We start from the raw sequence: 53,120 nt of genomic DNA, 5'->3' as shown, positions 1-53,120 counted from the left end.
CAACAATAGGCTACGGCTGTTGTAGTGGTGGTAGGGAATCCTCTTCGTTCACGAAGAGGAGGATGTCAATTTCTTTGTAGTAAAGCTTTAGGCGCTTAGATGCAAATTTTTTAGGGACAAAACAGCTAAAATCTTCTACTATCTATCGGGCGCCAAGAGATTCCGGATTTAAAAATTTTGGAATACTTGTAGTAATAGAGTAAGAGATGCCGTCCCAGGAATCTTTCAGACCAGAAATTGGCAAAAACAAGATATAGGAATTGGTGGGCAATGCTTTTCTATTTTTCTAATTTCTGCTTGTTGGTAGTAATAGTTTCCGGTTTTCACGGCTCATTCAAAGATCAATTCTCCATCATTAATGAACAATCTACGATTCAGATTACAGCGCCGGACGAAAAAACTCTGTAACCGAACATAAAAGTTTGAAATAAGGGTAAATACTTATATTTATTAATTGATAATGATTCTCAATTAATGTATAGTTCTACTTACTGAATCAAACTTGATTCAACTCCTTGATCGAGGCCAGCCTCGTGGGTAGTTAGTTAATGGGGATTGCCTTAATGAATTAGGCACTTAACCGCAGATGGCTCGAGCCACCTGCGGTGTTTTTTTGCAATCATGCGATTGATTGCGTGAGCCTTCGATTACGCTTTGCCTCCAGACTTCACAAAAAGTCTTCGGAGAACCAAAGATGCCGCAAAAATAACAACCAGAAAAGCTACCACCAGGAAAAGCGCGGAGTGCAGCGAGCTAATTTGTGCCAAATATCCGATGCACGGAGGGACGGAAAGCAAACCCCCGTAAGCAAGAAATGCAACGGTAGAACTGGCCCGCTGAGGAGAGATTCCCGGGATGGAACCGGCTAAACTGAATAACGTCGGAACTACCGGTGCCAAACCGATTCCCAGCAACGCATAGCCGAACAAGCAAAGATAGGCCGATTGTGCGAAAAGAACCGTAAGCATTCCACAAAGGCCAACCACCAACCCTATTCTAATTGGTACGAAAGAGCCAACCTTTTTTCTGATCGGATCTGCAAACAATCTCCCTATAAAACTCATTGCTGAAAAAACTCCGTAAACCAGTGCGCCAAGTGCTATAGGAGCATCTTTTTCTTCAACAATATAAAGAGGTCCCCATTCTGCTACAGAGCCTTCAGAAGAATATGCCAAGAGCGTTAACAGGCCGCAAACAATTACAAAGAACGGAATTTTGCGTTCAGACTCAGGCTTTGCTTCCTTGTCTTCAACTTTTTTGTGATCAGCGAGAAGACCCGGTTTTGAAAAGATCCCAATCGCAACAAATAGCCCCGCGACACAAGGAAAAAAAACTTCCGCTTTGAGTGCCGCAGAAGCCGCAATAGCCGCAATAATGGATAGAACAAGACTTCCGGCGCTGTACAAGGCATGAAACAGATTAAGCGCCTGCTGATTATGTCTTTGTTCAAACAAAATTCCCTGCATATTGACGGCCGCATCGATCAAGCCTACGCCAAGACCAATCGCGCCGAAACACATATATAGCTGTACCGGGCTGGATGCAAAGGCAATGGCACAAACGCAGAGAGAAATCCAAACTGTGCAAAGGAAGATCACCAAAGCTGATTCAAGTTTTTCCAGAATCTTTTTGCTTAAGAGCAAGGAAATCAAAGAAAAGACTCCGAAGAAAAATAGAGCCGTTCCGATTTGTGCATTGGTTGTTTGAGTATGCACCTTGATTGAAGGCATATACGCCATAATGGCTGAATATGTACCGCCGGCAACAAAGAAAAAAGCCATGCAGCTCAGCCGATTTCTTAATTGTTCAGTCATTGAAACACCATCGAAAACGAGGAATACGTCCTCAGGCAGGCGCATTAAAACATGTAAAAAATGAATAGTCAACTTTAGAATTTTTTAAAATTCAATATGTTGCATATAAGCAGCAAACATCGCGGCTAGTCTCTCAGCTTCTCTTTCAACGCCATATTCTTCTTGCAACTTTTTCATTTTTATGCGCAATAAAGTTATTTTTTGGACCTAAACGAAATGGATCTACTCATCTAGCGTTAACCGTTGAACAATCTAAGAGGAGATAAAAATCAACGTTAAACATTGAACATTTACACAAAGCCAGAGGATCTACTATTGCCTTAAACACCGCAATCACAAGGAGTCAACATGAATAAAACAATCTTGGTCTGTGCCGTTTCCTCTTGCCTCATGGCTTTTGCAAATGCTGCCGAATATAAGCTCAGCACTGATGTGCTTGTCATCGGAGCCGGTTCCGCAGGTTTAACAGCTGCCGTGCAAAGTGCCGAAAAAGGAAAGAAAGTCATCCTGCTGGAAAAGAATCCTATGGTTGGCGGCAGTTCTCAATTCGCTGAAGGTCTTTTTGCCGTCGAATCCGAACTAAATCGTCTCAGAAGCGACACCTTGACAAAGGAAGAAGCATTCAAAACCTTGATGGAAAAGCACTTCTACGTTATTGACGGACCAAAAACCAAAGATTATGTAGAAGGCTCCGGTGAAAACATCGCTTGGCTTACCGATCACGGCATCAAATTCGAAGTCGTCAGAATGACGCCGTGGGAAGAGGCCACATGGCATGTCATCAGCGACTACAAAGGAACAAATCACGGTGCCGGACTTATCAAAGGGTTAAAAGACAGTGCGGACAAACTGGGCGTCGATACTAAGACGAGCACTCCCGCTACAGAACTCATTCAGAACGACAAAGGAGACGTCATTGGCGCCAAAGCCGCCAACAAGAAAGGCGATACATACATCATTCAAGCCAAGGCCGTTATCCTAGCCTCCGGCGGTTTTGGTGACGATCCTAAGAAAATCGCTGAATGGGCCCATAGAGATCCGGAAGGCTGGAAGTCTTCGGTCAACATGAACAAAACCGGCGACGGTATTCAAATGGCCTTGAATGCAGGCGCACAGATGGGACCAGTCTCTTTCGTTGGCCATTTAGGAACAGAAGGCAAAGGCATCAAGTTCTTAAGCGACCTCTACACAACTTCTTGGCAACCGTCAGCTCTTTGGGTCAACTCAGACGGCAACCGTTTCGCCAACGAAGACGTCGCCTTCTCTTTCAGCCAAGCGGCCAATGCCATTTATGCACAGCACGGCCATTATGCCTGGAGCATCTTTGATGACTCTCAAGTCAAATACATGATGGACAAAGGCATTGATTCCGGCATTGGCGTATTGGCACCGGTTGGCAAAAAACTTCCTAACCTTCAGAAAGATATCGATGAAGCTTTGGCCGCCGACAGCGACAACTTCAAAGCCGCTGACTCCGTTGAACAATTGGCTAAAGAAATTGGCGTTCCGGAAGCAAATCTAGCCGCCGCGGTTTCTGCCTACAATAAAGGTTGTGAAGTACAGCATGATGGTCAATTCTTTAAGTTGAAGAATTACATGCGTCCGCTTAACACCAAGAAACTCTATGCCATCAAGCTCAAAGCCTACTATTTCAGCTCTTACGGCGGCCTTGTCACCAACAGAAATCATCAAGTTCTGGATAAGAATAACAAACCAATCAAAGGTCTTTATGCCACAGGATTAGAAGTTTCCAACATGGTTGGACCAACATACACAACTTGGTCTTCTGGACACGCCTTTGGATTTGCAGCCTTCTCTGGCAGACACGCTGCACTTCATGCCACAGAAAACATGAAGTAGCCTGATTAACGAATTTGATAGTCGAACCAAAAACCGCAAGGCACTGAACTTTGCGGTTTTTTGCTTAAAAATGAGAGGCTGACGTTACCTATAAGCCTTCATCTTATCGTTCCTCTCGGCTCATGCTTGCGCCCAGCGGACAAATTGTCTTTCTTTGATGGAGAATACCAGGACAATCTTTTTTAGTTCTAGATAGTTTTCTTGCTCGCCGTAGTGTCGAGCTGTGACCTGATCTATAGCTTCCTTCAGTTCTTCATCTGCGGCATGCTCGTCTCTGACTACCTTGAACTCAAAAATCCACAACCTATCACTCGCTTGAACTTCCAAATCGCTTCTGCCATGGGCATTGTGACTCTCAATTTTTGGCTTTAAGCCGGCACCGGCAAAGTACACCTGGACATAGGCCCGCAAAGAAGCCTCATCCTTAACCGGATAACGATGATAGTCGACTGCCAAAAATAATCGATTAAGGATATGGAAGACGGATTCCGGCGACTCTTCTTTCAGCACACGCACAATCGGTCCCGCTCCAACCTGACCTGCAACTCTGCCGCGAAGAAGTTGTTCCAGGTACAGCTGAGCCATCGAGCGTTTTACTTCTTGGTTGGGATAGTCCAGGTAAACCGTGTCTGTATACTTTATTGTCTTAATTGTTAGATATCCTGCCTGTGTCAGAAGACCAAGATCTGACAAGCCTTCTACGTCCGAGGATCCTTCCAAAGAGGCCAACGAAATGGTTTTTTCGCGGCAGTATTCTTCCGGATTCCGAAGAGCATGGGATTTCAAATAACCCAACAATACGGACGGCTTGCCACCGCTTTCGAACCAGTAGTCCAAAAAGCCGCTTTCAGGCTCAGAAAAGAATTTCAACAAGGACCAAGGCGCAAAAACTTTGCTTTTGGCGGTTCTTTCAAAGCAAAATCCATCATATTGGGTAGTCAGCTTCTCCAAAAGTTTTTCTTGTGAGAGGCAAAGTGCATCCGAAGCCTGATCCAAATAGCCTGAAAAATATGTTTGGAGCTCCTCACGGGTATAGCCAAGCAAGCTTCCGAATCGAGGACTTAACGAAATATCATCCAAGTTATTAAGCTCGGAAAAAATATTAGTTTTATTGAATTTTGTAATGCCGGTAATAAAGACGAACCTCAAAATCTGATCATTGGACTTCAATACGGAATAAAACTCGGATAGTACGTTCCTGACAGAGGTAAAAAGCTCCGGATCGAATAAAGAGGATGTTAAAGGAGCATCGTATTCGTCGATTAGCAGGACCAGAGAATTCACCGGCTGAGTCTTCATCCACGCAGACAACTGGCTAAATATTGTGGTGTTATCAGGTTTGTAAGCGAAACCAAATGGTGAAAAGTTATCAACCAGACGATCTCGCAAATCATCCGTAAATTTCTGTAGTCCGAATAGAGGCTTAACCTCAGAAAAATCCAGCCTAACTACATTGTAAGTTTTGTCATCTGTCCAGAGCCGCTCGATATCCAAGCCGTGAAAATCTCTTAAACCATGCTTGAACAAAGACTCAAAAGTTGAAACTAGCAAAGACTTCCCGAATCTTCGAGGCCGGATAAGGAAATATTTCCTTCGTTTAGAGGCTAACGCAAAAACGAGGTTGGTTTTATCGACATAGATCTCGTCCGACATTCGTAAAGCAGCGAAATCAGAGGTTCCAAGCGGTAAGTCTTTCAAGGCCTTTTCTGTCATTTGCCATTCCAAAATTCTTCTTCTTTCCATTCTACTTACACGCCGTACGCCTCGGTTCTTTTTCTTAATTTTGTTTGAGTCGAAGCCTAAAAAATCGGCCTCTCCTAAACCCTATGAACACTTGGGAACTCAAGCAAATTGCTATATAGTTATCAACAGACGGTGTTTATTTAGTCGGGGGTAGATTTGCGCCAAATCGTATTCGGACAACAGTGGATTCACTCGGAGGAGCCTCCGGAAATAAAGGAAATCTTCTTCAAATACGGTGAGAAGAGAAAAATCAAAAAAGGCCAAGAACTCCTCCATGGCGGCCCGTTCGGAGAAATTGGGTACCTTTTGAAAGGTTTGTGCTTCTATCGCTTTTGGGACTGGAACGATAAGGAACATGTATTTGCCTTAATTCTTCCCAAAAGATGTATGGGAGACATCGACGGCGCCTCTTGCACCGTAGCCAATGTCAGCGCTTACGTCGTTAAAGATGGTGAGGCACTGTTCCTGCCCTACGAAATTTGGCACCGAGAAATCACGGCTAATACCCAAATCTTGGACATATTCACTGCCCACATAGTCAAGAAACAAGAAAGCCAGATTGAAGCGCTTCTTGCTTGTTTCACTATGGAAGTTGATATGAGATTGGTATCACTCTTCCAAGCCTTAATCAAAGCCTATTACCCAATCAAAGCCGACGGTTGGAATCCTCTTCCGGTTCAGCTCAACACCGTGATGCTCAGCAAAATTATTTCCTCGAGCCGAACATCTGTCTCTTTACAGCTAAGTGAATGGGCAAACCGAGGACTGGTGAAGAAGGATGGAAAATTCCTGCTTATTCACGGCGCCCTTTTCTCCGATGTCTTTGACTGGTGGGAAAACAGAAAAACAGAGGCAGATAATTTAAGAGGCCGGATTGTCTCCAGCCTCAATAAAGAGATTCCCAACAAGGAATGATAAATTTACCTAACGGCTCCTCCCGCACACTTCAAGCAATCCTTCACGGCTAAAACCGCTTGATTGTCATCGGGCAGTTCAAGTAAAGGACGGCCCGCAAGATCGAATTCTTCCACTTGCTTATCGTAGGGAACCGACCCTATCACGTTGATATGTTCTTTCTCCGCAAACTCTTTAAAGCTTGTCACATCGGACTGGGCTCGATTAAAAACGACGCCTAAGTTTTTGCAAGCCGGAACTAAGCCTTCGTCAACCATCTTTTTGATATGACGTACCGTCTGCAATCCTCTGAAGGAGGTATCAGTCACTAATATCAGCGTATCAATCTTCTCGATTACCTGACGGTTGATTTGCTCTAGCCCGGCTTCGCCGTCAATCAGCACAACATCGAAAGAATGCATGATGTTTTCAATAGCGCCTTTGAGCAAGTCGTTAACAGAGCAGAAGCACCCGATAGTGTTCATACGGCCCATAGCCAAGAAAGAAAACTTCTCATTTTCATCCAAAGCCTGCGCAGTCAAATACTCAACACTGTCAGCCAGTTCTTCTAAATCTTTCTTAGTGCCTTTTTCCGCTTTTTCCAGAACCATTTCACGGATGGAGCCGATAGTGACTTCACTTTCTCGGCCAATGGCGTAGTTGAGACCGAGAGCCGGATCAGCGTCGACCACCAGCAGTTTCCCCGGAACTTCGTTCATCAACACTTTTGTCAGCATTGCAGTGAATGCCGTCTTACCGACGCCGCCCTTCCCGCAAACTGCAATTACTCTTTGCTCACTCATTTTCTTTCTCTTTTCTCTTCAGGGTAAGAATGCGTTCTACCTTACGGACATTGGCGCAAAGTTTTTTATCCGAACACTTCCCGCAATGTCCAAGTACATGACATTCTTTGAAATTGAATCCGCGCTTGTCCCAAACTGCAGCCTTCAAGGCTTCCTGTTGCTTATTCCATTCTTCGGAAGCAATGCGTACCGTGTCAAAGACAGATCCGTTTTCCGTTACAAACAGAATTTGGATTAATGACAGTTCAGTAAATTCCTCTTGCAGCCGGAATAAAAGTACCGATCCTAATTGAAAGAGGTCCATGCCGCCTTCGATAGCTTTCTTGGAAAACCGAAGCCAGATTTTGTTTGCAGAGCCTTTGACCATCACATCCTTGACCTGAAGCTCTCTTTTCAGGTTTTGAATGATTAGGTACAAAAGCTCATCGTTATCCTCGCATCCGACTACGTTAAGCTGCAGTGCCAAAGGCTGACTTCCGCTCAGCTCATTGACGTCCTTTCCTACCAAATAGACCCCGCTGTCAAATTCTGACGGAGACTCAGAAAAGGTCAGGAAAGACTGTTCAGGATTCTCGCCCAAATCAACAGCAGTATTTCCTTTCAGCACAAAGTTAGATCGTGTTGAGAAAGAAGCTTCTTGTTCTTTTGTAATCGGGCAGCCGCCTTTTCTTGCTTGAGCCAGCAGCGAATCCCAAACATTCAGTCTTTCCATGCTATGCCTTCTTTAATGCTTTTTCTTTTGCAAACAATGCTGCGCCTAAAGCTCCGGCAAGCTGAGGATCGCCGTCCATATGGCCAAGCTTCATCTTCAGTCTCTTTTCCAAAGCTTTTTGGAGCGCCTTATTCTGTGCGCAGCCGCCGGTCAGAACCACATCTTCTTCGATCCCGACCTTATAGGCCATGCCGTGAATTCGGCGGGCAATCGATTCATGGATGCCGGCCGCGATATCTGGCAGCGGAACGTCATTGTTAACCAAGGAGATAACTTCCGATTCCGCAAAAACGCTGCACTGCTTAGAAATAGCACAAGGTTTGTCAGACTTTAAAGCCTCAGCAGCCAAATCTTCCAAACTTAAATCCAACACACGGCCCATCACTTCAAAGAATCTGCCAGTACCAGCCGAGCATTTGTCATTCATTTGGAATTCCAATACTCGGCCTGTTTCATCAACAGAAATGACTTTGCAGTCCTGACCGCCGATATCGATAATGGTGCGAGTTGTCGGCCGCAAATAGGTTGCTCCCCGGGCATGACAGGAAATCTCGGAGATTTCTTCATTGATGTTTTCAACGGATCCTCGGCCGTAGCCGGTAGCTACCACGTAAGCATCCTTCGGGAAACCCGTTGCCGGATCGACTTCATTAATTCCGGCTTTCTGCATGGCTTCTGCTAAAGCGTGTTCCATTGTCTTCTTCGGACCTCTGGAAGAACGCACGATGGAGCTCCCGAGAATCTTTTCAGATTCATCCATAATGACAACCTTGCCGGTTGTCGAGCCTAAGTCACAACCTATAAACAGCATTTCGCACCTTTCTTATTTCTTGATATCTTCTTTGTTATTTCTTGGCATTCTTCTCGAAGCCGTTGGCACTCAAGAAGTTCGAAATATCGTTCTTAACTTTCTCGATCGGAGTAAAACGTTCATCGAACAAGCTTGTAGTCAAAGTCAGAAGAGGAACCTTCATGTCTTTGCAAACTTTCTTCATGAACTGGTTAATACCGGCCTGATCTTTATGACCCATATGTCCGGAGAACAATACGGCATCAATGTTGTAGTCCTGGATAGCCTGAGTCAAATCGTCAACAACAACGTCAACCCAGCCTCTTCCCTGACGAATCATCGGAACTTCTGCGACATTTCTGCGGGCCAAACCGAAGAGCATAGATTCTTCCGTAGAAGTATCGACCGGAGTGTATGGGCTCAAACCTTGGAAGGAGTTAACCACAACGGCATTCCATTCTTCGGCAAGCCAATTACCGAGTTTTTCGCCCCAGAGCGGATTCAAGTCAGGCCAGAACAATCTGATTTTTTCGTTCATGACCGGGCCTACGCCTTTTTCGACGTTTGCTTTAGCAACATCGCGAACGGCTGCCATCAAACCGGTAGCTCTCGGATCGCCTGCCGGCAAATGCTGAGTTAAAGCCCAGAAAACGTCGCCGATTACAAAGGACGGCATCGGAGCCGGAGATGCCTTCATGTATTCGTTGACTTCTTTCCAAATTTCATACTGTTTATTGGTTTCTTCAACCACTGCTTTGACTTTTTCGAAGTCATACTTAGCGCCGGTATTCTTCTCGATGAAGCCAATCATTTCTTTGAGCTGTTTGGCTACATATTCGAAGTCTTTATCTGTATGACCATAGCTTGGGTCGATGGTATAAACAGGAACGCCCTTCAAGAATTCGGAACGGGCAAATGCCTGGTGAAGCATCAGTTGGCCATCGCATGGTTCAGCCATAGCAACGAAGCAATCGGGACGCGGATGAAGTCTGTTTTCCATGGAATAGACGGCATATCTAACCAAAGAGCACATCTTGTCGTCCAAATTGAACTTGTCGCATTCTTTAGCGTCGGCATAATCAGTCAAGCCAAGATGAAACATCAAATCGAAAACCGGGTTGTAATAAACCACACCCATACCCGCGAGGATTTCCTGGCAGTTGCCGTACCAAGTGCACATCAAAGGCTTCTTGTTTTCGAAAGCGTCAATCATTTTTTCGTTGTGATCTTTCATTAACTGGACCACAGCGATCTGAACCGGATTTCTTTGTTCTTCCGGAAGAGACTCGAAGAACTTCAACACACCTTCTAATCTGTCTCTGTATTCTTTGGTTCTTTCGACACCGGTTAATTGGGATAAATCAGCCATTATTCTTCTCCTGGATTAGAGGTTCTTTTGAGATTTCAGACTTTCAACAAAGGCCTGAACACGAGTTCTAATCTGTCCTTGGGAATCCGGGACATAATCGACTTCTAATTCAAGACCGGGGATACCTTTTTCTGCCAAATATCCGCGCATGAGGTACTGCTCAAAAGCCCACATATCGCACATGTAAATGCGTGAGGAAATAACCCCGTCAACTTTATAATCTTCAACTAGCTTACCAAGCCGGTCAAGTCTTTCATCTTGAGTGTGCATTTGACGGGTAGCGGCCGGCATTTCATCGAAGTAATAATCGATGATGGCGTCCAACGGAGCCTTTTCTTCATCAATCAAGACTGCGGAAGAACGGCTGCCGAAACCGAGGTTATCTACGACAATTTGTCCGCCTTGGTTTTCCAAGATTTCAAAAAATTCCTGACTGTCAGCATGACCGCCTGTATAGAGGAGACGAATAGCAGGTTTGTACTGCGGTCCTTGTGCTTTAAGTTCGGCAATAAGTTCTTTAAGCAATTCGTTGTAGTCTTCCAAAGGCATAGAGATGCCGGCCATCATCACGGCAATTAATTCAGAGCCCTTGAGATAAACCTCATCGCCTTTTTGCATTTCATAAAGTTCCGCCTGAAGGCGGCGTGTTTCATTATGAAGCTTGATGGCTTTTCTGAGGTCCTCGTCAGTAATCTTGACGCCGAACTTTTCTTCGGTAGCTTTGATGTATTTTTCGATTTCTTCTCTATAGAAGGCCTTAGCGAGATCTCCGCGCTTCTTAGGAATATAGATGAAGTGATAAACAGGATTTCCGGGGACGGTCAGCCAGTTATCATAAATACGGCGAGCATGGTCGCAGCTGTTATAAAAGACTGCGCCGTCAAGAAAATCGAGTTGGTCATTCAAGATTTGGTTGTAAGTATGACGAACATAATTACAAGCTAAATTGCGGAAAAATGCATCAGCGTATTCCGTTCCGTCGGAACCTGTTCCGCGAATGAAATATGGAACTGCACCTGCAGCCGTAATAATTTCAAGCGGAGTTTCCTGATATAAAAAACCGACGACTTTCTTGCCGTTTTCTTTTGCTTTCTGAAGAATAGGATTATTTAAGGCCGTGGCAGCTTCCATCAATGGCTTTAGAGCTTTAGGTCTGTCTACATTTTGCATTGACGCTCTCCTTGAGATGAGGCTAATTAGATTTGTAAGCTTTTAACAAGCTACTATCCAATATAAAGCACACGTCTGAAAAACTCTGTTAACTGACTAACACTACTTTTTTCCTTCAGGAAAAACCCCGTTTAGCGTAAAAAACTCCGACTGCGTTAAGGCCGGCTTCTTAATTTCCATAATTTTTCAATAGGTGCTAACTATGCTGCAAAAAAGCTCTGATGTCTCTAGGAAAACAGACAGAGGGAATGCGCCGTCCTTCTTTTTCGTCGATAATAAAAAGCCTCCCAAAAAGAAAGACGGAGAACAAAAGTGAATAAGCACTTTCAATATATAAGCGACTCTCCCATCATCTCTATCACTCACTACAAGTTTTCAAGCTTACAGCATTAAAGCTGACACCTATATCTAATTTGCTTTTCTTTTCCACCTAGACAACAGGTGGGTCATTAAGTAGAATTTCTTCAAAACTTTGGTTTAAATCTCACGAGAAAAATTTTTCTTACTCTTTGAATAATATGAACAGTAAAACTAGAAAAGAACAAGCACTAGAGTACATTCGGCATGCGCGTCTCATGGATGACAGCTTTTTCGAACTGTGCTTCCGAGGTAATCCAAAGTACATCGAAACCGTTATCAACGGCATTTTCAAGCAACTCAATATTCCAGAAGTAAAGATTCAAGAAATTTTCACTCAGGAACGGTACCTTACCGTTGAAAACAGAAATGCATGCCTTGACGCAGTCGCTACAGATGAAAATGGAAACTTAATTAATATCGAAGTACAAAGAGCCAAAAGACGGTGTCTTTATCGAAGAGCGCGCTATCACAGTTCTTTGCTGGATACAAATAATCTCACAAGCGGAGAAGATTTTGCCAAACTTCCGGATACCTATGTTATCTTTATCCTGGAATATGACCTGAAAAAACAAGGCCTTCCCGCCTATCAGGTAAAAAGAGCTTTTTTAGAGGACAATTCGGATTTTGATGACGGAACCAGATTCATTTTTGTTAATGGAACTTACCGTGGCAACGATCCCATTGGAGAGCTGATGAGCGATTTCAATGCGAAAGGAGCAGAACAGATGAAAAATGCGATATTGAAAGAACGAGTTGAATTTTTCAAAGAAACTGAGGAAGGAGTAAGAGAAATGAAAGGCATCGAACAGGTCATAGCAGAAAGAGAAGCGTTAAAAAAAGCCATTGAAATTGCAAAAAATTTCCTTAAAATCGGCAACGTCCCGCTGGAATCCATCGCTCAGGCTACAGGATTACCTTTGGAGGAAGTCAAAACTCTCCAAAAATCACTTGTTACCTCCGAATAAGATATGTCTCTTTCAAAATCTTCTATTTCCCAACACTTTTTCTGCAAAGATTCCTTAATTTTCTATCTATGAGAGAGTCCTTGGGATGAAGGTAAGCAAGAAGTCGGAAGAAGTAGCGGATCTGATGCCGTTACTTATCTTCGTATCGAACAACTTGTCCCTCAAGAAAGACCCATCCTGAAAATCTCAAAACTTCTGAGTAGCGTTAACTATTTAACAGTTTTTGTCTCCAAGCTGAGGAACAATGAATTATCTGTTTTCCATCTAACACAGTCGAAAAATAAGAAAGTGGAAAATAAGAACTATGACTACTCAAACCAAGGAGTTAAAAATGAAATTAAAGACTCTTGCATTACTTTGTTCCTCCGCAATTTGCTCTGTTGCATTTGCCGGCAATGTTGAAATCTATGGCGCAGTTGACGAATATGTAGCCGTCAACGCTACAGGCGGGGAATGGAAAACAGCTATTAAGAGCGGCGGTCTCACCGCTTCCCACTGGGGCATTAAAGGAACCGAAGATCTTGGCAACGGCGTAGAAGTTTTCTTCAATTTAGATAACGCTTTCTTAGCTGATAACGGCAGCGCAACATTCGGAAATGACGGAAAAGCATTCAGCCGTGAAGCTAACGTCGGTGTCCGTGGCAAATACGGTCAATTGTCCTTCGGTCGTCAATACACTCCGCACTTCTTAGTATTTGCTATGTTTGACCCGACAGAATTGAGCCTCGGTTCTTCCGACTCTCCTTACTTCTTCCCGGGTTCAGCCGCTGTTACTGGTCAAGACGGCAATTTAGTCCGTGCAGACAACTCCTTGATGTATGTTCTTCCGACACCATTCGGACTTACTAATTTCTTCTATGTCGCTTTAGGCGAACATACGGACGCTGCCGGATCGCAGGACTCCAACAGCAAAGGAAATATTTACAACTACGCAGCTAAGTTTGATCATGGCAACTTCTCCATCATGGGCAGCTACTTATTCCGTAAGTTCAGTCCAAACGGACAACCTGCAAGTTGGAACAACCAGTATTTAAATTTTGCTGCCAGCTATGACTTCGGTGTTACAAAACCTGTTGTCCAATTTACTAAGAAATTCACAAATAACGAAGACGCCTCAGCTAACTTCTGGATGGCTCAGTTAGGAACATCTACTCCTTTGTGGGGTGGCAAATGGATGGTATCTGCATCTTATTTGAAGAATCAGACCGTCGATAAAGCCGATGCTTGGTCTTTGGGCACCAAGTACGCCTATCCTCTGTCTAAACGCACCCGTATTTACGGCGGCGTAGAAGCTGTCTTCAATGATGACAAGGCTGGATATGCCATTGAAGCCGGTCCGGATAGCTCTCTGCACTTCAACTTCTCAGGAGACAATGTCGGTAAAGGCAATGGATACGGTATTCCGGATAACTTGCTCGGCAAGAACTCTGTTGAATTCTTCGTTGGTATCAACCATCAGTTCTAATTTTCTTATAACTTAGACTCAAAACGCCCGTCTAGTGGGCGTTTTGCTTTAATTGCTTCTGATGCGCTTATGCCATCTGAATGGTCTTGTACTCGATACCAAGCTGAGGAAGGAGCTTACCAATAATATCTGCCACACTGATTTTCAAACTGCAGTCATTGGTACAAGGATGACAGTCGACATACTCGGCTTTCAGCACATCTTTGTCAAAGATTAATTGAACGTCTTTTTCTTCGTTATAAAGAAGTCCCAGCAAGGAGACTGCACCAGCGAAAGTATTCAATTTGTTCCGTAAGTCTTCGGCACTGGCAAACGACAAATGACCGCAGCCAATTTGCTTTGCAGCGGCTTTGGAATCAAAACGTTTATTGCTCTCTAAGACAATCAAAAAGAATTTTTTCTTATTCTTTACAAGGAGAGATTTGCAGCATAAAGAGGACAGTCCGGCAGCTATCTTTCTTCCTTCTTCCACCGTCAAAATTGGCGGATGGTCATGAATCTGACAAGGCACTTTTAACTCTTCTAATCGCGCCAACACTTCTTTCTTAGGATCGAAGGTCATTTTTCTAGCTTACCGGTATCATCAGTTTGAAATAGGCTTCCTTTTTATTAGAGGAGAGCACGTCCAAAACATTAAAGCACAAGATGTTGCCGTCAACGGCAAAACCAGAATCACCAATTTCTTTGATTACTGTGCTGACCGCATTGCACTTCGCTTCAAAGTCTCCTCTGCCGTACCAGACAGCAAATTGACCTTTCTTAATTTTTATTTTGGTGCTTACGTCAACCGTATCTTTTAAGAAAAGCAGACCCAAGATCACAAGGCGTCCTTCTTTAGCAGCATTTGAATCCAAAAGGATTCCGAATACAGGGACCGGTACAGGAGAAGTCAAAGTTTTTTCTAGGACTGTACTGTAGTCGGTATCCGAGGAGATTTCCTGAGGTTCTGTTTTGACAAGCAAGAAGCTTTGTTTTGAGTTTTTCTGAACCATTAAAGAATCAAGAGGAGCTTCCACCGCTTCTACTGCCAACTCACCCAGTTCTTTCAGAAAAACTCTTTCTATTTCCAACTTAGAAATTTGATCTTCTATCTTCTCGGAGGCTTGTATCAAAGAACATCCATTCTTTTTATTGGTTCCGGTCTGACAGAGTGCCTCAATTTCCTTTAATGAGGCTCCCGAATCTTTTAAAAAAGAAAGGAAATGGAAGTCCATTAACTTGGAGTAGGAATAATTTCGATAACCGTTCTTTAAAACCTGATCGGGCTTGAGTAAACCAAGCTTGTCGTAATGGAACAGCGTTTCTTTTGTTGTGCTGCAAAGCTTTGCAAACTCTTGAGTCTTAAACATGATTCTGCCAAAGAATAGTGTTGGATTAGAGTTTAACCAACTTCGGTCTGAATTAGGACGCTAAACTTTAGTAAAAGAGCATGGGTCAACAATATTGGAGCCGGGATATACGAAATTTTTAATGCGGGATGGCTCTTATCTGCCTAGGACTCTCAGTTCCGTTCTTCCTTTGTATTTAGACGCCATCAAGCCACAAATACCGACACCTCGTCGAAGTTAGAAAAAGACCATTCTCCGAACGCAAAAAGATTACCGGCAACCAAAGCTTTTTGGAATGCCGGCAAACAACTTACGTTACGTTCTTTTAGGCTCTAGCTCTGAGTAAACTCTTTCAGAATTTAAAACTGCCACTTCAAGCCAACTTGAGCTTCAATCTCTTTGGTATAGTGAGCGCCTTTTTCACGCTCTATGTGTCCGTAAACCTTAAGATTCTTTCTAACTAGCCAATCGGTAGCTAAGCCGTAATACACTCGGTTGCCGGTCAACTTATCGGAAAATCTTTCATCGTTTATATAGACTTTTTGTTTTCCAAGAAACTCATTCTTTACACCGGCGCGAAGATAGACTTGTCCTTTATCCTGACCTTCAGAAGACTTAATATCTCTACCGAGGGCCACGCCTAACCTTCCGGTCAATGAATTGAAATTGCCTTGTTTAACTTTCATTCCGTTCGACAAGGTAAAGTTATCTCCATGGATGCGGTAGTATGCCAGCTGAAGCTGAGGTTCTACGAACCAGGTCTTTTGTACGTTGATAAAAGATTTCTTTCCGACTTCGGCTGAAACACCGACACCCCAGTTCCGATACGTTCCCCGGACTCCGGTGCCGTCAAGCATTGAGGTATTCAACCTTTGGTGATAACGATCAGCACTGAGAATCAAGTCGGCATAACATCCTTTCTCATTGTGCCAAACAGCGTATGCATTCAAACCTTCAGAGTGGGCATCTCCTTTTGCTTTAAAGAAAGCGTCCTTTGTTTTTTGATTGGCACTCGCATATTTGAAATTACCGCCAATTAACCACTCACCCACCGCTGTATCGTATCCGAAGTTAAATCGATAAACGGTAGATTTGAAAGATGTTGACGAAAAACCGGCAATGCGATCTTTTTGAGCACCGACGGATGCCCAAAGACCTTCTCTGACTTCTCCGCGTACGTCCCGACGAATTTCTCCGAGACGTTCTCTTAAGTCGGACAGCTGTCCTTGATAGAAAGCCGTCTGCGAGCCCATACCTGCCATTGCGAAAATCGCTTCAGCCGATGGCGAATACACAGGAAGTGCCGGACCAGGATTATCTGGTGAAGGTTTATCTGGTTTTGGAGGATCCGGAGGAGTGGGATCCGGGGGATCGGGCGTAGGTTCTGGCGGCTCTGGCTCCTCCTCTACAGGCAGACACTCGCCTTCTTTACACGGAGTCAAGTACCAATCTCGCTTATCTTTTTCCGTTTCATTCTGGACATTTGCCAAGCGATAAATCCTGGCTCCTTCATCGATAGCGCGATACTTCTGACCATTAATTTCTTTGGGCTCAAGAAGAAAACTTTCTTCCGGTGTGTCAACGGGAGCTTTGACTAATATTTCACTGTCAGTTCCATTGCCTGTACCGGCCGATTCGATTGAAAGGATACTTTGACCTGTAACTTTATCTTCGACAATAATCTGATCATTAACCTTATTGGCAATGTCTACATCTAAACGGAAGATACCCTTTGTGCTGTCTAATGTACCAAGGGTTACTGTGCCATATGTAGCATTCAAGGATGTGTCTTTTTCTCTAGTTAAATCAACAGTAGAGTTTTCTAATTTAAGGCTTGAGACAGTGGACGAATGATCTTGATTTTCTGCTAGTCCGGTTAGTACATTCCAAGTAGACTCTTTCATGGAAAAAGTTGGTACGCCTCCATCTGCAGAGACCGTCGCGTCCATTATGTGCCCGCTGAAGATAGAGCCGGGTCCAAAGTAAACTTGGTTTTCCCCGCTATCGGAGGCGAACTCAAAACCACCTTGGATTATGGATTTTGTCTTAGATGTTTCAGAGCCGTACAGTAATCTCCCTTGTGTGTCTGTAATAAAGAGAACAGTACCTTCTACTTTTTTTGAAAAGATGTTTAAAGTTGCACCCTCCTCGATATAGGCTGCATGACCCCCTAAAAGAGCGAGTGGATAATAAAGATTTCCATCGTCTCCTTGAATCTTACCTAGACCACGGTGTGGATCCCCTTTCGTTTCAAATAATAGGTAGGAACCTCCGACGTTTGTTTTAGCGTTTTCTCCCAATAATAGAAATGAAATAGGTGCTTTATCGACAAATCCTCTTAAAAGAACCTCCCCATCATTATTTACATTCAAATCAATGGTTGATTTAAGGCGGTCTGTGGCCAATTGGTACACTATTCTCGCCTCGGAAGACAAATCTATCTGTGAAGACTCTATTGAGATGTAAGCCTTATTCGAAGCATTGGAGTTATCCTCAGTTGGAGTAGATTGAATAGCAATGGATCCTAATGGCATATCTCCTAGAAGAGGAAAAATATTCCACGTACTAACAATCTTGGTTGTCTGGTTTTTAATTGTCACCGCAGATGCGTAGGGTTGATAAATTCCACGAGAGACATGTGAGATATCCAGATCTACATCAACAATTGTAACTGTCCATGGAAGTGCAGGATCTATTGCGGCTCCATCAGGGGAAATATCAAAAGAAATCCCCGCATATAGACCGTCAGCCGTGGGGTCTCCTTCAACAATTATTTTGTTAGTTTTGTCCTTTCTATTGCCCCTTCCTGTGATAGTAGTAGTGGTCAGGCATTCATCTATTCCAATTCTTGGAAAGAAGTTAATCCCGGCTCCGAGCCCAGCTGGTAGTGGACTAAAAGTTAAGGCCCAGCCGCCCTCGATGATAACCTCGTCCCCTGAGAGAATGGTTGGTCGCCCCGGGTTTTCCGTTTGGTCAACGAACTTCCAAGCTGCTGTTGAATCAATAACTTTATTAGTCCAATCGATTCCTTGGCTACCCTTCTGTTCCTCTAATTTTTTATTGTTTCGTCATTCAACAGAAAAGTAAGATGTTCAGCCGAGACCGTCTCAGGAAAGAGGGCAACAGCAGCTAAAGCGAATCCTGCAATCAATCCAAGATTTCTGTACAGATCTTGTTGAACCAAGTCGAGGCAATATCCAGGGGAACGTCTGATTCTTAAGAATCGTCGAGCAGAGAATTCTGCTTCCTTCATCGAATCAGTTAACCGCTTATTAAATTTCGTTGGCCATGATGTTAACCGATAGGAAGATAGCGTATACACAGGTGTACGCATAATTTTTACCCTCAGCTTTTTAATTATTTTTAATAATTTTTTCTTTCCCTGTCAGTGGGAAATTTCATTCCACAGGATGTAGCCACAACCTCGTACTATTTACTACATCAGTTAGGCCCCTGTTGAAGACAGAGTATCACTACTTGCTAGAACGGATAACAAGACAAAGAATTCTCAAGTCAAAGTTCGGGGAAATTCATAAATTCAAATCCCCATAAATTGGCAAATGTTTTCCATTACAGGCTTACCCGTGTCCGCTTGGCAGTCATAAAAGCATCAGTCCTCAACAAACTAAGGATGTGAGAAGAATTCCCGAGATGTCCTAATTAGCTAGCAACATTTTTCACAAGAAGCTTGGCTCTTCTCCTTTCTTCTATTAGAGCGGAACCGAACAATCTTTCAAGAATTCGACTTCGGAAATCTTAAAATTCTCCGAGAAATTAATTTCGCACTTTCAAGCACGAAACGCATTTTTTTTTCTGAAGGTTAACACGACTTTTGCCTTTAAATTCGTCTTAGACGATAACAATCGACAAAATCTGCTAGGTTGAATCCAGATTTTTGACAGAAGGAAGGACCAGGCGTCATGGATCGGCAAGGGCAATGCAGCAAAATGCCGCATTGCCCTTTCCTAAAGCGTATTAAGCTGTCCTCCTCAGTCAAGTACCTTTCGCGGCATAAATCCGCTTCCTGTGGCCTGCCGGTCACATCGGAAGCTATTTATTCCACGAGTACTTGACAGAGTCGGCCAGCGCCGCTATTCGAACGCCAGAGCTTGCACTTGACTGTTAAATACACTGTCTGGTCTAAGGAAGCGATGCAGAGCCATTGGTCTGCTGTTTATCTTGGCCGTGAAAGAGTCGACTTGCTCAGCGCTAAAAGGACTGATAGGCGTGCCCTTGGGCATGTATTGACGAATAAGCCCGTTTGTTCTCTCATTGGTTCCTCTTTCCCAAGTGTGATAAGGCTTGGCAAAATAACATTTAGCACTCCAATTTATCGGCGATATGAACGTGCCTTGCAAGCTCTTTGCCGTTGTCAAAAGTAATAGATTTCACCGTTGATTTATAGGGTCCTAGCAGGCCAAGAATAACAGGGGTCAGTTCATCGGATGATTTGCTTTTGGCCTTTCCCATAAAGAGCTTTGCTCAGAGGATCAGCATAACTACTGCGCGGGATAAGCCCAAAAACTATCAATGCACAACTAACAGAGTTTCCTAAACTTTCGAAAGAATATCGAAAAGTTGGTTGGCTACCTAAAACAACACCTCTATCAACAGACGGCCGGACCGCACCCGAAGAACGTCCTGAAACTCTCGACCCACGCTTTAACTTGAGCAACCGCATGCCAACCTCTATGCACTAGGACCAAACAGAGGAAATAAAGACAATAAGAGTGGAATAGAGCTGTAAAGACATGATTTTTACCGTTCTGCAATACCTATACAGACCTAATCATATTTGATTAAATCTGCTGCTTGCTTCCTGCTTCTCCGAAGACGGTTTCACTCGAGTCATTCGACTCGAGCCAGAGCCTTCCTCTCCACAGGCTGTCACGGTGGAACTCACCGCCATATTCTTCAAATTAATCGCCGCATTAAGGTCTCGCTCATGGTCTGTTCCGCAACCGGGGCATTTCCATTTGCGAACCGACAAAGGCAAGGATGCAAGCTTATAGCCGCAACCAGAACAGGTCTTGCTGCTCGGGTAGAATCTATCCGCAACTATCACCTGGCCGCCCCGCATTTCCGCCTTGTACTGCAGCTGTCTGCGAAACTCGTAAAAACTCATGTCGGCAATAGCTCTAGCCAAATGACGGTTTTTCATCATACCGCTCACGTTTAGATTCTCTATACCGATACTGTGAAAGCGGCGGGTCAAATCCGTCGTCAGTTTGTGCAGAGCATCGGTTCGAATCGCAGCAATACGAGCGTGCAGCTTTGCAAGTTTGATTTTGGCTTTCCCTCGATTAGCTGAGCCTTTTTGCTTTCGGCTTAGAGTTCGAGAAAGCCGTTTGAGACGCGACAATAATGCTTTGTGAGGCCCAGGACCGGAAATAATTTCTCCTGTTGATAAAGTCGCCAGTGCGGACACTCCTAAATCCACGCCTGCCGCACCTTGGTTTTCGGCTCTAGGCAGGTGTGAATTGTCTTCGGTATCTACAGTAATACTGACAAACCAGCGGTTAGCAACTCGAGAAATAGTGGCCGACATAATTTTGCCCGCAAAGCGCAGCGACTCCCGCATACGCACCCATCCCAGACGAGGAATGCGGATACGGCAGCCGTCAATGCTGATCAGATCATTGGTTAGCGTGAAGCGGTCATCTCTTCCTTTTTTACGGAACTTGGGATATCTGGAGCGGCCCGCAAAGAAATTCTTAAAGGCTTGTCCTAACTGGATAATCGCCATTTGCGGAGCATTCTTGGTCACTTCCAGCATCCACGGAAATTGTTTGCGTTTGATGCTGTTAAGTTGTCGCCGCAGTGCTTCTTGTGATGGCTTGGACAGAGTATTATCCTGCTTCCATGCTTCGTACTGCTTCTTCCACTCGCTCAATGCCCAGTTGTAGGCAAAGCGAGCGGTACCCGCAGCCTGTGACATGTAAGTTGCCTGTACGTTGTTTAGATCAAGAGCGATGCGATGGGCGATCAACATTGCGATTCTTCCACCGCTTTCTTTATACCATCAAGAAGTTTCTGACTCTTGCGGCTGCGAGAGCCGTATAAACGAGCAGAGAATACGTTGACGATCTCCGTCACATCCTCAGCTAGCTCTGCTTCAAACGTCGTGTCCTCCTCTTGATTAAGGATCACAACTTCGACGTGCTTAGCCTCGCAGACAGCAAATACCAACTCTGCACCAAGACGCAACAGTCGATCCTTGTGAGTAATGACTAAACGGCCGACCTGCTCGTCAAGGATAGCCTCCAGCAGCTTCTTTAATCCCTTTTTGTGATAGTTCATGCCGGAGCCGAGATCGGAGATAATCTCAAATGTCCAGCCTTGGCGAGAACAATACAATTCCAGAACTTGTTTCTGGCGTTCCAAATCCTCTTTCTGATCGTGGCTGGAAACACGAGCATAAGCCACGGTTCGACGGTTATCCGCGCTGGCGGCATGAATTAGTTCCGGCTTGAGTTTGGCAAGATCATAACGACGATGTCCGCCAGCCGTGTGCTCAGCCTTTAACTTACCCGATGCCTCCCAGCGACGCAGAGTTGTGATTGACACTCCCAGTGCTGAAGCGGCTTCACCTATACCTACTAATCTTTTCATTTTGTAGATATTAGCATAGATACGTAAAGATTTAAAGCAATCTGTTTGAGCCCTCTCCTAGCTTTGCACTCAAAGAATCTGTGGACCTGTAAATGGATTTTTGCAGATCCTAGTCTGCAGACACTTCCTTTTTTTACTTAGATTGTCGCCTTGAGCGTTGTTGCCGGAGAACTTTACTTTGCCGCCTGTCGTTCTTTTCACTTTTGAGTTCTTACAAACTTTGTTACCGTTAATTAAGGAGGCCTTCACTAATAGTAATTAGTACTTTCTTCTCTTTACAGAAAATCCTTTGACTCACTAACTTCTCTGAAGGTAAAGGTTGTTAAAGAGCTATTTTTGATGTAAAATCCGCAACTTTCGTATGGGCGAAAAAGGTTTTCTTTACTCGCTTAAAAATTATTTTTAATTCGTGGGGTTTAACCATGGCTGTTCAGCAAAATAAAAAGTCAACAAACAAGCGCGGAAATCATCGTGCACATGATTTCCTTACAAATCCTCCACTGGCTGTCGAACCGACAACTGGTGAAGTTCATCGTCGTCATCATATCTCTGCCACAGGTTTCTACCGTGGTAAGAAAGTAGTTGCAACTAAGGCTGGCGACGAAGAATAAGTTTCTTAATTAGCACTCGCTCGGCCCCACGTCGGAGAGTTTGAGACTCATTGAGTTAAGCTAATTAACCGAAAAAATGGCAGTAGTGGAACATCTTCTACTACTGCCATTAGTTTATTTCGGCTTTCCTGAGTACTATGGTCTTTGACGAAAAATGTCTAGAAGTGGAAATGAGTTAAACAAGTGACTCCAATTGCTTTACCAAATGAAAGCAATGTTCGCCGTGGGCTCTCGTTGCAGAACTAAGACTATTTCATCAATACTTTTGAAGTGGGACTAATGCAACGAAACGAGTTTGTCATATAAAGATTTAAGAAAATTAAGGTATCCCGGCCAATTCATTCGCGCGTTTCTTGGTCCACTCCTTCAAGCAAGATACATGATTGAGCAATCCGGCTTGTCCGCTGTCTTCTTCTAACTTGCATGCCTTATCTCGAGCTTTAATCCACGCTCTTTGCCTGGTTCTCAATTCTTTTTTGGCCGAGGAGTCAAGATTTTTCATCACTCGTTTGTATTCTGTATTCAAACGCTTATCCTCTGTTTGAAGTTCTTCCTGTGCGCACTCCGTCATGCCGGGCATATTGCCGATTTCAAATGCTTGACGGCAGTAGTCGGCATCACTGTTTTGTGCTTGAACGGGGTTGCTGAGGCTAAAAGTAAGAGAAAAAAAGCTGAGGCTAGAAGAAGTGTATTTGCTTTGTTCATTATTCCTCCCGAGAAAATAAAATATTTTGGAAAGAATAAAACAACGAAAAGAAAGATCTTGGAAGTAAAAGAAAAATCTCGTCTCAGATCAATAATTCAGTCTTTTAATCGGTTTTGTTACTTTATTTAGCAATTTAAATTTCGCGACTTTTAAGCCGTTTTGCGAAGTTATAGCCAAGTTAACAACAGCTGCACTAATTTAACGCTAACTTCTCTCAATTGTTTGAGTGCAATGACAAATTGGGTTTTTTGAGCTTCTTTTCAAGCCAAAGATTGTTGTAACCTTACGGCCAACGATTTAATAGGATTTCCAAATTGGAACAAACAGTTTTTTCAAGAATTCTTTCTACCGGCAGCGCTCTGCCTAAGCAATGCGTGTCTAATAAAGAACTCGCTGAAAGATTAAGTGTCGAAGGTGTCGAAACAAGCGACGAGTGGATTAAAACTCGTACCGGAATTGAACAGCGCTATCTCGTCTCTGAGGGAGAAACGACGGTAACTCTTGCGGTCGAAGCCGCAAAGTCGGCGTTGTCTAAAACAAATCTTTCTCCTGAAGATATCGATTTAATCATAGTCGCTACAACAACCCCTGATAATATCTTTCCGAGTTGTGCTTGTCAGGTTCAAGCTGCTCTCGGATGTTCTAATGCAGCTGCTTTTGATTTGCAGGCCGTCTGCTCCGGGTTCGCTTATTCTCTCTGCACTGCAGACTCCATGATTAAAAGCGGAAACTTCAAAAAAGTCTTGGTAATCGGTTCCGAATCTTTATCGCGTATCTTGGATTGGCAGGACCGTACTACTTGCGTGCTCTTCGGTGACGGAGCAGGAGCCGTTATTTTGGAAGCCTCCTCTGAACCGGGAATCCTTTCTTACACAATGAAGGCCGACGGTGCCCTCGGAGAAAAAGTTCTCCGTGCAGATGGAAGAATTGAAAACGGAAAACTTGTTGGAAATCCGTACATTTTCATGAACGGTAAAGCCGTCTTTAAGGCTGCCGTCGAAAAAATGACCGAAAGCGGTAGGGAAGTTCTGGAAAAAGCCGGTTTGAAGCCCGCTGATGTCTCTTTGTTCGTCCCTCACCAGGCTAACTTGAGAATCATGAGCATGGTCACCGATAAGCTCGGAATCAACCCTGAGAATATGATGGTGAGCGTCAACTCTCATGGAAACACTTCAGCAGCCAGTATCCCGTTAGCATTAGATAAAGCTGCTTCCTCAGGCAGAATCAAAAGAGGCGACATACTGTTGCTTCAAGGCGTTGGCGGCGGATTTACTTGGGCCAGCGTTCTGTTGAAATACTAAGGAGAATAACTTGAGTACAAAATTTGCATTTGTATTCCCGGGACAGGGAAGTCAGGCAGTAGGAATGTTGGATTCCTTAAAGGACGAACCTGTCGTCCAAGAAACTATGCAGGAAGCTAACGAAGCCCTCGGATTTGATTTAAATAAATTAATCGCAGAGGGACCTGCTGAAGATTTAAATCTAACTGTCAATACTCAGCCCGCTCTTTTAGCCGCAAGTATTGCAATGTACCGTTATTACTTGTCGTTGGGCGGCAAAAAGCCTGAAGTAATGGCCGGACACAGCCTCGGCGAATACACTGCTCTTGTTGCGGCCGGTGCTTTGGATTTCAAAGAAGCTCTGAAATTGGTCCGCTACCGTGCAGAACAAATGCAAAAAGCCGTTCCGGTTGGACAAGGTTCTATGGCTGCCGTTCTCGGATTGGCCGATGATGTAGTTAAAGATATCTGTGCTAAAGCTTCCGACCTCGGCGTTGTCGAAGCAGTCAACTTCAATACCCCGGGTCAGGTTGTAATCGCAGGCGAAGTTGAAGCTCTTAAAAAAGCCATGCAGCTTGCAACTGAAGCCGGTGCAAGACGCGCTCTTCAATTAAAAGTTTCCGGTCCTTTCCATTCCAGCTTAATGAAGCCGGCTGCCGATGCGCTCAAAGTCCGCTTGGAAGAAGTAGAAGTGAAAGCTCCGAGCATTCCGGTTTTGCACAATATTGACGTTAAAACAAGAACTGACGCAAAAGACATTAAAGAAGCTTTGGCAGCGCAGGCCGCCAGTGCCGTTCTCTGGGCAGAAACCGTCAGAGAAATGGCTAAATTGGGCGTTACTATGATTTATGAGTGTGGCCCTGGAGCTGCTTTGAGCGGCATGGTCAAGAGAATTACTCCTGACGTCAAGGCAATGGCTCTAAACAGCCAAAAGGCCTTGGCTGAAGCAGCAGAACAAACAAAGGAACAAAACTAAAATGACAAAATCTATTTTTACACCCAATGCATTAGAAGGGGAAACTATCGTAGTTACCGGTGCTTCCAGAGGTATTGGAGCTGCGATTTTTGAAGCTTGCCTGAAGGCGGGAGCTACCGTTATTGGGACTGCGACATCCCAATCCGGAGCTGAAAAAATTACAGCTAAGGCCAAAGAACTTGGATTAAAGGGCTGCGGCAAGGTTTTAAATATTGCCGACAGAGCCCAAACCGATGCATTTGCTGCCGAAGTCGAAAAAGAATTCGGTGCAGTCAGTGTTCTTATCAATAATGCCGGTATTACCAGAGACACTCTTGCTCTCAGAATGAAAGACGAACAGTGGGATGCCGTCATCGAAACGAATCTCACCGGCACTTTCCGTTTGACCCGCTGCTTCTTGAAAGGCATGATGAAGGCTCGTAAAGGCAAGATTATTAACCTCTCTTCTATCGTCGGTATGATGGGCAACGCCGGACAGGCTAACTATGCCGCTGCAAAAGCCGGCTTGATAGCGATGAGTAAGTCTATCGCTCGTGAGCTCGGCGCCCGCGGCATTACCGTTAATTGCATTGCTCCGGGATTTATCGCCACAGATATGACCGACGCTCTTTCTGACGATCAGAAGAAAGCTTTGTCTGCACAGATTCCTTTGGGTCGACTCGGAGCGGTCGAAGACATCGCTAATACAGCCGTTTTCCTTGCTTCTGATGCCGCTTCCTATATCACCGGACAAGTGATTGAAGTTAACGGCGGAATGCGCATGTAAAAAATTAAAGAATCCTGAGCCTGAAGTCGGCCGTACCCGATTTCGTAAATGGACGGTTGTAATTGCGGAAAGGCCGATCAGTTTATAAACAAGAATGGCCTTTTTGAGTAGTACAAAGCTAAATAGGCTCTGGTAAAATAGCAAAATTAGGCCTTATGAAGGCAAACCATATTTTTTTATAAACCAATAGAGGTAAAAAATGGACAATATCGAACAACAAGTCAAAAAAGTCGTTGCAGAACAGTTGAGCATTAACGAAGCAGACATCAAAGATGACAGCGCTTTCATCGCAGACCTCGGTGCTGACTCTCTCGACACAGTTGAACTCGTTATGGCTTTGGAAGACAACTTCGGTATCGAAATCCCTGACGAACAACAAGAAAAAATCCAGACAGTTCAAGACGCTATTGACTTCATCAAGGCCAACAAGAAGGCCTAATTATTAGAAGCACCTCAAGGAGAGTTGAATGCGTAGAGTTGTCGTAACCGGCATCGGCATGGTCAGCCCGCTGGGAAATGATGCAAAAACCAGCTGGGAAAATGCTCTTGCCGGAAAATCCGGCGTTTCAAAGATCACTCAATTTGATGCCTCCGCTTTCGGCTCTCAGATTGCCGGTGAAGTTAAAGGCTTTGAAGTAGAAAAATACCTTCCCGCAAAGGAAGCAAGACGTTTCGACAGATTCATTCATTTCGGTGTTGCTGCCGGTTTGATGGCTCTGGAAGACAGCGGACTTGTTATCGACGACGAGTTGGCTTTGCGGGCTGGATGTGCCATTGGCAGCGGAATCGGTGGTTTGCCGGAAATCTGCCGCAACTATCAGATGTACATTGATAGAGGTGCCAGAAGAATTTCCCCATTCCTGATTACCGGCAGTATCGCCAATATGGTCTCCGGACAGCTTTCCATCATGAAGAACTTGAAGGGCCCGAGCGTAGCTTACTCTACAGCTTGCACCACAGGTCTTCATAGTATCGGAGAAGCAGCCTGGATGATTAAGCGCGGAGATGCCGATGTCATGATCGCCGGCGGCGCAGAATCTACCGTTTGCGTATTAGGCGTTGGCGGTTTTGACTCCATGCATGCCTTATCCAGAAGAAATGACAGCCCAGAAACGGCTTCCAGACCTTTTGATAAGGATAGAGACGGTTTTGTCCTCGGTGAAGGTGCCGGTGTCGTGGTTCTTGAAGATTACGAATCTGCTAAGAAACGCGGTGCAACTATCTACGGTGAAATTTTAGGCTACGGCCTCACTGCTGATGCTCACCATATCACCACGCCAAGTTCCGACGGTCCTCGCCGCTGCATGCTCAACGCCATTAAACAAGCCGGTATTAATCCCGATGAAATTGATTACTTGAACGCTCACGGTACTTCTACCGTGGTGGGAGATATCAACGAAACAAAGGCGATTAAGGAAGCTTTCGGCGACCACGCTAAGAACATGGTTGTCAATTCGACAAAATCCATGACCGGACACCTTCTCGGAGGTGCCGGCGGTATTGAAACCGTATTTTCTTTGCTCGCACTGAAAAATCAGGTTTCTCCTCCGACAATTAATATTTTTGAGCAGGATCCTGAGTGCGATTTGGATTATTGCGCTAATACGGCTCGAGATATGAAGATCCGTTATGCCATGAAAAATTCTTTCGGATTTGGTGGAACGAATGGTTCTTTGGTGCTCGGCTCCGTATAACTTAATTACAAAAATGTAGTTTGTTGGGGTACGTTTTTAGGACGTACCCTTTCGCATTTTTTCGAACAACTTGTCCATATGGATTCAATCTGTTTTGGATCCATCCGGACAAGTGGCTCAACCGAATAGAGAGATATGCAAAATATTAGAAATTTTTCCATCATTGCTCATATCGACCATGGGAAATCTACACTGGCTGACCGCTTAATCCAGCGATGCGGCGGACTCTCAGACAGAGAGATGGAATCTCAGGTTCTCGACTCGATGGACCTGGAAAAAGAACGTGGAATTACGATTAAAGCCCAAACGGCTTCTTTAAATTACAAAGCCAAAGACGGCAAAACCTATCAGCTCAACCTGATTGATACCCCGGGACACGTTGACTTCAGCTATGAAGTCAGCAGATCTTTGTCTGCATGCGAAGGCGCCTTATTGGTGGTGGATGCTACTCAAGGCGTGGAAGCACAGACCGTGGCTAACTGCTACACCGCAATTGAACTCGGTGTCGAAGTTCTGCCGATCCTCAACAAGATGGATTTGCAAAGTGCAAATCCTGACGAGGCAAAAGAAGAAATCGAAGAGGTGATCGGCCTCGATGCTACCGATGCCGTTGAAGCCTCGGCTAAAACCGGCATGGGTATCGATGAAATCTTAGAAAGAATTGTCGAGAGAGTCCCGGCTCCTAAGGGCGATCCGGATGCACCTTTGCAAGCATTGATTATCGACTCCTGGTATGACAGCTACGTTGGTGTGGTGATGCTCGTAAGAGTCGTTAACGGCACAATCAAGCCTAAAGATAAAATCAACTTGATGGCCACAAACGCTAATCACTTGGTTGAGCAGGTTGGTGTATTTACTCCGAAATCTCAGACAAGAAATGAATTGACGGCAGGGCAGGTAGGCTTTGTTATTGCGGGCATCAAAGAGCTCAAAGACGCTCGCGTGGGAGATACCGTTACTTTGGCTCAAAAACCGGCCTCGGCGCCTCTTCTGGGCTTCAAAGAAGTCAAGAGCCAGGTGTTTGCCGGTCTCTATCCTGTTGAATCCAATCAATACGAAGCTTTGCGCGATGCATTGACAAAACTCCAGCTCAACGATGCGGCTTTGCATTTTGAGCCTGAAGTTTCTCAGGCATTGGGATTCGGCTTCCGCGCAGGTTTCTTGGGCTTGTTGCACATGGATATTGTGCAGGAGAGATTGGAACGTGAATACAATATGGACCTTATTACGACGGCGCCTAGCGTAGTCTACGAAGTGCTGATGAGAAACGGCGACGTTATCCACGTTGAAAACCCGTCCAAGCTTCCTCCCGTCGAAAAAATCGCTGAAATCCGCGAACCAATCGATGCTGTCACGATTTTTGTGCCGGATGAATACGTTGGTCCGGTTATGACGCTCTGCAACCAAAAGAGAGGCGTTCAGCTCGATTTGGCCTACCACGGCAGACAAGTTCATCTTCATTACGACTTGCCTTTGGCGGAAATCGTCCTTGATTTCTTCGACAAGCTCAAGTCCTTGACCCGCGGTTACGCTTCCATGGACTACGAGTTCAAGGAGTACCGTGCAGCTGACGTTGTGAAGATAGATATTTTGATTAACGGAGACAAAGTCGACGCGTTGTCCTCCATCGTTCACCGAGCCAACTCGGTGGCCAGAGGCCGTGAAATTGTCTCCAAGATGCGCAGCATTATTCCTCGTCAAATGTATGACGTAGCAATTCAAGCTGTTATCGGCGTTAACGTCATTGCCCGTGAGAATGTTAAGGCTTTGAGAAAGAATGTGTTGGCTAAGTGCTACGGCGGCGATATTACCCGTAAGCGTAAATTGCTCGAAAAGCAGAAAGCCGGTAAGAAACGTATGAAGCAGGTCGGTACGGTGGAAATTCCGCAGGAAGCCTTCCTTGCCATCCTTCAACAAGACGACAAATAGTAAGAGTTAGAAATGAATTTTGCACTGATTTTATTTATTTTGACAGTGGTCACCGGCTGCTTCTGGCTGCTGGATGTATTCGTACTGGCTCCGACCAGAAAAAAGGAAGCTCAGGACGAATTGAGAGCTTTTGATGCTGATAACGCTGAAGCTTTAAGAAGAGGCGAAAAAACGGTTGAAGCTGCTAGAAATGCCATTTTGATTCGCGCCAAGGAACGTCCTCGCTGGTTGGAATACACAGCAGGATTTTTCCCGATTATTTTCTTTATTTTCGTTCTCCGTTCTTTCCTCTTTGAACCGTTCAGAATCCCGAGCGGCTCCATGATGCCGACCCTGGAAACAGGAGATATGATTCTGGTCAACAAATACACCTATGGTCTGCGCGTTCCTGTCTTGAATACCAAGATTTTGGACGTTGGTGAACCTCAGAGAGGCGATGTTGTCGTGTTCAAGTATCCGCCTAACCCGGATATTGACTACATCAAGCGTGTAGTCGGCTTGCCCGGCGATAAAATTTCTTATATCAACAAGAAATTAGAAGTCAACGGCGTCCCTGTCCCATTGAAAGATGACGGTACATATTTTGACGAACACAAGATGCAGGAACTTCTTCAGAGCGAAGAAAAGCTCGGAGAAACAACTCATAAGATTCTGACAGACAAATACACACCGTCAGGAGCCTATGCTCTTCCGACCCATACTGATCCGAAGGCTTGCCAGTACGTTCCGGGCGGATTGGTCTGTACCGTACCTAAGGACAAGTACTTTGTTTTAGGCGATAACCGTGATAATTCTGAGGACAGCCGTTATTGGGGCTTTGTACCGGAAAAGAATCTCGTAGGAAAAGCCTTTATGGTTTGGCTCAACGTCTCTAAACCAAGCAGAATCGGTTTCTTTGACTAAGGAGGAAGAAAATGCTTCCATTAGAAGAATTGGAAAAAAGAATCGGGTACACCTTCAAGAATAAAAAATACTTGAAACGGGCTGTTACCCATCGTTCTTTTTCCTCCGAGCACAATGAAAGACTGGAGTTTTTAGGTGACTCAGTCTTGGGATGTGTCATTGGCTATGCGCTTTTTCAGAAAGAGGATCACTTTAATGAAGGTTCTCTCTCAAGGGTTAGAGCCAATTTAGTCAAAATGCAGACATTAGCTGAAATCGGAGAGAAAATCGGCGTCTGGGAATTCCTCTGCGTAGGCGAGGGTGAAATGCACCAAGGAGGAAACAGACGTCCGTCAACGATGTCTGATGCAGTTGAGGCCATATTTGGGGCGATATTCATCGACGGAGGCTTCGAACAGGCGCAAACTGTCATTATTCGATTGTATGAGCCGATGTTAAGCCAATTAACTGCAGCCACTCTCGGTAAAGACGCCAAGACAATGCTTCAGGAAGTCTTGCAAAGCAAGCATCTTGGGCTTCCGTCTTACGAGGTCGTTGATGTCAGAGGCGCAGCCCACGAACAAGAATTTGTTGTCGAGGCTGTGATTTCCAAGCTTGGCGTGGTTACTACCGGCGTGGGAAGATCCCGTCGCCAAGCAGAACAGGAGGCCGCTCAGAAAGCTCTAACGACCGAAGCCATTAAGAATTTATAAAGGCTTTAAGTTATGACAGAAAAAATTGAAGACTTTCGCAGTGGATATGTTGCAGTAATCGGACGCCCGAATGTCGGTAAGAGCACTTTAATTAATGCTCTTGTCGGCGAGAAGGTCAGCATTACAAGCAAGAAACCTCAGACCACCAGAGACAGAATCATGGGCGTCCTGACCACGGAAGATGCACAGTACATCTTCGTGGATACGCCGGGATTTCAGACAAAACACTCCTCCGAACTTCTCAACAGAATGAATAAGTCTGTCAAGAGCAGCTTGTCTGATGTCGATGTTGTCGTCATGGTTATAGAATCCACCGGCTGGAAACCGGAAGATGAAGAAGTCTTGAAGCTGCTTCCTCACGATGCCAAGAATGTAATTCTTGCTATTAATAAGACAGATGAAGTCAAGGAAAGCGAAGTGATTTTGCCGTTGATCCAAGAATCAATGAAGAAATTCCCATTCGCTGACGTTGTTCCGGTTAGTGCTGAAAAGAACCGCCAGCTTGATGTTCTTCTTCAAGTCATCAGAAAATTCCTTCCTGAAGGCGATAAGCTCTTCGAAGACGATATCTATACCGATAAGTCCCCGCGCTTCTTGGCAGCGGAAATTATTCGTGAAAAGGCTTTCCGTTTGCTCGGTGATGAACTTCCTTACGGCGTTGCCGTCATGATTGACAAATGGGAAGAAAACGATCAAGGAGCAAGAATCTTCGCTACGTTGATTGTTAACCGCGAAAGCCACAAAGGCATTGTCATCGGAGAAAAGGGTTCAAAACTCAGGGAAATCTCCAGACTTGCCAGAGAAGATATTTCTGCAATGTTAGGCAAAAAGGTATATCTTGAAGTATGGGTTCGCGTCCGCAAAGGTTGGGGTGACGACGCAGCCGTACTGAAATCACTGGGATATGAATAATCAAAGAGAGCCGGATAATCGAGTCAGCCATCAGCCTGCATTTGTTCTCCACACTTATCCGTGGAAGGAGACCAGTTTAATTGTTGAGGTTCTGACCAGAGACTACGGCCGGCTTTCTTTAGTAGCCAAAGGGGCAAAAAGACCCATGTCGCAATACCGCGGTATGTTGTGTCCTTTTTGCCCTCTTGCTGTTTCTTTCAGCGGAAAAGGCGATATCAAAACATTGACAAAGTGCGAGTGGCACGGGACGCTTATGCTTCCGGACACTGTTTTGATGTCGGCTTTTTACATGAATGAAATTCTGGTGCGTCTTCTGCCCAAGAGGGAACCGGTTCCGAAGCTGTTTCATTCTTATTTCACAACCTTAAGGAACTTAGCTGACAACAACAAGCCGCACGTGAGTCTGCGATTTTTTGAGCTGGATTTGTTGGAAACTCTTGGCTACGGAGTACCCGAGCCTAGGGAAGGCACTAATTACCAGTTTGTCCGCGGCGACTGGATTCAAAGTGCGCAAACCCCTGAATCTACGGGGGTTGCGTGGTATACGCTGGCAGCAATGCGGGAACGCAGAATTCAAGAAGGAGCCCAGGAAAAAGAAGTTAAGGGTATTATTCGGGACGTGATTTCTTTTTACTTAGACGATAAACCTGTGAATACTCGCAAAATATTAAGCGAGCTGAAGAAGTTTTAAATTTATGCGTAACCCGACTCCCGGAAAAAATCCATTTGAACTTGGTTCTTACATTGACCGTTTCCCTTTAGTTTTTCAATGGCTCTACATCGATCTCAACCGTGATTTCTTTAAATTAAAAGGACGCACCGGTGTCTCCCGCTTCTGGGCGATGTATATCTTTTCGTTTATTTTCCTCGGCATTGTTTACTGGATTTGCGAAAAACTTGCCACGACAGTTATCGTGTATTTTTCGCTTCTCCTTATCGGATGGCTTTACGTAGCGATTCCCTGTGCCTCTATTGGCGTCAGACGTCTTCACGATATGGGCAAGCCCGGCTTTTTGTCCGTATTTCCGCAGTTCGGTACTTTCTTTATGACCATTTGCGTGGCATTCCAAGAAATTCCGGCGCTTCCAATTACTTTGGCCGTGGTGGCAATGTCCGTGATTCCGTTGATCTTTATGTCGTTGCCGGGCGAGAAAAAAGCAAATAAATACGGTAATCCATGCAATGACAACGTGGATGTGCTGAAGGAGCTCAATTGATAACCGGCATTGGATGTGATGTTGTGGAACTTGAAAGGATTGAGAAAGTTCTGCAAAGACACGAAAAGGCTTTCTTAGAAAAGGTCCTTAGCTCTTCCGAGCTTGAGACCTACCATAAAAGAAAGGCCGGAAATTCCAAGAGAGGTTTGGCTTTTGCGGCTTCCCGCTGGGCAGCAAAAGAGGCATTCTCCAAAGCTTTAGGTACGGGAATACGTGACCAGGTTAGGCTCACGGACATTTCTGTAAAGAATAACGAACTCGGCGCTCCTTATTTAGTTTTCTCAGGAGAGCTTAAAGAGTTAGTGCAGAAAATGGGGCTCGACTGCTTCATTTCGCTCAGCGATACTGATAAAGTCTGCATGGCTGTTGCCGTGTGTGAAAGGAAAAATAATGGATAAAGTTGAAAGACCGTTAGGTCCGTTAGTGGTCGATATCAGCGGAACGACGCTGACCAACGAAGAAATTAAAACCCTTCAGCATCCTCTTGTCGGGATGGTCATTCTATTTACCCGAAACTTTGAAAATATCGAGCAGCTTCGAACTTTAACCCATGATATTCATGCTTTAAGGAATCCGCCGCTGTTGATAGGAGTGGATCATGAAGGCGGAAGAATCCAACGATTCCGTCAAGGATTTACTCAGATTCCGTCCATGAAGTCTTTAGGTGAGCTGTATGACACCGATCCGCAAAGAGCCCATGCCTTGACAGGCGCCTGTGGTCTGGTTATGGCAGCTGAGCTTCGTGCATGCGAAGTTGACTTTACTTTTGCTCCATGTTTGGATTTGGACTACGGACAAAGCACCGTTATCGGCAACCGTTCTTTCCACAGAAATCCGAAGGTTGTCTCCATTCTTTCCACGGCTTTAATTTGCGGTATGGCAGAAGCCGGGATGGCCAATTGCGGCAAGCATTTCCCCGGTCACGGCTATGCCAAGGCAGATTCTCACATTGAATTGCCTGAAGACGACAGACCTCTTTCTGATATCAGAAGCAACGACGAAGCTCCTTATCAGTCTTTAGGTACGCTGCTGACTTCCGTTATGCCTGCACACGTGGTGTATCCGCAAGTAGATTCTTCGCCAGCGGGCTTCTCTAAGAAGTGGCTCAAAGACGAGTTAAGAGGAAGGTTAGGCTTTAACGGCTTGATTTTTAGCGATGACCTTTCCATGAAGGGCGCTGCAGAAGTCGGAGATATTACGGCGCGCTGCGAGGCAGCTTTGTCTGCCGGATGCGATATGGTTCTAATCTGCAACGATCCGGAAGGAGTTTCAAAAGTACTGAGCAACCAGCGTTGGATTAGAACTAAACTCTTTGATGAAAGACTCGGACGCCTGCAGCCTAAAGGCAAATTCCCAAGCAGAGAAGGGTTGGTGTTGAGTTCAAATTATCAGGCTTGCGTAAAGCTTATCAATGACTTTAACGCTGAATTAGCCAAGAAGGATTCGAATCAATCAATCTGACAGCTTACAGAAAGTTGTGAATTCATCCGGCCTCCTAAACTTCATTCTGAGTTTGGAGGCTTTTCTTCGAAGTCTCAGAATATCTTTGTCTTTGCTGATGAGATAACTCGGAGCAAGCGAGCCTGCTAAGTCAATGAACTTTTGATCTAAAGGATCACGGCACTTTAATGTAGATGGCGAGGGAGACTCAAAATTGATGCTGGCGGCAGACCAATTGTCCAAGATTTCAGCCCGAGACGCGTTTCCTTTAGAAAACTCTTCTCTATCCAAGACGTGTCTGAGTTCGTCAAAAGTAGCAGAGGTTCTGTAGAAACTGGCTCCTGCTTTTTCCAGCTGGTGAAACAAGCTGACAGCAGTTTTGTTCTTAAAGAAGTAAACATCCAGAATAAAGTTCGAGTCTAAAACTACATTCATTTTGTTCCTTCCTTTATTTATTTCCCGCTCAACAATAAAGCCCGGGCTAAGCCGGGCTTCGTAGCTGTGAATTAATTACGCTTTGGCGATAAGCTCATCTACAACAGCTCTTTCTGCCTCCAGAGCTTTAACGTTCTGAAGGATATGTTCGCGTTCGAAGTCTGTCAATTGAAGACCTTTAACAACTTCGTAGTCGCCGTTGTTGCAAGTTACCGGCATTCCGAAGCACAAACCTTCAGGAATACCGTATTCGCCATTGGAGGGAACTGCCATCGTCTGCCATTTGTCGCCTGTGCCTAAAACCCAGTCATGGATATGGTCGACAGCGGCATTGGCGGCAGATGCTGCGGAAGAGTGACCGCGAGCTTCGATAATTGCGCTTCCTCTGGAAGCTACTGTCGGAATGAAGTAGTCGAGATACCAATCAGTCGGGATCAAGTCTTCAGCTTTCTTGCCGGCGATCAATGTGTTAGTGATATCCGGATACATGGTATTGCCGTGGTTGCCCCAAACACAGAATTTTTCAATATCTGTAACTTTGCAGCCGGTCTTTTGAGCCAACTGAGTCAAAGAACGGTTGTGGTCCAATCTCATCATGGCTGTGAAGTTCTTCGGATTGATGTCCGGAGCGCACTTGCGGGCGATGTAGGCATTGGTATTAGCAGGATTTCCGACAACTAAAACTTTAATGTTTCTGTCAGCATAGTTATTGATGGCTCGGCCTTGTTCAATGAAAATCTGAGCGTTGGCATTGAGGAGGTCGGAACGGTTCATATCCTTAGTTCTGGGACGGGCGCCGACTAACAAAGCGATTTGTGCGTCTTTGAATGCTTCTTTAAGGTCAGGAGTTGAAGTAATGCTGTTAAGCAATGGGAAAGCACAGTCATCTAATTCCATCTTGACGCCCTTGGCGGCTTTCATAGAGCTTTCTGTATTTCTTTCAAGCATGCACAAATCAACAGGCTGATCCATACCGAGCATATCTCCGGCGCCGATTCTAAATAAAAGAGAATAGCCAATTTGGCCGGCTGCACCGGTCACAACAACTTTGACAGGTTTTTTCATTTGTGAAGCATCCTTTTTCTTAAATTCGTTGGATAATCTATTAATAATAAAACGCAATCCGATCAAAAAAGAATGTTGAGATAAATTAATTAATGTGCTCTCCAGGACGAGTGAATCGACCGTGTCCTATCCAATAAAACAAAACAGCCTGAAGAAAATTACACCTCCTCTGTCTTGCATTATTTAATTTTCTATTTTTCAATGATGTGCACCTTCTTGGTAATAAATCGTATTTTTCAGATATTGAGAAAACGCGAGGAAGCACCGTCTTTGAAGAACGCATTTTGCTCGTTTTTGCTCCAAAGAAGAAAGATAGGAACGAAGTAAAACTTTCGAAGGATTTTTAAATTTCGTTCCAAAGTTCATCTGCTGAAATGAAGGAAAGTTACGAAAGTATTTCCTCTTTTCTGATGGTTAAAACACGCTGGACACTGCTTTTTAATAAACGGTTTTATGTTTGATTTGAGAGCCTTAGTGATGTTTTTCAAAAAGATCTGCATGACTTCCGGTACGCACTGCAATGATTCCCTCGGGGGTCTTTCTGTATATCAGAAGCCAGTCAGCTTGAATGTGAAGTTCTCGATCATTGGTCCAATTACCAATAACTGCAGGATCTTTAAACAAAGAGGCATCTTCCTCTTGAAGAAGTTTTTGAAAAATATAGTCAAGCTTTTGAATACCTAAAATTCGTCGTCGGCAAGTTTTCAAATCTTCTTGAAAGAATTGGTGATTCCCTGGTTCAGCATTTATCGTTTTCTAGTTTTTGGTCAACTTCCTTAACTAAATCAGTGAACGAAGCGTATCGAGTCGTTCTTCCTTCCTCAGCGTCTTTCAATGCTTTAATCGTTTTTTTGTTAGGTTTTTCTATATCAAAAGGAATTTTTTGCTCTTTTACAAAAGTGACTAGGAACATTCTGACTGCCTCGGAAATTGTAAGCCCCATGCTCTTTGAGAGGTCGCTTGCCTCTTTTTTCAAATCTTCATCAAGACGCACTTTTAGAAAACTAGAAGACATTATTTATCCTTCGATGGTCAGTTTGCGTACACAATCATAAAGGAGAAAGGAAGGAAGAATATTAGTGAAACCATATGAAGCATAATCCGAGGATGATTCACTAGAGAAGGGCACTTAAAAGAGGCAGGAGAACTAAAACATTAATCAAACATCTGTTCAACTAGCATTAATAGGCAGAAACCGACCATAATGCCGAAGGTGGCTGACAGTTGCTGTCCGCTCTTATGTGTTTCCGGAATAACTTCGTGAGAAACTACAAAAATCATGGCTCCTGCGGATAGAGCTAAACCAAGCGGATAAACATAACCGAGCTGAGAAGTAAGACTCACTCCCAATAATGCTCCGATAGGTTCCATAAGTCCGGAGAGAACACCGACGCTGACTGCCTTGAGTCTGGAAATGCCTGTGCGGCATAACGCAAGAACTACGGCAAGTCCTTCCGGCATATCTTGAAGGGCAATAGCCGCTGTAAATGGAATCCCGATGTCGGTATCCTCAGCCGCAAAAGAAATACCTAAGGCCAGACCTTCCGGAACATTGTGAATAATGATGGCAAGTACGAAAAGCCAGATCCCGGCATTGACATTCATTTCCGGGCCTTCTTTACCGGTAGTGAGATGCTCGTGCGGTGTGATTGCATGAATGCCTAAAAGCATAAAGACGCCCAGGAACATGCCGAAGATGACCCAAAGCATGGCAATCGTATGGTTTTGAAATAGCTTGTCGCTGGCTTCAATACTTGGAAGGAGAAGAGAAAAGATAGCCGCAGCCAGCATCATGCCTGCGGAAGTTCCGAGCATGACATTTTCAGTTTTTAGATTCAGTTTATTCAAAAAGAATCCGGGCAAGGAGCCGATGGATGTAGCAAGGAACCCTACCATTCCTGCAGTAAACGCATAAAGAACAGGTTTGGAATGTAGAAAAACCATCTGGTACAGTCCTTGAAGACAGAAAAACATCACAAGAACGGTCAAAAATATGATGGTTGCCGCCCAAATTTTATGCTTTTGTGCATACTCTCGGACTGTGAGCTGCTGAGACATTCCAAACTCCTCCTATCTTTAGAAATCATAATTTCACACGCCTATTGTGCGAACGGCAAATCCATATTCTGGGAATAAACTTGAAGAAAGAGAAATACCAGAATGTTCTAATAAATTTATTCTTAAAGTGTAAGGTTACTTGGAGTGAGATAGCTCAGGTATTAAGTCATGAATAGAAAGAAACTATCCTGCAAAAGAGAGAAGACATGGGCAAAGGCAGTTCATAAAAATGTTTTCTCTAAATTACCTGACGTCTATAATTGATCGAATTTAGCAGGCCTTATTTCTCGTACCCAATGCACTTTGCGAAGTGCCTAAAAGGTGAAAAAATTGATAAAAGATTTACAAGAAACCTCGTATCTCTTTGGAAGCAACGCGCCGTATGTTGAAGAGCTCTATGAGAACTATCTCGAAGATCCTTCCTCTGTTGACGATAAATGGCGTCAATTCTTTGATAACTTGCAAAATTCTCCTGCTTCTGACGGCAAACTCGGGACTCATGATGTGGCCCATACGCCCATCATCGCCGCATTGGCTCAGAAACGAGTTTCCGGTGTTGTGGGCCATTCCGACGGTGAATTGGAAATCGCCCGTAAACAGGTTGCGGTTCAGTCTTTAATCAGTGCATATCGCTTTTTAGGTTCCAGAAGAGCCGTATTGGATCCGCTAAGAAGAAAAGAATTGCCGAAAGTGCCGGAATTGGAACCGGCTTTTTACGGATTGACCGAAGCCGATATGAACGTCACTTTCTCCGCCGCTAATACTTTCTTCGGCTCCGAAAAGATGACGCTTCGCGAGATCTTAGATGCTCTGCGTCAAACCTACTGCGGTACGGTGGGTTATGAATTCATGTACGTTTCAGACCCGGCTATAAGACAATGGTGGGAAGAAAGGATTGAAAGTACTCGTTCAACTCCTAACTATCAGGCCCCCGAAAAGAAAAAGATTCTTGAAAAACTGACAGCCGCCGAAGGGTTGGAAAGATATCTCCATACTAAGTACGTCGGTCAGAAGCGCTTCTCCTTGGAAGGCGGTGAAAGCTTCATCGTGTCGATGGATGCTGTCGTAGAACAAGCCGCAGAATACGGTATAGAAGAAATGGTTATCGGTATGGCTCACCGCGGCCGATTGAACGTTTTGGTCAACACTCTCGGTAAGTCTCCCAAAGAACTTTTCTCAGAATTCGAAGGGAAATACGCCAGCAGCGATTTGACTGCAGGTGACGTGAAATACCACAACGGCTTCTCCAGCAACGTCGTTACTAAGAACGGCCCGATTCATTTAGCCTTGGCGTTTAATCCTTCTCACTTGGAAATCGTTGATCCGGTTGCGATGGGAAGTGTCCGTGCCCGCCAAGACAGACTCAACGACCCGAAAGGCTTGAAAGTTTTAGGCGTATTGGTTCATGGTGACGCCGCATTCGCAGGCCAAGGCGTGGTCATGGAAACTTTGAACCTTGCCGATACTCGAGGTTACGGTACGGGCGGAACAATTCACTTGGTCATCAACAACCAGATTGGCTTTACAACATCCGATCCGCGCGACAAAGGTTCGATGACTTACTGCACTGACCCGGCTAAATTAATTGAGGCTCCTGTCATTCACGTTAACGGCGATGACGCGGAAGCAGTAGTGATGGCAACACGTCTGGCCATGGAATTCAGAAACACTTTCCATAAAGATGTATTTGTTGATATCGTCTGCTTCAGAAGATTAGGCCACAACGAACAAGATACCCCGTCGCTGACTCAGCCTTTGATGTACAGCAAGGTAGCTGCTCACCCCGGTACCAGAGCTGTTTACGCTGAAAAGCTGGTTACTCAAGGTGTGATTACCCAAGACGAAGCAAAAGCTTTTGTTGCTGATTACCGCAGACAGCTGGAAGAGGGAACCATCCAAGAATTTGCTCCTTCCATTTCTGCAAAAACATCGCATACCGTCAACTGGTCACGATATAACGGCACTTTGCAGGACCGTGTTCATACCGCCGTCCCTGTTCAAGAATTAAAGAGATTGGCGGAAATCATTACGACCGAACCGGAAAACTTCAAAGTTCATCCGCTTTTGGAAAAAGTTCTCACGGACCGTCGTTCTATGAAAGACGGATTGATTAACGTCGACTGGGGCTTGGCGGAGCATTTAGCTTTTGCCACATTGCTGACCGGCGGTTATTCCGTCCGTGTCTCCGGTGAAGATGCAGGAAGAAGTACTTTCATGCACAGACACGCTGTTTGGCATGATCAAAACCGCGGTACTTGGGATACGGGTATTTGGATTCCGCTGGAACACTTGTCTCCTACTCAGGGAAGATTCACCGTTATCGATTCCATCTTGTCTGAAGAAGCTGTATTAGGTTTTGAATACGGTTATTCAGGGGCAGCTCCTGAATGCCTGACTATTTGGGAAGCGCAGTTCGGGGATTTCGCAAACGGTGCCCAGGTAGTTATCGACCAATTCATCAGTTCCGGCGAAGCCAAGTGGGGTAGAAAATCCGGTCTGACAATGCTTCTTCCTCACGGATATGAAGGTCAGGGACCGGAACACTCATCGGCTCGTGTAGAAAGATATCTGCAGTTGGCAGCCGACGACAATATGGTTATCGCTCAGCCGACAACGGCAGCTCAGATTTTCCATCTGTTAAGACGTCAGATGGTCGGCAGAACACGCAAGCCTTTGATCGTATTCTCCCCGAAGAGCTTGTTGAGAAACAAAGCCGCAACATCTCCGATGCAAGAACTTGCTGAGGGCAAATTCAAGGAGATTATCGGAGAAATTGAAGATCTCGACAGAAATTCCGTTACCCGAATTCTGCTTTGCACCGGCAAGGTCTACTATGAGTTGGCAAAACGCCGTCAGGAACTTGCTGCTTATAACGTAGCAATTATCAGAATCGAGCAGCTTTATCCGTTTAATCAGCTGGAACTCAACAGTCAATTCGAGAAATATCCGAATGTGAGCGAAGTTGTTTGGGTTCAGGATGAACCGCAGAATCAGGGCGCTTGGTCCTATATTCAGCAGAGAATATTGGCTGCGATGAATGTCGGCTGCCGTTTGGGCTATGCAGGACGTCCTTCTTCTTCGTCGCCTGCCGTCGGATATGCCAGCAAGCATATTGAGCAGCTCAAGACATTGCTGTCGGATGCTTTCGGACCTCTGAAAGGTCTTATTCAAATCAAATAGCGAACAGTTTAAAAATTCCAGTTAGTGGAGAAATATTTATGGCCATTATTGAAGTAGTCGTTCCTGAACTTTCAGAGTCCGTTTCCGAAGCAAGTTTGATTGAATGGAAAAAGAAAATAGGGGACCGTGTCAGCGCAGATGAAGTGCTGATTGAAATCGAAACCGACAAAATTGTGATGGAAGTTCCCGCACCGGAATCCGGCGTGCTCGTTTCCATTCAGCAGGGCAATGGTGCTTCCGTAACAGGCGGTCAGCTGCTGGCAACTATTGATACTTCTGCAGTTGCTTCCGCAGAAGATTCTGCTCCGAAACAAGCTGCTCCTCAGCAGCCGGCACCGATCCAACAGTCACCGGCTCCTCAGCCAAAAGCACCCGCCGCAGCTGCAGTTGCCGCTGCAGCCGAAACTACCGCGCCGTCCGTTAAAGTTATGCCTTCCGCAGCCAAGATGATGGCAAATTTAGGCTTGAATCCGGCTGACGTTGTGGGTTCAGGCAAAGGCGGAAGAATTACGAAAGAAGACGTTCGAAACACGCATCCGCAGCCTGCCGCTAAACCGGTACAAGTGCAGTCTCCCGCACCGCAAAGCATCGTCTCTGCTCAGCCTTCTTCTCTGCGTGAGGAAAAGCGAGTTCCGATGTCCCGACTTCGTGCCAGAGTTGCCGAGCGTTTGGTTAAATCTCAGTCCGACGCTGCTATTTTGACGACATTCAATGAAGTTAATCTCGGACCGGTAATGGCTCTCAGAGCAAAATACAAAGAAAGCTTTGAGAAAAAATACGGCATCAAACTAGGCTTCATGAGTTTCTTCGTGAAGGCTGCCGTTTACGCCCTTCAGCAGTATCCGATTATTAATGCTTCCGTTGAAGGCAGCGACATCATTTACCATAACTACATCGACATCGGTGTAGCCGTCGGTTCTCCGCGCGGTTTGGTTGTTCCTGTTCTCAGAGACGCAGACCAATTGAGCTTTGCACAGATTGAACGTCAAATCGCTGATTTCGCTAAGCGTGCAGCCAGCGGTAAACTCGAGTTAAGTGAACTGACCGGAGGAACATTTACCATTTCTAACGGCGGCGTATTCGGTTCTCTTTTCTCAACTCCGATTATCAATCCTCCGCAGTCAGCTATTCTCGGCATTCACGCCACTAAACAGCGCCCGGTCGTTGAAAACGGTGAGATTGTGATTCGTCCGATGAACTATTTTGCTCTGTCTTATGACCATAGAATCATCGACGGCAGGGAAGCGGTTTTGGCTTTGGTTGCCATGAAGGATGCTTTGGAAGATCCGGCTCGCTTGCTGCTTGATATCTAAGGAGTTGAGATGTCTGAAATGAAAGTTTTTGATGTTGCCGTTATTGGCGCAGGTCCCGGCGGATACGTAGCAGCCATCCGGGCTGCTCAGCTCGGATTGAAGGTCTGTGTCATTGACGAGTGGAAAAAAGATGGAAAAGCTGCTCCCGGCGGTACTTGCACTAACGTCGGATGTATTCCGTCCAAAGCTTTGCTGGCAAGCAGCGGCTTGTTTGAAAAAATTAAAGAGGAAGCCGCAGTCCACGGTATTACGGTCAGTGAACCGGTAATCGACGTAGCCAAGATGATGGCAAGAAAAAACAAAGTGATTCGTCAGACCAATGACGGCATTCTTTATCTTTTTAAGAAGAACAAAATCGAGTTTTTCAACGCCAGAGGATCTTTCGTCAGCCAATGCGATGACGGTTATGTTCTTACCGTAGGCGAGCCGGTGAATGAACGCATAGTTGCCCGCAATGTCATCATTGCAACGGGCAGCGCTCCGCGCAGGCTTCCGGGTGTCCCGTTCGACGAAAAACTTATTCTTTCTAATGAAGGAGCTTTGTCTTTGACGGAAGTTCCGAAGAACTTAGGTATTATCGGCGCCGGCGTCATAGGTTTGGAAATGGGAAGCGTCTGGAACCGCTTAGGTTCTGAAGTGCGTATATTGGAAGCGGTGCCTTCACTGCTTTCTATGGCTGATTCTGCCGTCTCTAAGGAAACCCTGAAGATCTTCACCAAGGAAGGTCTCAAGATGCAGTTCGGTGTCCGCATTGAAAAAGTTGAAACTGAAGATAACCGAGTCAGCGTCACTTACAAAGATTCCGAAGGCAAGCTTCAGGAAATGTGGGTTGAAAAACTTATCGTTTCTATCGGACGTGTTCCGAATACCGCAACTCTTGACGGACCGGCAGTCGGTTTGAAGTTGGATGACCGCGGCTTTATCGAGGTAGATGATGAATGCAGGACTAATCTGCCTGGTGTCTGGGCAATCGGTGACGTCGTAAGAGGTCCGATGCTTGCTCATAAGGCAGAAGAAGAGGGTGTGGCAGTAGCTGAACGCATTATCGGCCGAAAGGCCCACGTCGATTTAGGGCTGATTCCGTCAGTGATTTACACTGAACCGGAAATCGCTTGGATCGGTAAGACAGAGCAGCAGCTCAAGGCTGAAGGAAAGGAATATAAAACCGGTCAAGTGCCGTTTGCGGCAAATGGAAGAGCCCGAGCATCCGACGAGACCGAAGGTTTTGTTAAGATCTTGGCTGATGCAAAAACGGATGAGCTGTTGGGAGTTCATATTGTCGGCGTCTGTGCCGGCGAATTAATCGCTCAAGCTGCTCAAGCTATGGCCTTCCGTGCTGCTGCCGAAGATTTGGCCCTTATCTGTCAGGCACATCCTTCTTTCAGTGAGACAGTCAAAGAAGCGGCCCTTGCTGTAAACAAAGGTGCGATTAACATTTAAACAACATGAGACAGAAATTAATTATTTTGACTTTACTGGCGGGTTTATCCTCGGCCTCCTTGGCGGTTGAGCTGAATCCTATCCCGTTCTCGGAACGTTTCCCGCCCCAATCGATTACTTCTGAAGCTGTCGCTGACGAGGTGATTGAGGCCTACAAAAAGGAAATCAAAGAGCTGGATGCATGGAAAGAACAGGAAGATAAGCTTTGCTACCGTAAATTTTTTGTTAATTCCTGTCTCATTGACAACAGTCGTCTCGTCAGAGAAAAGAAGGCCGAAGCCAAATCCGTTTGGTTAACTGCTCGTGATTTCGTTCGAGTAAAAAAATCCAACGAAGCCAGAACTGCTCGTCTCGCTAAAGAAGAGCAGCGCAAAGAGTGGGTCGCTCGACAGGAGGCTATCATCAAGAATCCTCGGGCCGCTAAGCCGGTTTCCGAAGAGCCTGATAGTGATATCGATTTGTCCGGCGTCCAGACCGTTGATTCGAAGGTTGAGCGTCCTTTGCCCGACAGAAAGTCTTCCGGTCACGCTCCCACGGCTAAGCCGAGGGTAATTACACCGGAAGAGCAGCAGGCTAATGAGCAGGCTTTTGCTGAAAGAGAACAAAAGCGTCAGGAGCGTATAGAAGAGCGTGAAGCCAATCAACCGTCGCCTCCGTCTATGGATGCGCAGGAAAGAGAAGCGGCGCGCGAAGAACGCCGAAAGGCCATCGAACAGCGCAAACTTGAAAACGCGAAGAAGAGAGCCGAAAGGGCTAAAGAATACGAGCGCCAGTTAAAGCTTAGAGAAGAGCAAAATCAAAAGAGCCTCATGAACAGCCTTAAGCCTTAAAATTCAAACGATTAAGAGCCATGCTGACAGAACGAAATCCAAATGCCGGCATGGCTTTTTTGCTGTCAAAAACCGTGACAACTTCAGAAAATCCTCAATGGTAAAATTCCTCTCCTAGGAGACGTCCATGGATAAAACATTAAAAGCAGAAGTTGAAAAGGTCTTTGCTCCGGACGGTTGTCTTGCTCATGTAACTGAAGGATATACCCCCAGACAATCGCAGATTGAATTCTCTAAAGCCGTTGCGGATTCGTTGGAAAAAAAGCAAAGCTTAGTTGTGGAAGCCGGCACGGGAACCGGGAAGACTTTTGCATACCTTGTTCCCTGCATTATCCATGGGGGAAAAGTTTTGATTTCGACGGCCGGAAAAACGCTTCAGGACCAGCTTTTTGAGAAAGACGTCCCCGCCGTGCTGACGGCCCTTGGCGTCGGGGCAAAAATTGCCGTTTTAAAGGGTCGTGCCAACTACATCTGTCTCTCTCGTTTCGAACATGCGATGGTTGAAAACGCCAGCACGACAAGAGAAGAACTGGCGCATTTGCTCGAAATAAAAAAATTCGTGCAAATCACGAAAACCGGAGAAAGAAGCGACATCACAACGGTCCCGGAAACCTCGGGCATTTGGCGCGCTGTTACTAGTACCTCTGAAAACTGTATCGGCAAAAACTGTCCGGACTACGAAAACTGCTTCGTGATGAAGGCCAGAGAAAAAGCCCGCGAAGCAGACGTCCTCATCATCAACCATCATTTGTTCTTGGCTGACATGGAGCTCAATGACCAGGACTTCGTGGATTTTCTTCCTGATTTTGATATGGTTATTTTTGACGAGGCTCACCAATTACCGGGCATCGCAACAAGTTTCTTCTCAGAAAGTATCTCAATGTCTGAAGTAAAAAACTTCGCCCAAGATGCTTATGTTACCGCAGCTCGTTTGGTGCCGAAGGGAGATGAGTGGAAAGACTATCAGACAAAAATCTTTAACCGCTGCAACGATGTACGCTTAAAAGCAACCATACTTGGAGCGGAAGAAGAATCAAAGAAGTCTTTGGATGAGTTTACCGATGCTTTTTTAATGGCCGAGCCTATCCAAAAACTAGCTTTAGGGGTTCAAGGGTTTATTGAGGCGCTGAAAAAATTCGCTCAGGACAACGAAGAAATTACCTTAGCCGTAAAAACCGGAGAGGAGATTCTCGATAAGCTTAATTACTGGGAAAAAGCTCTTAAAGAGACGGTTAAGAAAGATAGAAAGCCCGATGAGTTCTCTATAAAATGGTTCAATCTGACGCCCAAGAATGTGACATTCTCGGATACCAAACTTTCCTATGCCGATAAGTTCAGGCAATACCGGCAGGAGATGAACAAGCCATGGATTTTGACTTCTGCCACATTGTCCGTTGAAAATGATTTTCACCACTTCACGGATGATATGGGCTTGGAAGATGCGGAAACTCACAGCTGGGAAAGTCCTTTTCACTACGCTTCTCAAGGCATGCTTTACGTCCCCACGGAAATTCCGGAGCCGAATGCTCCATATTTTTCCGATGAGGTTGCAGAAAAGATTTGGCCTCTGCTTCAGAAAAACCGAGGCCGAGCTTTTGTTCTTTGTACAACGCTTCGGGCCGTGCAGAAGATTTCTGATGCTTTAAAGGTTCAGGTGGAAAGAGCCAATGAAATCATCCCGATTCTGGTGCAAAACGACGCTCCGAAGAACGAATTGATTCGTCAGTTCAAAGAGCATGGCAATGCCATTTTGGTTGGCTCTATGAGTTTTTGGGAAGGCGTAGACATTAAAGGAGAAGCACTTTCCATGGTCATCATTGATAAGATTCCGTTCCCGCCGCCGGATGACCCGGTTATTAAAGGCAAGACTAATTGGCTTAAGAGTCAGAATAGAAATCACTTCCGGGAACTTTTCCTTCCCGAAGCGATTACTCTGTTAAAACAGGGAGCCGGGCGTCTTATTCGAGATCGGAACGACCGAGGCATGCTTATTATTTGCGATAAGCGTCTTCTGACTAAGAGCTATGGCTCAATGATTTGGAACAGCCTTCCTGACTTTGCCCGTACTGCAAGACTAGAGAATGCACTTGCATTTCTCGAAGAAATGAATCTCGAGAAACAGGACAAAATCGGTGAAGTTAAGCTTTAAGCTTTACTCAGGTTTTCCTTTGATTTGACAGCTTTTCCAACGTGCAGCCATGTCGTCTGTCTTTGATTTGGCCGGATAAGTTTCGTAGCCGCAAAGAATACGGGCGGCTTTATCCTGAGGTCTTTGGCCTGTTAAATTGGCTTCAACCGTAAAAGGTTTGTCGTTGGCGTCAGGATGCAGTTCGCTAAAGTGCAGAGTGATTTCTTTGCTCGGTTTTGGCTTCAGACATTCTTCCAGGACGGCTCGCACTTTGTATTCTTCCTGATGAGTGTCTTTTGCAAAATAGCGGAGCATGACTAATTCACCCCAGTCTTTGCCGGCATGATGAATGCGTCTGCGGCTCTCGTTTTTAATCCAATCGATGTACTCAGGCGTTTCGGAACAAGTACGCCAGTCGCCGGGATATTGGAGCTGAGAAAGAAAGAACGGAACGCCTTTGGCTTCAACGGCTTCATCGGCAAGATAATTGAGATCCTCGCACGTCATTTCCTGAGGATTCTGCGGGACTGTTCGGCAGCCGGTCATGGCGACAGCCGCCGAAATGATAAAGGGAATAGAAATAAGGGCCTTGACGTTAACCTTCATCAACAATCCTAAGAGAAATTACTGCGGGGCCTCCACTTGCGGTGCCTGAATTACGTGCTGCACGGTCTTCTTGGAGGGACGATTTTTATTGGCCTCAATAATACGCTCAATGTCTTTGACTTTACCTTTCATTCCGAGTGCTTTGTAACTGTCTTTCATAATTTGTAATGCTTCTTCAGCTTGGTCGGTGCTTTGGAAGTCGTTTAGCACGGTTTGGCAACGGTTGATGGCCGCAATATAGGCATGCCGCTTGTAGTAATACATAGCAGTATTAATTTCATACTGTGCCTGCGCATGAATCAATTCATACATGCGTTCTCTTGCATCATTGGCATAACGGCTGTGCGGGAAACGTTCAACCAATTCTTTGAAAATATCGAACGCATCTCTGGCAGCTTGAGCATCTCGTTTAGAGAGGTCTTGTTTTGTCAGCCAATTCATCCATCCGTCATCTTCGTCCAATGTGGCAACGCCTTTGATGTACATTGCGTAAGGGGAGAGAGGATGATCAGGATACTGTCTGAGGAAACGATCGCAGGCAATAATGGCCTGTGACATTTCTCTTTCACGGAAATAAGAGTAAGCAGTCTCAATCTGAGCTTGCTGGGCATACTTGCCGAACGGGTAGCGGGCTTCCAATTTTTGGTAGTAGTCGCGGGCCGTTTCCCAGTTGCCTTCATTCAGATTGTCTCTGCCCTCAACATATAACTTGTCCGCAGACCAGCCTTCAGTCGGATCCTCAATGGAATTAAGCCAACTGCATGAAGCAGTGGTTAGAATAACGGAACCCATCGCAATCGCTAAGAGAGTGCGCTTAAAAGTTGATTTTAAGGATGACATATGTCAGAACCACATAATAATTTTAGTTCCTTGGATTATAGCCAGTACGAGGAGGATGTCGAGGAGCTCGAACAAGAAACCGACAAAAAATTCTCTTTTGTCGTCTCTATAGAAGAAGACGGAGAACGTATTGATAAGGTTTTGAGTTCCCGCTATCCGGATTTTTCCCGCTCACGGCTTAAAACCGTCATCGAAGAAGGGGACGTTTTAGTTGACGGTGAAAGTGTTTCCAAGCCCAAACAAAAGCTGCTTTTAGGCCAGCAGGTTGACGTTACGGTTAAAAGCCGTCCGGAGGACTGTCCGTTTACACCGAATCCGATGGATTTAGACATTGTCTACGAGGACGATTCAATCCTCGTCATCAATAAGCCGGCAGGTTTAGTTGTTCACCCGGCAACGGGCCACTGGAATGATACGTTGGTTAACGGCCTGCTTGCCTATAACGAATCTTTCTCTAAACTACCGAGAGCCGGTGTAGTCCATCGTTTGGACAGAGAAACTTCCGGTTTAATGGTGGTTGCTAAAACTGAACAAGCCCAACTGAGCTTAGTTAAACAGCTCCAAGAAAGAACCGTAAAAAGAGAGTATTGGGCTTTGACACGAGGACGCGCTCCTGTCGATAAAATTATTGATGCTTCAATCGAACGAGACCCGCGAAACCCGATTAAGTTTGTTGTCGGTAAGTCTGCACGGGCCAAGCATGCTCTTACCCGTGAAAAACTCGTTCAGTTCACTGAAGTCAACGGTAAGCCTTACTCTTGGGTTGCCTGCCGCCTGCAGACCGGCAGAACGCACCAAATCAGAGTTCATATGGAATCCATCGGGTTCCCGTTGATCGGAGATCCTTTGTATCGCAATAGACTCCCGGTTCCGAAAGATGACGGAACTAAGGTTTCGCAGTTTAACCGCCAAGCATTGCACGCCAGCAGGCTAGGGCTTGTTCATCCGGTCACGGGAGAGGTGATGGAATGGTTTGCCGAGCCGCCGCAGGACTTTACCGATGTTATGGATGAATTAGGATTTGGCCCTTGGGATAGACCGACGGAAGTTTTCGGAGATCCGGTTGTTGTTTTGGATCCCGAAGCCGATGAATTCGCACCGAACGAAGAAGCCGTGGGACGCATTTCCTCCTGGGATGATTTTGATTTCGGAGACGAAGAAGATACAACTGATTATTCCGTCTGGAAAATAGAGAAGAGAAAGGACTAACGCCGTATGAGTAATTTTCAAAAACCTTCGATTGAACTGATCGAGCCGAATTGGCCTGCTCCGGACAACGTTAAAGCTTTTTTCACCTCCAGAAACGGAGGAGTTTCTGCCGGTGCTTACGGCGGTGCTGACGGATTTAACGGTTTGAATTTAGGGAAACATGTCGGCGACAGCCCTTACTGTGTCAGAAAAAATCGTGAAATCGTAGAAAGTCTCGGATGCAAAGATCTGCGGTTCCTTAATCAAGTTCACTCCTCAAGAGTGTTGGAAGCCGATGAAATCGTCTCTGATGCCGAAGACGCAGATGCAAGCTTCACAACTAAACCCAATATCGGATGTGTTGTAATGACCGCCGATTGCCTGCCGATTCTTTTGTGTTCAAAAGACGGAGAAATCGTTTGTGCCTGCCACGCCGGTTGGAAAGGCTTGGCCGCAGGCGTGATTCAAGAATCCGTCAAGAAAATGAAGGAAAAGTTAAGTTCTCCCTCGATCGAAATCATGGCTTGGATTGGTCCGTGCCTCGATGCCGAGAATTTTGTGGTCCAGCAGGATGTTAAAGACATCTTTTTGAAGAGCGAATTGGCTCCCTTTGCCGATAAATACTTTATTCCGGATCAGAAAGGTTTTCTTTTGAATTTCTCGGGTTTAGCCTCCGAAACCCTTAAACTTGCAGGCGTAAACGAAGTCTATGATTCGGGATTAAGTACATACGGTGATCCCGATAGATTTTATAGTTATAGGCGAGATAAAGTAACGGGAAGACATGGCGCAGTCATCTACAAACAATAAGACCGCAAACCAGGAAGATTTTCAAGAATTCCAATGGTATTACGTTCAGCCAGCCTTTAAGCAGCTGAAATTTGTTGACTGGGCTTTGGGAACTGCAGCGTTTGTCGGCGCTGTGGCCTTTTTATATGCAGTCGATCCTGACCTGATGTTAGATAGCCCTTGGGTTCTCGTGATTTTGCCTTTTTTGGCATTTCTTATCTGCGCGATTATTTTGATCCTTAAGCCGCACCGTCAAATCTTTTATCGAATTGACAAATTCGGCGTTTATTCCGAATTCAGACAATCGGCTTGCCCGCTCTATACTGAGGCAGATCTGGTAATCAGTCTTTTTTTATCTTTGTTCGGAGTTCGTCATAACTTTTATATGAACAAACACTCTTCTCGTAGTAGAGAATTCGAATGGAAAGATATTGTTTCCGTCCGAGCAAATCCTAATCTCAACAAGATTGTCGTACAGGCCGGTCTGAAGGGAAAGCTCTATCTGTTCACGACCCAGAATGAATTTAAACAAGTGCTCACGTTAGTTGAGCAATACGTTGCACAAAGCAGGACTAACTATGATTAAGAAATTATCAATTGTCTTATTTACACTTGGAATTTGTATGAGCGCACAGGCCGGAGAATGTATTTTGGATGTCAGATCTTTGCCTGAAGTTAATCAGACAGGGAAGATTGAGGGTGCTCTCGTCGATGACTACTATTCTCCTGATTTTTTGCAGAAGTTTAAGAGTTTCAATATCAAGCCGGACGACACCGTCTTGGTTTACTGCCGCTCGGGCAGACGTGCCGATGCCGTTAAGGACATCCTAGAGAAGAACGGATACAAAAATGTTAAGAACTTAGGAGGTTATGAAGACGCCGCTAAGACCCTTAATAAACCATTAGTAAAGTAACTTATAAATGACAAGAAAAAGAATCCCCCGCATCGGTTTTGTCTCTTTAGGCTGCCCTAAAAACTTAGTAGACAGTCAAAGAATTGTCACGGTTCTCCGCGCTGAAGGCTACGCTATCGGTTCTACTTACCAAGATTCTGATTTGGTAATCGTCAATACTTGCGGCTTCATTGATTCAGCGGTTCAAGAGTCTCTTGAAGCTATTCAAGAGGCCTTGGCGGAAAACGGTAAAGTTATTGTCACGGGCTGCTTAGGCAGCAAGAAAACCGAAGAAGGCAACTTTGTTGCGCTCAGGTTCCCTAAATTGTTGGGAGTAACGGGCCCGGAAGAAACCGACAAAGTGTTGGCTATGGTTCATGAAAATCTTCCTCCCCCGCATGAAGCGTTTGACAGTTTAGTTCCCGGCGGCGGAATTCTTTTAACCCCGAAGCATTACGCGTATTTGAAAATATCGGAAGGATGCAATCACCATTGCTCTTTCTGCATCATCCCGTCTCTTCGCGGAAAATTAGTCTCCAGACCAATCGGCTCTATTCTTCGTGAGGCTGAGAATTTGGTTAAAGACGGTGTTAAAGAGTTAATCGTGATTGCTCAGGATACGGCCGCCTACGGGGTTGATGTCAAATATAAATTGGACTTTATCGGCGGTAGAGCCGTTAAAACCAAAATTAATGTACTTTTCGAAGAGCTTGCCAAGCTTGGGGTGTGGGTAAGGCCGCATTATGTTTATCCGTATCCTTCCGTAGACGAGTGGGTTGGCTTGATGTCGGAAAAGAAAATTCTTCCTTATCTAGACGTTCCTTTCCAGCATGCTCATCCTCGCGTACTAAAAGCGATGAAGAGACCGGGCAGCGAAAAGAATTTGGAAAGAATTGAAGCATGGAGAAAGATTTGTCCTGAAATAGCCATTCGTTCCACCTTCATTACCGGTTTCCCGGGTGAAACGGAAGAAGAGTTCGAGTATCTCCTCGATTTCTTAAAAGAAGCCAAATTGGATTGTGTCGGCGCTTTTGCCTATTCACCGATTGAAGGGGCTGCCGCGAATGAACTGCCCGGTGCTTTGCCGCAAGAAGTTAGAGAAGAGAGACGCGAAAGATTGATGGCGCTTCAGGCGGATATTTCCAGAGAAGTTCAGAAGAAGCACGTCGGAAAGACACTTAAGGTCCTCGTAGATGAATACGATGAGGAAAATGATGTGGCTGTCGCTCGTTCTGAATTCCAGGCTCCGGAAATTGACGGTGTTACTTACATTGAAGGAAAGCCGGAAGTTAAACCAGGAGACTTGGTTGAAGTGGTGTTATGGACCAATACTATGACTGGAAT

At 45.2% G+C, this 53,120-nt stretch carries 48 protein-coding genes and 1 pseudogene; 28 read left to right on the top strand and 21 right to left on the bottom strand.

Annotated elements, in window-relative coordinates:
- Positions 1 to 647 precede the first annotated feature (647 nt).
- On the bottom strand, positions 648 to 1,814 hold the full coding sequence (locus RDK53_RS07080; RefSeq protein ID WP_308513925.1) for an MFS transporter: 1,167 nt from the start codon (positions 1,812 to 1,814) through the stop codon (positions 648 to 650).
- A gap of 348 nt (positions 1,815 to 2,162) precedes the next feature.
- Between RDK53_RS07080 and RDK53_RS07075 the strand changes: the two genes are divergently transcribed.
- Entirely contained in the window at positions 2,163 to 3,674 is a 1,512-nt protein-coding gene (locus RDK53_RS07075; RefSeq protein ID WP_308513924.1) for an FAD-dependent oxidoreductase, read from the top strand.
- 120 nt (positions 3,675 to 3,794) lie between these two features.
- Here the strand turns inward: RDK53_RS07075 and RDK53_RS07070 are convergent, their stop codons facing one another.
- A complete protein-coding gene (locus RDK53_RS07070; protein ID WP_308513923.1) occupies positions 3,795 to 5,387 on the bottom strand; it encodes an AAA family ATPase in 1,593 nt (530 codons plus the stop codon).
- A 186-nt stretch (positions 5,388 to 5,573) separates the two neighbouring features.
- Here RDK53_RS07070 and RDK53_RS07065 point away from each other — a divergent pair, with 186 nt between their 5' ends.
- Positions 5,574 to 6,332, top strand: coding sequence for a Crp/Fnr family transcriptional regulator (locus RDK53_RS07065; protein ID WP_308513922.1), 759 nt, complete (start codon positions 5,574 to 5,576; stop codon positions 6,330 to 6,332).
- A 5-nt stretch (positions 6,333 to 6,337) separates the two neighbouring features.
- On the opposite strand, the gene RDK53_RS07060 is transcribed toward RDK53_RS07065, so the two are convergent.
- The 5 genes from RDK53_RS07060 to RDK53_RS07040 are packed head-to-tail and all read right to left on the bottom strand — an operon-like array spanning position 6,338 to position 11,155.
- A complete protein-coding gene (locus RDK53_RS07060) occupies positions 6,338 to 7,114 on the bottom strand; it encodes an AAA family ATPase (protein ID WP_308513921.1) in 777 nt (258 codons plus the stop codon).
- Positions 7,107 to 7,826, bottom strand: a complete 720-nt coding sequence (locus RDK53_RS07055; RefSeq protein ID WP_308513920.1) for a hypothetical protein — start codon at positions 7,824 to 7,826, stop codon at positions 7,107 to 7,109. The genes RDK53_RS07060 and RDK53_RS07055 overlap by 8 nt, the downstream gene beginning before the upstream one ends.
- Before the next feature lies 1 nt (position 7,827).
- A complete protein-coding gene (locus RDK53_RS07050; protein ID WP_308513919.1) occupies positions 7,828 to 8,637 on the bottom strand; it encodes an acyl-CoA dehydratase activase in 810 nt (269 codons plus the stop codon).
- A 34-nt stretch (positions 8,638 to 8,671) separates the two neighbouring features.
- Positions 8,672 to 9,985 carry a 2-hydroxyacyl-CoA dehydratase family protein gene (locus tag RDK53_RS07045; protein WP_066595435.1) on the bottom strand — a complete coding sequence of 438 codons (1,314 nt, stop codon included), beginning with the start codon at positions 9,983 to 9,985 and terminating at the stop codon, positions 8,672 to 8,674.
- Between the two features lie 15 nt (positions 9,986 to 10,000).
- The gene (locus RDK53_RS07040; RefSeq protein ID WP_308513918.1) at positions 10,001 to 11,155 is read right to left on the bottom strand and encodes a 2-hydroxyacyl-CoA dehydratase family protein; all 1,155 of its coding nucleotides are present in this window, start codon (positions 11,153 to 11,155) and stop codon (positions 10,001 to 10,003) included.
- Positions 11,156 to 11,673: 518 nt separating this feature from the next.
- Between RDK53_RS07040 and RDK53_RS07035 the strand changes: the two genes are divergently transcribed.
- Positions 11,674 to 12,480 carry a PD-(D/E)XK nuclease family transposase gene (locus tag RDK53_RS07035; protein ID WP_308513917.1) on the top strand — a complete coding sequence of 269 codons (807 nt, stop codon included), beginning with the start codon at positions 11,674 to 11,676 and terminating at the stop codon, positions 12,478 to 12,480.
- 331 nt (positions 12,481 to 12,811) lie between these two features.
- Positions 12,812 to 13,945: a porin gene (locus tag RDK53_RS07030; RefSeq protein WP_308513916.1), complete on the top strand. Its 1,134-nt coding sequence runs from the start codon at positions 12,812 to 12,814 to the stop codon at positions 13,943 to 13,945.
- Between the two features lie 67 nt (positions 13,946 to 14,012).
- Here the strand turns inward: RDK53_RS07030 and RDK53_RS07025 are convergent, their stop codons facing one another.
- The 6 genes and pseudogenes from RDK53_RS07025 to RDK53_RS07000 all read right to left on the bottom strand — a co-directional run bounded on the left by RDK53_RS07025 (position 14,013) and on the right by RDK53_RS07000 (position 21,885).
- Entirely contained in the window at positions 14,013 to 14,507 is a 495-nt protein-coding gene (locus tag RDK53_RS07025) for a prolyl-tRNA synthetase associated domain-containing protein (protein WP_308513915.1), read from the bottom strand.
- A gap of 4 nt (positions 14,508 to 14,511) precedes the next feature.
- On the bottom strand, positions 14,512 to 15,294 hold the full coding sequence (locus RDK53_RS07020; RefSeq protein WP_308513914.1) for a MerR family transcriptional regulator: 783 nt from the start codon (positions 15,292 to 15,294) through the stop codon (positions 14,512 to 14,514).
- 338 nt (positions 15,295 to 15,632) lie between these two features.
- On the bottom strand, positions 15,633 to 17,807 hold the full coding sequence (locus tag RDK53_RS07015; protein ID WP_308513913.1) for an autotransporter outer membrane beta-barrel domain-containing protein: 2,175 nt from the start codon (positions 17,805 to 17,807) through the stop codon (positions 15,633 to 15,635).
- Between the two features lie 1,688 nt (positions 17,808 to 19,495).
- A pseudogene (locus RDK53_RS07010) lies at positions 19,496 to 19,656 on the bottom strand (IS30 family transposase); the annotation flags it as partial.
- Between the two features lie 406 nt (positions 19,657 to 20,062).
- Entirely contained in the window at positions 20,063 to 21,265 is a 1,203-nt protein-coding gene (locus RDK53_RS07005; protein WP_308513912.1) for a transposase, read from the bottom strand.
- On the bottom strand, positions 21,259 to 21,885 hold the full coding sequence (locus RDK53_RS07000) for an IS607 family transposase (RefSeq protein ID WP_308513911.1): 627 nt from the start codon (positions 21,883 to 21,885) through the stop codon (positions 21,259 to 21,261). The genes RDK53_RS07005 and RDK53_RS07000 overlap by 7 nt, the downstream gene beginning before the upstream one ends.
- 422 nt (positions 21,886 to 22,307) lie before the next feature.
- Here RDK53_RS07000 and rpmF point away from each other — a divergent pair, with 422 nt between their 5' ends.
- Complete coding sequence (gene rpmF / locus RDK53_RS06995) at positions 22,308 to 22,496, top strand: 50S ribosomal protein L32 (RefSeq protein ID WP_066591541.1); 189 nt, start codon at positions 22,308 to 22,310, stop codon at positions 22,494 to 22,496.
- 319 nt (positions 22,497 to 22,815) lie between these two features.
- Here rpmF and RDK53_RS06990 read toward each other — a convergent pair whose 3' ends face one another.
- Positions 22,816 to 23,085 (bottom strand): lysozyme inhibitor LprI family protein, encoded by a 270-nt coding sequence (locus RDK53_RS06990; protein ID WP_374041577.1) that lies wholly within the window; start codon positions 23,083 to 23,085, stop codon positions 22,816 to 22,818.
- Between the two features lie 431 nt (positions 23,086 to 23,516).
- Here RDK53_RS06990 and RDK53_RS06985 point away from each other — a divergent pair, with 431 nt between their 5' ends.
- From RDK53_RS06985 to nagZ, 13 genes are all read left to right on the top strand, one after another.
- On the top strand, positions 23,517 to 24,503 hold the full coding sequence (locus RDK53_RS06985; RefSeq protein ID WP_308513909.1) for a beta-ketoacyl-ACP synthase III: 987 nt from the start codon (positions 23,517 to 23,519) through the stop codon (positions 24,501 to 24,503).
- A gap of 10 nt (positions 24,504 to 24,513) precedes the next feature.
- A complete protein-coding gene (fabD, locus tag RDK53_RS06980) occupies positions 24,514 to 25,458 on the top strand; it encodes an ACP S-malonyltransferase (RefSeq protein WP_308513908.1) in 945 nt (314 codons plus the stop codon).
- Between the two features lies 1 nt (position 25,459).
- Positions 25,460 to 26,224: a 3-oxoacyl-ACP reductase FabG gene (fabG, locus tag RDK53_RS06975; protein ID WP_308513907.1), complete on the top strand. Its 765-nt coding sequence runs from the start codon at positions 25,460 to 25,462 to the stop codon at positions 26,222 to 26,224.
- Between the two features lie 199 nt (positions 26,225 to 26,423).
- A complete protein-coding gene (acpP, locus tag RDK53_RS06970; protein WP_066591548.1) occupies positions 26,424 to 26,663 on the top strand; it encodes an acyl carrier protein in 240 nt (79 codons plus the stop codon).
- A 28-nt stretch (positions 26,664 to 26,691) separates the two neighbouring features.
- A complete protein-coding gene (gene fabF, locus RDK53_RS06965) occupies positions 26,692 to 27,918 on the top strand; it encodes a beta-ketoacyl-ACP synthase II (protein ID WP_308513906.1) in 1,227 nt (408 codons plus the stop codon).
- A 135-nt stretch (positions 27,919 to 28,053) separates the two neighbouring features.
- A complete protein-coding gene (gene lepA / locus RDK53_RS06960; protein ID WP_308513905.1) occupies positions 28,054 to 29,847 on the top strand; it encodes a translation elongation factor 4 in 1,794 nt (597 codons plus the stop codon).
- 12 nt (positions 29,848 to 29,859) lie between these two features.
- On the top strand, positions 29,860 to 30,750 hold the full coding sequence (gene lepB / locus RDK53_RS06955) for a signal peptidase I (RefSeq protein ID WP_308513904.1): 891 nt from the start codon (positions 29,860 to 29,862) through the stop codon (positions 30,748 to 30,750).
- Between the two features lie 11 nt (positions 30,751 to 30,761).
- Positions 30,762 to 31,442: a ribonuclease III gene (gene rnc / locus RDK53_RS06950; RefSeq protein ID WP_308513903.1), complete on the top strand. Its 681-nt coding sequence runs from the start codon at positions 30,762 to 30,764 to the stop codon at positions 31,440 to 31,442.
- Between the two features lie 12 nt (positions 31,443 to 31,454).
- Positions 31,455 to 32,354, top strand: a complete 900-nt coding sequence (gene era / locus RDK53_RS06945; RefSeq protein WP_308513902.1) for a GTPase Era — start codon at positions 31,455 to 31,457, stop codon at positions 32,352 to 32,354.
- Complete coding sequence (gene recO, locus RDK53_RS06940) at positions 32,347 to 33,045, top strand: DNA repair protein RecO (RefSeq protein WP_308513901.1); 699 nt, start codon at positions 32,347 to 32,349, stop codon at positions 33,043 to 33,045. The genes era and recO overlap by 8 nt, the downstream gene beginning before the upstream one ends.
- Positions 33,046 to 33,049: 4 nt before the next feature.
- Positions 33,050 to 33,571 (top strand): DUF805 domain-containing protein, encoded by a 522-nt coding sequence (locus RDK53_RS06935; RefSeq protein WP_308513900.1) that lies wholly within the window; start codon positions 33,050 to 33,052, stop codon positions 33,569 to 33,571.
- Positions 33,568 to 33,969, top strand: a complete 402-nt coding sequence (acpS, locus tag RDK53_RS06930; RefSeq protein WP_308513899.1) for a holo-ACP synthase — start codon at positions 33,568 to 33,570, stop codon at positions 33,967 to 33,969. The genes RDK53_RS06935 and acpS overlap by 4 nt, the downstream gene beginning before the upstream one ends.
- Positions 33,962 to 35,032: a beta-N-acetylhexosaminidase gene (nagZ, locus tag RDK53_RS06925; RefSeq protein ID WP_308513898.1), complete on the top strand. Its 1,071-nt coding sequence runs from the start codon at positions 33,962 to 33,964 to the stop codon at positions 35,030 to 35,032. Before acpS ends, nagZ begins: the two co-directional genes overlap by 8 nt.
- Here the strand turns inward: nagZ and RDK53_RS06920 are convergent.
- The 5 genes from RDK53_RS06920 to RDK53_RS06900 all read right to left on the bottom strand — a co-directional run bounded on the left by RDK53_RS06920 (position 35,024) and on the right by RDK53_RS06900 (position 38,569).
- Positions 35,024 to 35,446 (bottom strand): putative toxin-antitoxin system toxin component, PIN family, encoded by a 423-nt coding sequence (locus RDK53_RS06920; protein WP_308513897.1) that lies wholly within the window; start codon positions 35,444 to 35,446, stop codon positions 35,024 to 35,026. The two genes, nagZ and RDK53_RS06920, sit on opposite strands and share 9 nt — an antisense overlap.
- A gap of 75 nt (positions 35,447 to 35,521) precedes the next feature.
- A complete protein-coding gene (locus tag RDK53_RS06915) occupies positions 35,522 to 36,511 on the bottom strand; it encodes a malate dehydrogenase (protein ID WP_308513896.1) in 990 nt (329 codons plus the stop codon).
- 471 nt (positions 36,512 to 36,982) lie between these two features.
- A complete protein-coding gene (locus tag RDK53_RS06910; RefSeq protein ID WP_308513926.1) occupies positions 36,983 to 37,261 on the bottom strand; it encodes a type II toxin-antitoxin system YafQ family toxin in 279 nt (92 codons plus the stop codon).
- Complete coding sequence (locus tag RDK53_RS06905; protein ID WP_308513895.1) at positions 37,251 to 37,526, bottom strand: type II toxin-antitoxin system RelB/DinJ family antitoxin; 276 nt, start codon at positions 37,524 to 37,526, stop codon at positions 37,251 to 37,253. The genes RDK53_RS06910 and RDK53_RS06905 overlap by 11 nt, the downstream gene beginning before the upstream one ends.
- 140 nt (positions 37,527 to 37,666) lie before the next feature.
- Positions 37,667 to 38,569, bottom strand: a complete 903-nt coding sequence (locus RDK53_RS06900) for a ZIP family metal transporter (protein WP_308513894.1) — start codon at positions 38,567 to 38,569, stop codon at positions 37,667 to 37,669.
- A 330-nt stretch (positions 38,570 to 38,899) separates the two neighbouring features.
- Between RDK53_RS06900 and RDK53_RS06895 the strand changes: the two genes are divergently transcribed.
- The 5 genes from RDK53_RS06895 to RDK53_RS06875 all read left to right on the top strand — a co-directional run bounded on the left by RDK53_RS06895 (position 38,900) and on the right by RDK53_RS06875 (position 47,481).
- Positions 38,900 to 41,749: a 2-oxoglutarate dehydrogenase E1 component gene (locus RDK53_RS06895; protein ID WP_374041576.1), complete on the top strand. Its 2,850-nt coding sequence runs from the start codon at positions 38,900 to 38,902 to the stop codon at positions 41,747 to 41,749.
- Positions 41,750 to 41,787: 38 nt separating this feature from the next.
- Positions 41,788 to 43,062: a 2-oxoglutarate dehydrogenase complex dihydrolipoyllysine-residue succinyltransferase gene (odhB, locus tag RDK53_RS06890; RefSeq protein WP_308513892.1), complete on the top strand. Its 1,275-nt coding sequence runs from the start codon at positions 41,788 to 41,790 to the stop codon at positions 43,060 to 43,062.
- Positions 43,063 to 43,071: 9 nt separating this feature from the next.
- The gene (gene lpdA / locus RDK53_RS06885; RefSeq protein WP_308513891.1) at positions 43,072 to 44,502 is read left to right on the top strand and encodes a dihydrolipoyl dehydrogenase; all 1,431 of its coding nucleotides are present in this window, start codon (positions 43,072 to 43,074) and stop codon (positions 44,500 to 44,502) included.
- A gap of 5 nt (positions 44,503 to 44,507) precedes the next feature.
- Positions 44,508 to 45,332 carry a hypothetical protein gene (locus RDK53_RS06880; protein ID WP_308513890.1) on the top strand — a complete coding sequence of 275 codons (825 nt, stop codon included), beginning with the start codon at positions 44,508 to 44,510 and terminating at the stop codon, positions 45,330 to 45,332.
- 127 nt (positions 45,333 to 45,459) lie between these two features.
- Positions 45,460 to 47,481: an ATP-dependent DNA helicase gene (locus tag RDK53_RS06875; RefSeq protein WP_308513889.1), complete on the top strand. Its 2,022-nt coding sequence runs from the start codon at positions 45,460 to 45,462 to the stop codon at positions 47,479 to 47,481.
- Positions 47,482 to 47,484: 3 nt separating this feature from the next.
- Here RDK53_RS06875 and RDK53_RS06870 read toward each other — a convergent pair whose 3' ends face one another.
- Both RDK53_RS06870 and RDK53_RS06865 read right to left on the bottom strand, forming a co-directional pair.
- The gene (locus tag RDK53_RS06870; RefSeq protein WP_308513888.1) at positions 47,485 to 48,066 is read right to left on the bottom strand and encodes a hypothetical protein; all 582 of its coding nucleotides are present in this window, start codon (positions 48,064 to 48,066) and stop codon (positions 47,485 to 47,487) included.
- 18 nt (positions 48,067 to 48,084) lie between these two features.
- Positions 48,085 to 48,906 carry an outer membrane protein assembly factor BamD gene (locus RDK53_RS06865; RefSeq protein WP_308513887.1) on the bottom strand — a complete coding sequence of 274 codons (822 nt, stop codon included), beginning with the start codon at positions 48,904 to 48,906 and terminating at the stop codon, positions 48,085 to 48,087.
- On the opposite strand from RDK53_RS06865, the gene RDK53_RS06860 reads away from it, so the two are divergent.
- The 5 genes from RDK53_RS06860 to rimO all read left to right on the top strand — a co-directional run.
- The gene (locus tag RDK53_RS06860; protein ID WP_308513886.1) at positions 48,907 to 50,115 is read left to right on the top strand and encodes an RluA family pseudouridine synthase; all 1,209 of its coding nucleotides are present in this window, start codon (positions 48,907 to 48,909) and stop codon (positions 50,113 to 50,115) included. It begins immediately after the preceding gene.
- A gap of 6 nt (positions 50,116 to 50,121) precedes the next feature.
- Positions 50,122 to 50,904, top strand: a complete 783-nt coding sequence (gene pgeF, locus RDK53_RS06855; protein WP_308513885.1) for a peptidoglycan editing factor PgeF — start codon at positions 50,122 to 50,124, stop codon at positions 50,902 to 50,904.
- On the top strand, positions 50,879 to 51,469 hold the full coding sequence (locus RDK53_RS06850; RefSeq protein WP_308513884.1) for a hypothetical protein: 591 nt from the start codon (positions 50,879 to 50,881) through the stop codon (positions 51,467 to 51,469). The genes pgeF and RDK53_RS06850 overlap by 26 nt, the downstream gene beginning before the upstream one ends.
- Positions 51,462 to 51,797, top strand: a complete 336-nt coding sequence (locus RDK53_RS06845; RefSeq protein WP_308513883.1) for a rhodanese-like domain-containing protein — start codon at positions 51,462 to 51,464, stop codon at positions 51,795 to 51,797. The genes RDK53_RS06850 and RDK53_RS06845 overlap by 8 nt, the downstream gene beginning before the upstream one ends.
- A 7-nt stretch (positions 51,798 to 51,804) precedes the next feature.
- Positions 51,805 to 53,120, top strand: a 1,316-nt coding sequence (rimO, locus tag RDK53_RS06840; RefSeq protein ID WP_308513882.1) for a 30S ribosomal protein S12 methylthiotransferase RimO, incomplete at its 3' end; no start/stop codon positions are given.

It is taken from the genome of uncultured Turicimonas sp. (assembly GCF_902477955.1).
In the GTDB taxonomy this organism is placed as follows: Bacteria; Pseudomonadota; Gammaproteobacteria; order Burkholderiales; family Burkholderiaceae_F; genus Turicimonas.
The sequence above is the reverse complement of the archived record's forward strand: the minus strand, read 5'-3'. Positions and strand labels throughout refer to the sequence as shown.

Coding starts and splice junctions, on each gene's coding strand:
- RDK53_RS07080 (WP_308513925.1), bottom strand. CDS start 1,814: ATGACTGAACAATTAAGAAATCGGCTGAGCTGCATGGCTTTTTTCTTT.
- RDK53_RS07075 (WP_308513924.1), top strand. CDS start 2,163: ATGAATAAAACAATCTTGGTCTGTGCCGTTTCCTCTTGCCTCATGGCT.
- RDK53_RS07070 (WP_308513923.1), bottom strand. CDS start 5,387: ATGACAGAAAAGGCCTTGAAAGACTTACCGCTTGGAACCTCTGATTTC.
- RDK53_RS07060 (WP_308513921.1), bottom strand. CDS start 7,114: ATGAGTGAGCAAAGAGTAATTGCAGTTTGCGGGAAGGGCGGCGTCGGT.
- RDK53_RS07055 (WP_308513920.1), bottom strand. CDS start 7,826: ATGGAAAGACTGAATGTTTGGGATTCGCTGCTGGCTCAAGCAAGAAAA.
- RDK53_RS07050 (WP_308513919.1), bottom strand. CDS start 8,637: ATGCTGTTTATAGGTTGTGACTTAGGCTCGACAACCGGCAAGGTTGTC.
- RDK53_RS07045 (WP_066595435.1), bottom strand. CDS start 9,985: ATGGCTGATTTATCCCAATTAACCGGTGTCGAAAGAACCAAAGAATAC.
- RDK53_RS07040 (WP_308513918.1), bottom strand. CDS start 11,155: ATGCAAAATGTAGACAGACCTAAAGCTCTAAAGCCATTGATGGAAGCT.
- RDK53_RS07035 (WP_308513917.1), top strand. CDS start 11,674: ATGAACAGTAAAACTAGAAAAGAACAAGCACTAGAGTACATTCGGCAT.
- RDK53_RS07030 (WP_308513916.1), top strand. CDS start 12,812: ATGAAATTAAAGACTCTTGCATTACTTTGTTCCTCCGCAATTTGCTCT.
- RDK53_RS07025 (WP_308513915.1), bottom strand. CDS start 14,507: ATGACCTTCGATCCTAAGAAAGAAGTGTTGGCGCGATTAGAAGAGTTA.
- RDK53_RS07020 (WP_308513914.1), bottom strand. CDS start 15,294: ATGTTTAAGACTCAAGAGTTTGCAAAGCTTTGCAGCACAACAAAAGAA.
- RDK53_RS07015 (WP_308513913.1), bottom strand. CDS start 17,807: ATGCCATTAGGATCCATTGCTATTCAATCTACTCCAACTGAGGATAAC.
- RDK53_RS07005 (WP_308513912.1), bottom strand. CDS start 21,265: ATGTTGATCGCCCATCGCATCGCTCTTGATCTAAACAACGTACAGGCA.
- RDK53_RS07000 (WP_308513911.1), bottom strand. CDS start 21,885: ATGAAAAGATTAGTAGGTATAGGTGAAGCCGCTTCAGCACTGGGAGTG.
- rpmF (WP_066591541.1), top strand. CDS start 22,308: ATGGCTGTTCAGCAAAATAAAAAGTCAACAAACAAGCGCGGAAATCAT.
- fabG (WP_308513907.1), top strand. CDS start 25,460: ATGACAAAATCTATTTTTACACCCAATGCATTAGAAGGGGAAACTATC.
- acpP (WP_066591548.1), top strand. CDS start 26,424: ATGGACAATATCGAACAACAAGTCAAAAAAGTCGTTGCAGAACAGTTG.
- fabF (WP_308513906.1), top strand. CDS start 26,692: ATGCGTAGAGTTGTCGTAACCGGCATCGGCATGGTCAGCCCGCTGGGA.
- lepA (WP_308513905.1), top strand. CDS start 28,054: ATGCAAAATATTAGAAATTTTTCCATCATTGCTCATATCGACCATGGG.
- lepB (WP_308513904.1), top strand. CDS start 29,860: ATGAATTTTGCACTGATTTTATTTATTTTGACAGTGGTCACCGGCTGC.
- rnc (WP_308513903.1), top strand. CDS start 30,762: ATGCTTCCATTAGAAGAATTGGAAAAAAGAATCGGGTACACCTTCAAG.
- era (WP_308513902.1), top strand. CDS start 31,455: ATGACAGAAAAAATTGAAGACTTTCGCAGTGGATATGTTGCAGTAATC.
- recO (WP_308513901.1), top strand. CDS start 32,347: ATGAATAATCAAAGAGAGCCGGATAATCGAGTCAGCCATCAGCCTGCA.
- RDK53_RS06935 (WP_308513900.1), top strand. CDS start 33,050: ATGCGTAACCCGACTCCCGGAAAAAATCCATTTGAACTTGGTTCTTAC.
- nagZ (WP_308513898.1), top strand. CDS start 33,962: ATGGATAAAGTTGAAAGACCGTTAGGTCCGTTAGTGGTCGATATCAGC.
- RDK53_RS06920 (WP_308513897.1), bottom strand. CDS start 35,446: ATGAATGTAGTTTTAGACTCGAACTTTATTCTGGATGTTTACTTCTTT.
- RDK53_RS06915 (WP_308513896.1), bottom strand. CDS start 36,511: ATGAAAAAACCTGTCAAAGTTGTTGTGACCGGTGCAGCCGGCCAAATT.
- RDK53_RS06905 (WP_308513895.1), bottom strand. CDS start 37,526: ATGTCTTCTAGTTTTCTAAAAGTGCGTCTTGATGAAGATTTGAAAAAA.
- RDK53_RS06900 (WP_308513894.1), bottom strand. CDS start 38,569: ATGTCTCAGCAGCTCACAGTCCGAGAGTATGCACAAAAGCATAAAATT.
- odhB (WP_308513892.1), top strand. CDS start 41,788: ATGGCCATTATTGAAGTAGTCGTTCCTGAACTTTCAGAGTCCGTTTCC.
- lpdA (WP_308513891.1), top strand. CDS start 43,072: ATGTCTGAAATGAAAGTTTTTGATGTTGCCGTTATTGGCGCAGGTCCC.
- RDK53_RS06880 (WP_308513890.1), top strand. CDS start 44,508: ATGAGACAGAAATTAATTATTTTGACTTTACTGGCGGGTTTATCCTCG.
- RDK53_RS06875 (WP_308513889.1), top strand. CDS start 45,460: ATGGATAAAACATTAAAAGCAGAAGTTGAAAAGGTCTTTGCTCCGGAC.
- RDK53_RS06870 (WP_308513888.1), bottom strand. CDS start 48,066: ATGAAGGTTAACGTCAAGGCCCTTATTTCTATTCCCTTTATCATTTCG.
- RDK53_RS06865 (WP_308513887.1), bottom strand. CDS start 48,906: ATGTCATCCTTAAAATCAACTTTTAAGCGCACTCTCTTAGCGATTGCG.
- RDK53_RS06860 (WP_308513886.1), top strand. CDS start 48,907: ATGTCAGAACCACATAATAATTTTAGTTCCTTGGATTATAGCCAGTAC.
- pgeF (WP_308513885.1), top strand. CDS start 50,122: ATGAGTAATTTTCAAAAACCTTCGATTGAACTGATCGAGCCGAATTGG.
- RDK53_RS06850 (WP_308513884.1), top strand. CDS start 50,879: ATGGCGCAGTCATCTACAAACAATAAGACCGCAAACCAGGAAGATTTT.
- RDK53_RS06845 (WP_308513883.1), top strand. CDS start 51,462: ATGATTAAGAAATTATCAATTGTCTTATTTACACTTGGAATTTGTATG.